Source organism: Caulobacter sp. BE254, from assembly GCF_031457295.1.
Lineage (GTDB): Bacteria > Pseudomonadota > Alphaproteobacteria > Caulobacterales > Caulobacteraceae > Caulobacter.
In genome coordinates, this window is record NZ_JAVDWJ010000004.1 from 279,877 (window position 1) to 337,547 (window position 57,671).

The following is a 57,671-nucleotide window of genomic DNA, read 5'->3' on the forward strand; positions in this document are numbered from 1 at the left end:
TGTTCGGCGTCTCCTGGCAGACCAGCTTCTGGTCGCTGATGGTCCTGTGGGTGATGGCGACCGTGGCCTACAACTCGATGCAGCCGGCCATGACGACGGTGATCGCCGACCGGTTCGCCCCGGAGACGCGCGGCGTGGTGTCGGGCGTCGTCGGCGCGGGCATGACCGCCGGCCTGACCGCCGGCACGGTGGTCGCCGGCTACCTGGCCGGGGCGCGGGTGCTGGCCTATGGCCTGTTCGCCGTGGCGATCGCCGTCTCGTGCCTGGCCTTCGTGCTGATCAACCGCGAACTGTCCAGCGCCGACGCCCCCGCCCGCCCGTTCTCCTGGAAGGCCTTCGCCGCCAGCTTCTGGATCAGCCCCAAGGACCATCCGGACTTCGCCTGGGCCTTCGCCGGACGCTTCACGGTCTATATGGGCTACCAGGCGGTGGCGGCCTATCTGCTGTACATCCTGCGCGACTATATCGGCCTGTCGGACGCCGGCTCCAACCTCGCCATCGCCAACCTGGCGATCCTGACCCTGGTCTGCCTGATCGTCTCGTCCCTGGCCTCGGGCTTTCTTTCCGACCGCCTGCAGCGGCGCAAACCGTTCGTCGTGGCCGCGAGCCTGATCATGGGCTGCGCCATGGTCGCGCCGCTCGCCCTGCCCAACATGACCGGCATGTGGATCTACGCCGGCGCGATCGGCGTCGGCTACGGCATGTTCATGTCGATCGACATGGCCCTGATGACCCAGGTGCTGCCCAAGACCGCGGTCGGCGACGAGGGCAAGGACCTGGGGGTGCTGACCACGGCGGTGAACATCCCGCAGATCCTCAGCCCGGTCATGGCCGCCGTGCTGCTGCACCTGTTCAACAACAACTACGCCGCCATCTTCATCGCCGCGATCCTGTTCGTCTTCAGCTCGGCCTTCCTGGTGGCCCCGATCAAGTCGGTGCGCTGATCCTCAAAATTCATAAGATGTATGATGATAATTTGACATACGTCTTATCCAGAATTAGCGTCGGGATAAGGCCGGTAAACCGGCCAGCGGGGTAGAAACGACAGGATCCGAGGATGTCCACCAAGACCACCATGCTGGCCGCCACCGCGCTGGGCCTGATCGGCGCCTGGGCGCTTCCCGCGACGGCCAGGGCGCAGGACGCCCCGCCCGGTTCCGCCCCGAGCGCCGACACCGTGGAGGCGGTCGTCGTCACCGGCATCCGCGCCAGTCAGCAGCAATCGATTGACATCAAGCGCCAGGCCGTCGGGGTCGTGGATTCCATCGCCTCGGAGGACCTGGGCAAGCTGCCCGACCAGAACGTCGCCGAGTCGCTGCAGCGCATCGCCGGCGTGACCATCGAGCGCAACCGCGGCGAAGGCCGCTATGTCTCGGTGCGCGGCTTCGGCCCCAAGTTCAACGCCGTCACAGTCAACGGCCGCACCCTGGCCACCGACAACAACGGCCGCGAGTTCTCGTTCGACGTGCTGCCATCCGAGATCATCTCCGGCGCCGACGTCTACAAGTCGCCGCAGGCCAACATCAACGGCGCCTCGATCGGCGCGACCATCGACGTGCGCACCCTGCGTCCGCTGGAACAGCGCAAGCCCTTCAGCCTTGCCGGCTCGGTCGGCTCGACCTGGGCCGAACTGCGCGACACCAACAATCCCGAGGCCTCGGGCGTCGTCAGTTGGCGCAACGAAGACCGCACCCTGGGCGCGGCCCTCTCGGTCTCCTATTCGAAACAGAAGGTGCGCGACGACGAATTCACGATCGGCGCGGGCCACGTGCACCGCTCGAGCACGGACTCCTACTACAATCTGGCCGGCGTTCCCGGCGGCCGCATCGGCCCGGGCGTCGCGCCATTCAGCAACGTCTCGATGCCGTCGAACCTGTCGCCGTTCTTCTTCGAACGCGACAAGAAGATGACGGGCCTGAACGGCGTGCTGCAATACAAGCCGACGGACCGCCTGACCGTCAGCCTGGACGCCCTCTACGCCAAGGCCGACATCATCGAACAGCAGACCGGCCTGGCCTACGACTTCGCCGGCGGGTCGCTGGTCGAGCAGATCGTCCAGGGCGGCGAGGCGGTCTACCAGCGCTACCAGGGCGGCTTCGTCGACCAGATCATCCAGTACGACCACCGCAAGGTCACCACCGACCAACTGGGCCTGAACATCAAGTGGCAGGCCACCGACGACCTGACGATCGCGTTCGACGCCTCGACCTCCAAGGCCGAACGCCGCGGCAAGGAAGACAGCGACTTCACCACCATCCGGCGCAAGAACGTCGACACCTGGTTCGACCGGCGCGGCGGCAGCCCGATGTATTCCTACGGCTTCACCAGCCCGACCTACGCCGACGCGCCGACCAACCCACAGGGCGTCACGGCCCACTACTACATCTGGGGCGGCGGCTCCGACGTCGACGACGAGATCAAGGAATACAAGGTCGACGCCGCCTGGAAGCCGCCGGGCGCCGTCTCGGTCAGCGCCGGCTTCTCGGCCCAGAACCGCACCAAGACCATCACCTCCAACGAGATGCCGTTCGGCGAGCAGTGCGCCTATTGCGACTCCAACCAGCTCCTGCCGACCACGCTGTTCCAGCCGACGAACCGCAATTTCTTCAACGGCCAGTACGGCGACAAGATCATCCACGACTGGCTGATCTACGATCCCCGCGCGCTGATCCTGCAGGTCAAGGAGTACGCCACCCGCGACGGCAAGGCGTTCAACCAGGCCGTCTACTCCCCGTCAGGCTCGTCGGTGGTCGATGAGAAGGTGCTGCTTGGCTACCTGATGACCGACATCAAGACGGACCTGGGCTCGATGCCCCTGGCCATCAATCTGGGCGTCCGGATCGAGGACACCGACTACACCTCGTCGGGCGCCTCGCGCACGGTGACCAGCGCCAAGCCGAACGGCGCGGGGCAGAACATCATCACGGTGTCGCCGGTCGTCCCCGTCAGCTTCGACGGCCACTACACCGACATCCTGCCGTCGGTGAACGCCCGGCTGAACCTGACCGACGACCTGATCCTGCGCCTGGCCGCCTCGCGCGTGATGACCCGTCCGACCCTGTCGGACCTGTCGCCGCGCCAGTCCATCCAGACCAACCCCGGCAACGAGACGATCAAGCGCGGCAACCCCGACCTGCAGCCGTTCCGCGCCACCCAGATCGAGGGCGGCCTGGAATGGTATTTCGACGACCTGTCGCTGCTGTCGGTCGCGGCCTTCTACAAGAACATCGACTCGTTCGTGACCCTGGTCACCACGCCCCAGAAGGTCGACCAGGTGACCTTCCAGGTCACCGTGCCCGACAACGGCGACGGCGCGGTGGTGAAGGGCTTCGAGCTGGGCTACCGCCAGGTGTTCGGCCGGCTGCCCGCGCCGTTCGACGGCCTGGGCGTGCAGACCAGCTTCACCTACGCCGAGTCCAACGCCAACTACACCAACACCGTCGCCAACGTGTCGTACGGCTTGGAGGGGCTGTCGAAGTACTCCTACAGCCTGGTCGGCTTCTACGAGAAGGGGCCCATCCAGGCCCGCGTGGCCTATACTTGGCGCGACAAGTTCCTGCAGGTCGCCTCGGGCCGTAACGGCGAGCCGGAATATTTCGACAGCTACGGCCAGCTGGACGTCGGGGCGTCCTACAACGTCACCGACCACTTCACGGTGTTCATCGACGGCCTGAACCTGACCGACGAAGACGAGTTCATCTATTCGGTCACGCCCGACCGCACCAAGGAGTTCCGCACCACCGGCCGGCGCGTCGCCGGCGGGGTCCGTGTACGCTTCTAGATCCCCTTCCCTCCTGCCGATCAAGGCCGCCGCACCACGCTCGTCGTGGTGCGGTTTTTTCTTTTGGCCGATCGGCGGACGGCCTTGACGCATAGGCCTGAGGTCAGTAGCAAACATAATACGTCTTATGTTTTGGATGGATCGATGAGGCTCGCGGGAAAGACGGCGCTGGTGACAGCGGCGGCGCAGGGGATCGGCCGGGCGACCGCGGAGGCGTTCCAGAGCGAGGGCGCGACCGTGATCGCCGCCGACATCCGCATCGAGCCCCTGGCCGACGCCGAGGACCTGATCGTGCGCCGGCTGGACGTCACTGACCGCGAGGCGATCCGGGCGATCGCCGAGGAGTTCCCGCAGGTGGACGTGCTCTACAATTGCGCTGGCTTCGTCCACGCCGGCACGATCCTCGACTGCGACGAGGACGACTGGGCGTTTTCCAACAGCCTGAACGTCACCGCCCATTACCGGATGATCCGCGCCTTCCTGCCGGGCATGATCCGGGGCGGCGGCGGATCGATCATCAACATGTCGTCGATCGCCTCGTCGATCAAAGGCGTGCCCAACCGCTTCGCCTACGGGGCGACCAAGGCGGCGGTGATCGGCCTGACCAAGGCCGTGGCCGCCGACTTCGTGGGCCAGGGCGTCCGCTGCAACGCCATCTGCCCCGGCACGGTCGAGACCCCGTCCCTGCTGCAGCGCCTGCGCGACACCGGCGACTTCGACAAGGCCTATGCGGAGTTCACCGCCCGCCAGGCCATGGGGCGCTTCGGCCGCGTGGAGGAGCTGGCCGCCCTCGCCGTCTACCTGGCTTCGGACGAGTCCGCCTTTACAACGGGTACCGCTAACGTCATCGACGGCGGCTGGGTCAACTAGGCCCAGGACAAGAGGGATACACCATGAAACTGCTCCGCTTCGGCACGGCCGGCCAGGAAAAGCCCGGCGTTCTGGATCCCCAGGGCCGGGTGCGCGATCTCAGCGGGGTGGTGGCCGATATCGACGGCGCAGCCCTGTCCGACGAGTCGCTGGCCCGGCTTCGCGCCCTGGACCTGGACGCCCTGCCCCTCGCGCCCGAAGACGTGCGCTACGGCCCCTGCGTGGGCAAGGTCGGCAAGTTCCTGTGCATCGGCCTGAACTACGCCGACCACGCCGCCGAATCCGGCCTGCCGATCCCGGACGAGCCGGTGCTGTTCACCAAGGCCATCTCGGCGATCACCGGCCCGAACGACACGGTGCTGAAGCCGCGCGGCTCGACCAAGCTGGACTGGGAAGTCGAGCTGGGCGTCGTCATCGGCAAGACCGCCAGCTATGTCAACGAAGCGGACGCCGAGGCGCACATCGCCGGCTATTGCGTGATCAACGACGTCTCCGAGCGCGCCTTCCAGATCGAGCGCGGCGGCACCTGGGACAAGGGCAAGGGCTGCGACACCTTCGGTCCCATCGGTCCCTGGCTGGTGACGCGCGACGAGGTCGCCGATCCGGCGAACCTGAAGATGTGGCTGACCGTCAACGGCAAGACATTCCAGAACGGCTCCACCGCCACGATGATCTTCAAGCCCGCCTTCATCGTCGCCTACGTTTCGCAGTTCATGACCCTTCACCCCGGCGACGTCATCTCCACCGGCACGCCTCCCGGCGTGGGACTGGGACAACGGCCGGAGGTCTATCTGGACGTTGGCGACGTGATGGAGCTGGGCATCGACGGCCTGGGCCAGCAGCGGCAGGTCGTCGGCCAGGCCTGAGCTTCGCGGCTCAGGCCACCGAAGCCGGCCAAAGAGCCGGCTCGTGACAAAACGCATTGGGGAGTTCGTGATGGTCAAAGCCTTCGTCATCCGCGGCGCCGCGGCCATCACGATCTCGACCTGCGCGCTCGTCTGGGCCGCCGCGGCCGTGGCGGCCCAGACGCCGGTGGTCCTGCACGTTTCCCCCCGGGGCGACGACCGCGATCCCGGTAGCGCCAGTCGCCCGATCCGCACCCTGACCCGCGCCCAGGCCCTGGTGCGGGCCAGCAATCTCAAGGCCGACGTGACGGTCGAGATCGCCCCCGGCGAATATCGCCTGGACCGCCCCCTGGTCTTCACCGCCGCCGACGGCGGCCAGGGCGGCCATCGCGTGACCTGGCGCGGCGCGGCCGGGACCCGTCCCCTGATCTCGGGCGGCTTCGACGTGACGGGCTTCAAGCTGTTCGACACGAAGCGCCGCCTCTATGTCGCCGACATCCCCAAGGGGCTGGACACCCGCCAGGTCTGGGTCGACGACACCCTGGCCGAGCGCGCCTGGCTCGAGATCAAGCCCTCGGACGTCCGGTTCGACGCCACCGGCTTCGAGATCGTCAATCCGGACCTGGCCTTCCTGTCGACCCTGGAGCATCCGGAGCGGCTGGAGGTCGAGGCGACGGGGTTCTTCACCGACCGCATCTCGCCGGTGGCCGCGATCGACGGCGTTCGGGTGACGATGCGCCAGCCCGCCTGGGACAACAACACCTGGGGCTACGACACCCTGTCCCAGCCGATCTTCCCCGAGGATTCGCGCCTGTTCCTGGTCAACGCCCCCGAGCTGATCGGCAGGACCAACGACTGGCATGCCAAGCCCTACCAATGGTTCGTCGATCCGAAGGCCGGCAAGCTCTACCTGCGCATCGCCGAGGACGACGACATCGCCAGGCTGCGCGTCACGGTCCCAGCCCTGCCCGCCCTGGCCTCGATCAGCGGCACGCCGCAGGCGCCGGTGCGAAACCTGACCTTCCAGGGCCTGCGCTTCTCGTACACCTCGTGGATGGGACCGTCGGAGCCGACCGGCTACGCCAACCAGCAGAGCGGAGCCTTCCTGAAGGACTCCTCGCCCATCCGCCCGGCCGACGCCTGGGCCAAGTGCGGCTGGGGCTGTCCGGAGTTCGAGTCGATGCGCCAGAAGTGGAGCCAGATCCCCGCCGCGGTCCAGGTGGCGGCGGCGCGCGACATCGTCTTCGAGGACAACCAGTTCTCGCAGCTGGGCCAGGTCGCCTTGGGCGTCGGCAACGACGCGAACGCCAATCTAAGCGGCGTCGGCCTGGCCACGCGCGGCGTCCGCGTCAGGCGCAACCTGTTCGCCGTCCTGTCGGGCGGGGCGATCATGGCCGGCGGGGTGCGCGAGGACGCCCATCACCCCTCCTCCCCGGACCTGGTCAACGCCGACCTGGAGATCGCCGACAACACCGTCGCCACCGTCAGCCAGGACTACAAGGACAACGCCGCCATCCTGACCACCTATGTCGACGGCGCGCGCATCCTGCACAACGAGATCTCGGACGCGCCCTATGACGGCGTCGCGGTCGGCTGGGGCTGGGGCTATAACGACGCCGGCGGCAATCCCAACTATGACGAGAACCAGAAGGGCTACCTGCACAACACCCGCTACGCGACGCCGACGACGCTGCGGAACACGCTGGTCGAGGGAAACCAGATCCACGGGGTGAAGACCTGGTACATGGACGGCGGGGCCATCTACAACCTGTCGGCCAACCCCGGCGCGGTGATCCGCGGCAACCACGTCTTCGACATCGGCGACCGGATCGGCGTCTATCTGGACGAGGGCTCCAAGCACTTCCGGGTGACCGGCAACGTGATCGACACCCAGGGCAAGTGGCTGAACATCAACACCGCCGGCAAGATGTACCGGCGCAGGATCTCGACGGACAATGTGGCGACCGGCAACTGGCATAATTCGCCGCGCACCGGCGGTCGGTGGCTGGCGGAGATCGGCAATGTCGCCGAGAACAACGTCCTGGTCCCGACCCGTGACTGGCCAGCGGAGGCGAGAATCGTGATCGACAAGGCGGGACCACGCTCCGAGACGGAGGCCACCCGATGAGCGTTTCCCGCCGTGGATTGATGATGGGCGCGGGCCTGGCCGGCGTCGCGGCCTCGGCCCCGGCGCTGGCAGCCCAGGCGCTGCAGACCCCGAGCCTGGAGGTCGTCGACCTGAAGGCCGGCTCGATGACCGCGCCGCTGGGCGTCGACGACCAGGCCGTGCGGCTGTCCTGGCGTCTGGTCAGCCCCGATCCCGACGTCCGCCAAACCCGCTACGAGGTCCAGGCCGCCAGCACGCGCGCCCTGCTCGAGGCGGGAACCCCCGACCTGTGGCACGCCGGCGAGGTGCTGACCGACCAGAGCATGGATGTCTCGTGGCTGGGCAGCCCGCTGAAGTCGCGCCAGATCGTCTGGTGGCGCGTCCTGGTGCGCGACAACAAGGGTCGCCGCGCGACCAGCGCCGTCGCCAGTTTCGAGACCGGCCTGCTGGAGGCGGCCGACTGGCGCGCCAAGTGGATCGCCGCCGAAACGGAACTCGCCCGCGCCGATCGGCAGGCGGGCCTGCTGTGGATGCGCGGCGACCGCCCGGCCGACCGCTCCGCCCGCGCTTTTCGCCTGGCCTTCGACCTGCCGGCGGCCGCGTCCGTGACCCTGTTCTCGATCGCCAACGAAAAATCCGAGCTCTGGCTGGACGGCCAGCCCGTCCAGCGGCCGCCGCACTCGCCCATCGCCTACGGCGTCGCGCCGATCGCCGAGACACGCCACACACTCGCCGCCGGCCGGCATGTGATCGCGGTGCGGGTCAGGGATCCGTCGGGCTTCAACGAGCCCAAGCTGCACGAGATCGCCACCGCCGTGATGGTCCGCGCCGACCTGGCCGGCGGCAAGGTGCTGCGCCTGACCTCGCGCGGCATGAAGACGGCCCTGCACGCGCCCGACGGCTGGACGGCTCTCGACTTCGACGACGCCCGCTGGGCGCCGGCCGAGGTCTCGAAGACCCAGACCCAGGCCTGGCCGGGCCACGGCGCCTTCCTGCTGCGCAAGGCCTTCGCGGTCGACCGGCCGGTGGCCCGCGCCCGTCTCTACGCCACGGCCCTGGGCGCCTACGAGGCCCAGATCAACGGCCGGCGCGTCGGTGACGCCCTGCTGACGCCGGAGAGCACCGACTTCCGCAAGACCGCGCTCTATCGCGCCTATGACGTCACCGACCTGCTGGTTGCCGGCGACAACGCGATCGGCGCGATGGTCGGCGACGGCTGGTACGGCAGCTATGTCGCCCCGGCCGGCCGCTACGCGTTCGGCGACGCGCCCCTGCGCTTCCTGGGGCAGCTAGAGATCACCTATGCCGACGGGACGCGCGAGACGATCGTCAGCGACGAGTCCTGGCGCCTGGCCCCGGCCCCGGTGACCCGCGGCGAAATCTACTATGGCGAAGACTACGACGCCCGGCTGGAACAGGCCGGCTGGTCGACCGCGGGCTTCGACGCCGCCGCCTGGCGCGCGGTCGACATCGCCCCCACCCCGCCCTGCGCCCTCAAGGCCCAGATCAGCCCGCCGATCCGCCGGATCGAGACACTGCGCGCCGCGTCCGTGACGGCGGTCGGCTCGCGCCATGTCTTCGACTTCGGCCAGAACTTCGCCGGCTGGGCGCGGCTGAAGGTGCGCGGCCGCGCGGGCCAGGTCGTGACCCTGCGCTTCGCCGAGGTGCTGGCCGCCGACGGCCGCGCCGACCAGTCCAACCTGCGCGCCGCCCGGGCGGCCCTGGTCTACACCCTGAGGGGCGATCCGGCGGGCGAGACCTATGAGCCGCGCTTCACCTATTTCGGCTTCCGCTATGTCGAGGTCGAGGGTCTGGCCGAGGCCCTGGGCCGAGCGCCGACCGCCGACGACGTCGAAGGCGTCGTCGTCTCCTCGAACCTGGCCGAGACCGGCCACCTGCGCATCGCCAATCCGGTGATCCAGCAGCTATGGCGCAACAGCCTGTGGAGCCAGAGGTCCAACTTCTTCGGCCTGCCGACCGACTGCCCCCAGCGCGACGAGCGCCTGGGCTGGACCGGCGACGCCAACGTCTTCTGGGACGCCGCGGCCTTCAACATGGACGTGGCGGCCTTCACCGAGCGGTTCGGCCGCGATATCCGCGACGCCCAGGGACCACGCGGCGAATTCCCCGACTATGCGCCGGCCGGCTGGGCGGACCTGGGCCTAGGCGCCTCGCCGGGCTGGGCCGACGCCGGCATCATGCTGCCCTGGACGGTGTGGAAGCGCTACAACGACACGGCGATCATCGACCAGAACTGGGCGGCGATGACCCGCTACCTGGACTTCATCGCCAGGAACAATCCAGACCTGATCTGGCGCAAGGAACGCGGCTACGACTTCGGCGACTGGGTGGCCCTGGACGCCAAGAGCCCCGGCGACGAGACGACGCCCAAGGCCCTGATCGGCACGGCCATGTGGAAACGGTCGGTGGAGGCCATGGCCGAGATGGCGATGGGCTCGGGCCGCCGTCCCGACGCGGTCCGCTACCGCCAGCTGGCCGCCCGTATCACCGAGGCCTTCCAGCGCGAGTTCGTCCGCCCCGACGGCTCGATGGGCAACGGCTCGCAGGCCGGCTACATCCTGGCCCTGCGCTTCGGACTGGTTCCCGAGCCCCTGCGCGCCGCCGCCACCGGCCATCTGGTCGCCGACATCCGCCGGCGCGGCACGCTGCTGTCGACGGGCTTCCTGGGCACGCCGTTCAGCCTGGACGCCCTGGCCGACAACGACCAGCAGGCCCTGGTCTACGACCTGCTGCTGCGGACCGAGTTCCCATCCTGGGGCTACATGATCCGCAAGAACGCCACCACCATCTGGGAGCGGTGGAACGGCGACGTCGGCGACGTGTCGATGAACTCCTACAACCACTACGCCCTGGGCGCGGTGACGGGTTTCATCTTCCGCCGCGTGGCCGGAATCGAGCCGATCCGGCCGGGCTTCCTGTCGTTCCGTTTCGATCCCGTGCTGGACCCCCGCGTGCCCCGAGGCGGCGGCGACTATGACAGCGTGCTGGGCCGGATCAGCACCGACTGGGCCTTGAAGCCGGACGGCGGTTTCGAGCTCCATCTGGTGGCCCCCGCCAACAGCCGGGCGGAGGTCCACATCCCCGCCCGCGCCCCCGAGGCCGTGCGCGTCAACGGCGTCGCCGCCAGCCAGGCGCCGGGCGTGACGGTCAAGGGCATGGAGCGCGGCCGGCTGGTGCTGGAGATCGGCTCGGGCGACCACCGCTTCGAGGCGCGGGCTTCGGGCTAGCGAAGCCGCGAGGCTGGCTTGTAAGATCCTCCCCCCTGGGGGATGTGGTCCAGAGGGCCGGAGGGGGCGGCGCGGCGCTGGCCCAGATCGCAGCAAGCTTACTTGGCCAGCGCCGCCCCCTCAGTCGCTCCGCGACAGCTCCCCCGAAGGGGAGCATCGAAGGGTCCATGCCTTCTACGGCTTGGTCCCGTAAATCCACCGCACGCTGTCCGTCAGCGTCTTGCCGCCCACCTCGACCTCCGCCTCCACCAGGTTCTCGCCCTCCGCCAGGTCGATCTCCCACAGCGCGACATGGTCCTGGACGGGCACGGTGGTCCAATCGCCGCCATTGAGGCGCAGCCGCACCGACGGCTGGTTGGAATAGGCCTTCACCTTCACGCGCTTCGTCCGCTTGTTGACGTCGCGGCGACTGGTGAGGTGCAGCATCGGAACCTCGGACCAGTTGGCCTGGTACCAATAGTAGGCGTCCTTGCGCGTCAGCCGGTCCTCGGTGACCAGGCCCTTGTCGTTGATGGCCGGCCGGTCGCCCTCGTTGCGCTTGAACGACGGAAAGTCGAAACCGACCCAGATGAAGTTCGACCACAGGAACGGCCGCTGGCGCAGCTCGCGCCAGTGGGTCTCGTGGAAGACCGCTTGCCATTGCTCGGGATGCCAGTAACCGTCGGCGACCGGGCGGCGCAGCACGGGGTCCTCCTGGTGCAGGATGCTCGCGCCGGCCCCGTACTCGCTGACCCCGATCGGCCGCTTCGGCAACCGGGCGTGCAGGTCGTCGGCCCAGGGGCCGATGTCCTTGGCCTCGGTCCAGTACCAGCCGAAATAGCGGTTGTAGGATACAGTGTCGCTGTGCTGGGCGATCGGGTCGTCGTCCTTCAGGCAACAATGGGCGTAGGTCGTGGGCCGCGTCGGATCCATGGCCTTGGCCGTCGACTGCAGCGCCGCGAGCAGGCGGTTGGCGGGCTCGCCCGAGGTTCGCAGCTCGTTGCCGATGCCCCACAGGGCCACCGACGGATGGTTGACGTTCTGGGCGATCAGCTCGCGCATCTGCTGCACCAGGTTGTCGCGAAACGCGTCGGAGGGATCCAGGTCGTCGATCAGCGGCGCCTCGGTCGTCAGAAGGACGCCCAGCCGGTCGGCCTGGTCATAGACCCGCTGCGGATGCTGCATGTGGGCCAGCCGCAGGGCCGTGACGCCCATCTCGGCCATGATCCGCATGTCCTCGTCGATCTCGGCGTCGCTGACGACCGGGCCCTTGCCGAAGCGGGTAGGCAGCTGGATGTTCGCGCCGTAGAGGGCGTAGGGCTTGCCGTTCAGCAGGAACCGGCCCTCCCCGTCCAGGCCCACCATGCGCACGCCCAGTGGAACCTCGGCGGTGTCGACCAGCTTGCCCTGGACCCGCACCTCGGTGCGCAGGCGATAGAGGTAGGGCGAGCGTCGTCCCTCCCACAGCCGAGGCTTCTTCAGGACCAGGGTCTGTTCGATCGGCCGCATCTGGCCGGCGGCGACGCTGGCCGCAGCCGTGGCCTCCGCCGCCACCGCGCCGTCCGCGTCGAGGATCCGCGTCACCACCTGGACGCTCGCCGCCGCGGCGCGATCGTTCCGGACCAGGACCTCGGCCCCGATCGTCGCCCGACCCGCCGCCAGGGCCTGGGTGCGGGCATAGACGCCCGGCCCGCCCCAGTCGCCCAGGTCCACGTGGACATCCGAGGTCTCGACCAGCTTGACCGGCCGATAGAGGCCGCCGAACACGTTGAAGTCGCCGTTCAGCGGCGCGAACCGGGTGTTGCGCGCATTGTCGACCCGGACCGCCAGCAGGTTCCGGCCTGGTTCGAGCGCCGACGTGACGTCGTAGCGGAAGGCCGCGTAACCGCCTTCGTGCGCGCCCACCCGTCGCCCGTTCAGGAAGACCTCGGCCTTCAGCGCCGCGCCGTCGAACTGCAGGAAGTAGCGCCGGCCGGCGCGCGGCTGATGATCCAGCCACAGCCGATACCAGGCTGGGCCGCGGTAATAGGCGCCCTCCGGCTCGCCCCGCGCCTTGGCCCCGCCGAGGCCGGAGTCGGCGGCGTTGTAGGTGTGGGGTGTCGATACCATCGCCCAGCCGGAATCGTCGAACGCCGGGGCCTCGGCGCCGGCCGCGTCTGCCCGGAGGAAGCGCCAGCCGTCGCGCAGTTGGGTCACTTCGGCTGCCTGGGCCGCGCCGAACGCCCAGACGGCCAGGCCCAGCGCCAGGCAGGATCGCAACAGCCGGAATGATCGGGCTTTCATGGCGTCTCTCCATCCTTTTCGAGGCGCATCACGTGGGATCAGGCCAAGCGCTGGATGTCGCGGGCGCGAACGTCGCGACTGCGCACCGTGCGGAGCGCCGCGCCGGGGGAGAGGCTGGAGCGCACGCCGTCGATCGCCGCGCCCTGCACGTCGTCCAGCACGATGGCGGGCCGGGCGTCGGGCCTTTCCACCGAAAAGCTGACATCGCGTATGCTCACGTTGCGGGCGTGGCGCACCCAAAGGCCGTGGGCCGGGAACGCGCCCATGAAGCTGGGCTCCAGCGACGACTTGGGCCGCTCTTCGATGTCCCGCATCGCGTCCTCCCGCGAACCGCCACCGGCCGAGCGCACGTGGATGTCCGAGAAGCTGACGTCCTCGATGATCCCGCCGGGCAGCCCGACCACGCCGCTGGCGTACGGCCCCGGCGCGCCCGAGACGTTGATGTTGGAGAAGCTCACCCGCCGCACCTGGGACGGGCCATTGCCTTGCGGCGCGCGGTTGCGCCCCGACAGGCGCACGAAGATCGGATGGTTGACCGGGTTGCGCAGCAGGATGTTGGAGAAGGTCACGTCCTCCAGCACCCCGCCGTCGATCGCGCCCAGCTGCAGGCCGCGGGTGTTCTCGCAGATGCAGTCCGACACCAGGATGTTGCGGAAGCCGGCCACGGAATCGGTGCCTAGCTTGATCCGGCCCAGCACGCCGATATCGTCCACCGACCTGTAGGGCGAGGGCTGGTAGGTCCCATCGACCACCGTGCCCAGCAGGTAGCCGCTGGTCTTGCAGCCGATCACGCTGACGTCCTCGCAGAAGCGCGGCGCCTGCAGGGCCATGCTGCTCTTCAGCACGATGGCGTCGTCCTTGGGGGCGTTGACCAGGCAGTTGGTGACCTTCACGTCGCGGCAGGCGTCGATGTCGATGCCGTCGCGGTCGGTGTCGACGGTCAGGCCGTCGATCCGCACATTGGTCGAGCCCAGCACGTAGCAGGCGAAGTGGCCGCCCTGCAGGATGGTGAAGTCGCGCAGCAGGACGTTGCGGCAGCCGGTCAGGCCGATGGCCTTGTTGCCTCGCCCCTCATAGGCCATCTCGCGGGGGATCGCCCGGCGGGCGGCGTCGGGGCTCAGCCCCTGCTCGGCCGGCGACGTCCAGCCGGCCATGCCATGCCAGCGCGGCGCGGGTCCCTCGCGGTCCAGGCCCAGGCCATGGATCAGCCCCTTGCCGATGATGGTGACGTCGTTGACCCCGTCGCCATAGATCAGGCTGTTGTGGAAGTGGCTGACGCCGTAGTCCTGGAACTGTTCCTCATAGACGTTCTCGGGCAGGTCGTAGCGGCCGGCGTGCTTGCGAGGATCAGCCGCTTCGATCACCGAGCCGTTCATCAGCACCAGGGTGACGAAGCTTTTCAGCCGAATCGAGAAGCACAGATAGTGGCCGGCGGGGATCACCACCGTGCCGCCTCCGGCCGCCGAGGCGGCCTCGATGGCGCGGTTGACGGCTCCGGAGTCGATGGCGATCCCGTCGCCGACCGCCCCGTGGTCGCGCACGTCGTGGAAGCCCGTCAGCGACCCCGTGGCCCGCACCAGCGACGGGCTGGCCGCCAGGGCCGCGCCCAGCCCAAGCGTCACGAAGCGACGGCTGAACTCCGCCTTCTCGCTGATCGCGCCTTGCGCCATGCGCCCTGCTCTCCGCCTGTTGAACGGCGCGCATGTTGTATGACGTATTATCTTATATCAACCCCTTTGACGACGAGACTTCAAGCGACCCGGTCCAGCGGCGGCTCGCCGTCGAAGAAGCGGTCCAGATTGTCGGCCGCCCGCATGCCCATGGCGGTGCGGGTCTCCAGGGTGGCGCTGCCCAGGTGCGGCAGCAGCACGGTGTTGGGCGCCGCCAGCAACGCCGGACTGACCTCCGGCTCGCCCTGGTAGACATCCAGACCCGCGCCGGCGATCGTCCCGTCGACCAGGGCCCGGGCCAGGTCGGCCTCGGCCACCACCGAGCCGCGCGCCGTGTTGATCAGGATCGCCGTCGGCTTCATCCGCGCCAGCAGGGCCGCATCGACTAGGTGATGGGTCTCGGGACCGCCGGGGGTGTGCAGCGACAGCACGTCGGCGGCCGCCGCCAGGCTCTCCAGCGTCTCGTGATAGGTCGCGCCGTCCTCGTCGTCCGCGCGTCGGCGGCTGTGATAGGCGATCTCCATGCCCAGGGCGGCCCGCGCCCGCCGGGCGGTGGCCCGGGCGATGCGGCCGTAGCCGACCAGGCCCAAGGTCTTGCCCGCCAACGATTGGCCCAGCATGTGGACGGGCCGCCAGCCCGTCCATCGGCCGGCCCGCAGCTCCCGTTCGCCCTCGCCGGCCCGGCGGCTGGTCATCAGCATCAGCAGCACCGCCAGCTCGGCGGTCGCGTCGGTCAGCACGTCGGGCGTGTTGGTCACCACAACCCCCGCCGCCCTGGCCGCCGCCAGGTCGATGTGCTCGTAGCCCGCGCCGTAGTTGGCGATGATCCTGACCCGCGCGCCGGGCGCGGCCAGGACCTCGGCCGTGACGCGATCCGAGACCGTCGGACACAGGGCGTCGTAAGCGCCCATCGCCGCGCGCAACTGCTCCACGCCCAGCGGCGTGTCGCCCTCGTTCAGCGTCACGTCATAGCGCTGGCGCAGCCGGGCCTCGACGACTTCGGGCCAGCGGCGGCTGATCAGGATCCTGGGCTTCATGTCCTCTCCGCATCGGTGGTCGGCGACGCCGAACGCCTTTCGTAGCCATCCTCGGCCGGCGCGAACAGGTGGTTACGGTCAGCGCCGACGGAACATGGGCGCGCGCTTCTCGGCGAACGCCGCCCGTCCCTCCGCCGCGTCCGCCGTGGCGAAACAGATCGTCTGCAGGTCGCGCTCGTATTCGACCGCCTTCTCATAGGGCATGGCGTGGGCCGCCTTGAGGTTCAGCTTGGCGGTCTCGGCGGCGATCGGCGCGCGCGAGGCGATCACCTCGGCGATGGCCCGCGCCCGGCCCAGCAACTCGCCGGGCGCCACGACCTCGCTGACCAAGCCCCATTGCCGGCAAGTCTCGGCCTCGACGGCGTCGCCGGTCAGGATCATTAGGGCGGCGTTCGAGGCGCCGATCGAATGGACCAGGCCGGCCGCCATGCCGCCGCCGCCGATCCAGCCCAGCTTGATCTCGGGGGCGGCGAACCGGGCGTTGGCCGAGGCGATGCGGACGTCGCAGCTCATGGCCGTCTCCAGCCCGCCGCCGAGGGCGTAGCCGTTGACCGCCGCAATCGTCGGCTTGCGGCACAGCCGCACGGCGTCGCAATAGTCCCCGCGGTTCCGGAAGTCCCAGGGGGTCTGGTACTGGTCCAGGGTCGAGATGTCCGACCCGGCGCAGAAGGCCTTCTCCCCCGCCCCGGTGATCACCACGCAGCGGATGGTGTCGGAGGCGTCGACCTGCGCGATCGCCGCCTCGACGGCCTTGGCCATGGCCGGCGTCACCGCGTTCAGCTTGTGCGGCCGGTTCAGGGTGATGACGGCGACGTGGCCCGTCACCTCGAACAGAAGCTCGTCGTCCTGGCTCATCGCCTGCTCCTCAAGTCTCAGCGCCGGCTGGGCGGTGGCGCACGAACAGCGCCTGCAGGTCATCCAACACCCGATCCGCGCCGTCGCCGGAGTCGAGGCCGGCGCGTATGCGATGCGACGCCGCCGCCTGGAAGGCGATGGCGCCGTCGTGGCGGGGCCTGAGGCTGGCGCCGTCCAGCGTGGTGTAGGTGCGCGCATAGAAGTCGCCCCATCGCGCGTTGACGGCCGGGTCGCGCCAGGCGGCCTTCAGCGCGGGCTGACCGTCGTGGTCGGGAATGAAGCCGCGCTGCGTCGCGTCGGCCATCAGCCAGCGCAGATGATCCAGCAGCCGCGGGGTCACCGCGCAACGCCGCGACACCCCGATCCCGGTCCCGCCGAGGATCGAGCCCACGGGCCCGTCCAGCGCCACGCGCGGCGCGTCCGCGAAGCCCAGGGCGCCGTCGGGGGCGTAGTTCACATAGCCGTAGACCAGCGGACAGAGGGCGACATCGTCATGGGCGCTCATGTGCTCCAGCAAGCCGATCGGGTTCAGCGACCGCAAGGCTGGCGGGCTGTGCGCCGCCAGCCGCGACAGCAGGTTCCAGGCGGCGCGGCCGGCGGTGGGCTCCATGAAGGTTTCGCCGTCCGCCGCTGGCGGCGCGCCATGGGCGGCGCAGATCGACTGGAAGGTCAGGGCCGCGTGCGGGCCCGACAGCGACAGGACCACGCCGCCGGTCTGAGACAGCCGCACGACCTCGTCCCATAGGGCCGGCGGCGCGTCGAGCCGGTCCTTGCGCCAGGCCATGACCTGGGTCGCGGCGTCCAGCGGCAAGGCCCAGTGGCGACCGGCATAGCGGTAGCTGTCCAGGCAGCGCCCCATGACCGCGGCTCGCCAGGCGGCGATCTCCCCCGCGTCGAACAGGTTCTCCAGCGGGACCAGGCAGTCGGCGGCGACGGCCTCGCCGACATGCGGATGGTCCAGCACCACCAGGTCGTACAGGGCGCACTGCTCGCCGATCGGCCGTTCCTCGAAGCCTTCCAGCGAATGACGGTCCCAGGTCAGGGCCAGGCCGTCCCGGTCCAGATCCAACCGCGCGGCGGCGGCTTCCAGCGCCCGGTAGCCGCGCGGATGGTCCCAGGTCAGGCCACGATAGGCGGGCGTGGTCATGCCGCGCGCACCACGCCGGAGCGGATCAGGGCGTCGATCTGGTCCGGACCGCGGCCGGTCTCGGCGAGGATCTCGCGGGTGTGCTCCCCGACCAGGGGCGCGCCGCGCTCGATGGTCGAGGGCGTCTTGGAGAAACGGATCGGAAAGCCCGGCGCCTTCACCCGGCCCTCGGTTGGATGGTCGTATTCGACGAAGGTGCCGTTGTGCTGGATCTGCGGATCCTCGACGAGTTCGGCATAGCCGTAGACCGGGCCGCACCAGATGTCGTTGTCGCGGAACAGCGCCAGCCACTCGGCGCTGTCTCGATGGACCAGCCGCTGGCGAACGCACGCGTAGATCCTGTCGCGGTGGGTCCAGCTGTCGGTCTCGTCGTCCAGGTCGGCGAAGAACGGCTCGTCGATCAGCCGGCCCAGGGTCTTCAGCGAAGCCATGGCGATCGAGATGTAGCCGTCGCGGGTCTGGAACACGCCGTAGGGCGCGCGGATGTAGCTGTGGGCGTGCGGTTCGGCCGAGCGGGTCTGCGGCTTGCCGCCGATGGTGAAGACCGACAGCTCCTGCATCTGGATGGTGGCGATGGCGTCCAGCATGTTGATCTGGACCAGCTGCCCTTCGCCGGTCCGCTCGCGATGGAACAGGGCGGCCAGCGCGCCCTCGAAGGCGGTGTAGGCGGTGATCGCGTCGACCAGGTACTGGCCGGCCGGCTGCGGCGGCTGGTCGGCCGCCCCCGACGACATCATCGCCCCCGACATGGCCTGCAACAGCAGGTCTTGCCCCGGATAGTTCCGGTACGGACCATCCTCGCCATAGCCGGACATCGACACATAGATCAGCCGCGGATTGATCTTCGACAGGGTCTCGTAGTCGACCCCCAGCCGCTGGGCGACGCCGGGCCGGTAGTTCTGCAGGAAGACGTCGGCGGTCGCGACCATCTCCAGCAGCAGCGCCTTGCCCTCGGCCGTCTTCAGATCGACGGCCAGCGAGCGCTTGTTGCGGTTCAGCGACAGGAACGAGACGTTGATCTGGTTGCCGCGCGCCCCGCCGGCCGCGACGTGGCGCTGCCACTCGCCGGTGGTCGGCTCGACCTTGATCACGTCTGCGCCCATGTCGCCCAGACGCTGGGCGGCGAACGGACCGGCCATGGCGATGGAACAGTCGAGGACGCGGATTCCGCTCAGGATACCCATGGAGAAAAGACCTTCCGGCTGGTTCAGCTCATCACCCAGCCGCCGTTCACGTGCAGCGTCTGGCCGGTGATGAACCCCGCCTCGTCGGCGGCGAAGAATGCGATGGCGTGGGCGATGTCGCCGACGTGGCCGCGGCGCTTGACGGCCTGGCGGTCGAGCACGTGGCGGGCGTAGCCATCCGGATCCGGATGGATCTTCTCGGCGTCGGTCGGAAAGGCCCCCGGAGCGATGGCGTTGACGGTGATCCCGTGGGGACCGAACTCGCGCGCCCAGGCCCGGGTCAGGCCGACCAGCGCGCCCTTCGAGGCGACGTAGGGCGACAGGTTCGCCCACTCGCCCGACAGGGTGATGCTGGAGATGTTGATAATCCGGCCGAAGCCCCGCTCGCGCATGGCCGGCAGAGCCGCCTGCACCGCTACGACGGCCGCGTCGACATTGACCCGCTGGACGGCCTGATGGTCCTCGATCGAATAGTCCTCGAACGGACGCGACGGGTAGATGGCGGCGTTGTTGATCACCACGTCGAAAGCGCCGACCTGGCCCAACAGGTCGTCCAGCACGGTCCGGAAGCCCGCCAGGTCGGAAAGATCGGCGGTCGAGACGACTAGGCGCCCCGCCCCGACCCTGGCCGCCTCGGCTTCCAGCGCCGCTGCCTTGGCCGGGTCGTTGTCGACGGCCACGACGGTGGCGCCGCGCGCCATCAGGGCCAGCGTGGTCTGAAGGCCCAGTCCGCCCGCCGCGCCGGTATAGAGGACGGTCCTGCCGTCGAGGTCCCGAAGAGCCGCCATCTCAGCGCCCTTCGATGGCGGGATAGACGCCCGAGGGGGCGGGATGATCCTCGGCCGGCTGCCGGGCTACGGCCTCGATCCGACCGACCGCTTCGGTCACTGCGTCCGCGTCGGGCAGGATGCGGAAGACGCTGTCGTAGCGCCGCTCCTCGCCGTGCTCGAGGTGGATCAGTTCGCCGCGGGCGCGGGCGAAGTCCTTGCCCAGCACGTGGTTGGTCGAGGGCTCGATCCCCAGGGCGTAGTGGCCGGCGTGCAGGTTCTGCCACTCGTACTGGGCCGGGAACTGCGCCTTCAGGGTCTGGACCTCAAAGCCGAAGCCGATCGCCTCGTTGACCAGAGCCACATTGACCCGTCCATCGGCGTCGGCGGCCATGTCGTGCTGCCAGACCTGTTCGTGGAAATTGCGGATCGGGGCCGGCAGGGTGCGATAGCCGACGCCCTGCTTCCGGTAATCGTCGCCGGCGTGGGATGCCCACACCACGTCGCGGATTGGCGCCACGTAGCGCGATCCCTCGGCCAGGACCGGGTAGCCGACATTGATGTGGTAGCAGTACATGTGCGGCGTCCGGTAGAAACCGTGATTGACCACGCGGTCATGCAGGCGGATCTCGTCGGTCCCGACGCTCGCCTCGATCCGCCGGACCAGGTGCAGGTCCTCGCCGAACACCGTCGACTGCTGCACCACGCCCTCGGCCCACAGCACGCAGTCGTCGCCGTCCCAGCGTTCGCCATAGCCGGTCAGCCGGGCCGGGATCGTGCCGATCCGCCCGTGCAGCGACGAACTGACGGTCTTGCGGGGGCCATAGACGTAGTGGCCGGCCGGGTCGTCGTGCATGAACAGCACGTGGTCCAGGCCGCAGGTGACCATCAGGCCCGAGAACGACCGGAACCAGGACAGGCCGCCCTCCCCCTCATACTCGTGCAGCGCGGGATTGCGGAAGCCGGACGGCGAATGCCAGCCGACCGCGCGGCCGTTGTGCTCGCACTCGGCGATGTCCATCGCCCGGTCGACCAGCACCGTGAACCTCAGGCCCGAGCCGGTGCGGAATTCCAGCTGCCGCACGCCGCGCTCGACGCCGTCGCCCAGGGTCGACAGGCGCACGCCGGCGAACTGCGACAGGGCGCCGGTGCGCTCGGCCAGGGCGCGGCGGTTCAACGTCCGGCCATACAACTGGGTCATGTCTTGCCTCCCCGCAGTCGGCCCTATAAGGTAATACGTATGATGTTTATAGAGCCCGTCGGGCTCTCGTCAACGCCCTTGTCGAGGCCGCCATGAACGGGACGACGCGCCGCTGCTTCGCGGTCGATCTGCACGACGACGCCGACCAGATCGCCCGTTATCGCGTCTGGCACAGGGCGGGAGGACCGCCTGCCGCGGTGACGGCGGCGATCCGCGCCGACGACGTGCGCGAGCTGGAGATCTGGCTGGTCGGCGATCGGCTGTTCATGATCCTGGAACAGGGCGACGGCTACGACGCGCAAGCCAAGGCGGCGCGCGACGCCGCCGATTCCGACGTGCGGGCCTGGGACGCGCTGATGCGGACTTTCCAGAAGCCGCTGCCGTTCGCCCCCGACCGGACTTGGGTGGAGATGGAGAGGATCTACGCCCTGTCCGAGCAGCCCGGTCCGGACGGCGAGGCGTCACCAACCGATCGGGACGGCGCGCCTACATCGCTCTGATAACTTCAGCCGCACGGGGAGCGTCGACGGCGCTGGACGCGGCCCGCCGTCGGCCTATCGGGTCGCCCAGCCCCGGCCGAGCTCGGCCAGCGGCACGCAGCCGTGGTAGGCGCCGGGGACGGGATCGTACCTCAGCGCCACCGTCGCGCCGGGCTCGGAGGTGAAGTAGCCCACCGTCACCAGGTCCTCCAGCAACGGGAAGAAGTGGGGCTCGCCGGCCGCCTGGCCCTGCACGGCCGCGGCCTCGCGGTCGTAGCCGCTCAGAAGGTCGACCTGCTGTTGCGGCGTCAGGGCCACGAACACGGCGCCATGGGCGGCGCGGGCGTCGGCGTCCATGCGGGCCAGCCCGGCCCGCAGGCGCTCGGCCTGGGCCTTGTTGTAATAGTCCGCCAGGGCCCGATCGACGAACTGCGGCACGCCGGCTTCGCGCGCGCCCGGCGTGTCGGTCTTGGGAATGATCAGCTCGGCGACCACGTCGACCAGCCGGGCCTCGTCCGCCGTGAGCGCGGTGGGGGTCCAGGCCAGGGTGGTCGTCGCCGCCACGGCCCGTCCGGCCAGCCCAGTCGCCGCGACCCCGAAGGTGAAGGTCAGGCCGCGTATCGCGGCGCGTCGGCTCAGCAGCATCACAGATCTCCCCGCTTGCGCGCCTTGACCGCGTGGTCGGCGGCCCGGGCGGTCAGGGCCATGTAGGTCAGGGACGGGTTGACGCACGAAGCCGAGGTCATCGCCGCCCCATCGGTGACATAGACGTTCTTGCACTCGTGGACCTGGTTATGGGCGTTGAGCACCGAGGTCTTCGGGTCCCGGCCCATGCGGGCGGTGCCCATCTCGTGAATGCCCAGCCCCGGCGCGTAGCCGCCGTCGCGGCCCTCGACATTCTTGAAGCCGGCGGCTTCCAGCATCTCGGCCGCCGCGGTCTGCATGTCGCGGCGCATGGCCAGCTCGTTCTCGCGGATCGTGACGTTCATCGACAGGGTCGGCAGGCCGAACTCGTCGGTCTTGTCGCGGTTCAGGGTGATCCGATTGTCTTCGTAGGGCAGGATCTCGCCGAAGCCGCCCAATCCGATGGTCCACGGCCCCGGCTGGCTGAGCGCGGCCTTGCGCGCCGCCCCGAAGCCCCGCGGACCGGAGGGGTCCCGTCCAGGCCGGGTCAGGTCGCGATCCCAGCCCGGCCGCGACGCGCCGCCCTGGTAGCCGAAGCCGCGCAGGTAGTCGTTCCGCTTGGTGGCCGCGTCGCCCAGGTTGCGGAACCGCGGCACATAGATCCCGTTCGGCCGGCGGCCCGAATAGTACATGTCGGCGAACTCGGGCGCCTCGCCGCTGGCCCCGACCCCCAGGTGGTGGTCCATGACGTTGCGGCCCAACTGGTCGCTGCCGTTGCCGAAGCCGTTGGGGAACCGCGAACTGGTCGAGTTCATCATGATCCAGGCCGAGTTGAAGGCCGAGGCGCACAGGAACACCACGTCGGCGTAGAACTCCTCCTCCTGGCGCGTCGTCGTGTCGAGGATGCGCACGCCAGTCGCCTTGCCCGCCTTCTCGTCATAGATCAGCGAGGTGACGATCGAGCCGGGGCGGATGACCAGGTTGCCGGTGCGCTCCGCCGCTACCAGCCCTCCGGAATTGGAGCTGTAGTAGCCGCCGAACGGGCAGCCGCGGATGCACATGTTGCGGTACTGGCACTTGGTCCGGCCCAGCGCGAGCTGTTCCTCGGTCGGGTCGGTCAGGTGCGCGGTCCTGCCCATGGTGATCCGCCGTTCGGGGAATCGCGCCTCGGACTTGGCCTTGAAGGCCTTCTCGACGCAGTTCATCTCCATCGGCGGCTGGTACTGGCCGTCCGGCAGGTGCGGCAGGCCCTCGGCCTGGCCCGAGACGCCGATGAAACGCTCGACATGGTCGTACCAGGGCGCGAGCTCCTCGTAGCGGATCGGCCAGTCGACGCCGATTCCCTCGCGGGCGTTGGCCTCGAAGTCGATCGGGCTGTGGCGATAGCTCTGGCGGCCCCAGGTCAGCGACCGCCCGCCGACGTGATAGCCGCGGATCCAGTCGTAGCGGCTTTCCTCGGTATAGGGGTTCTGGTCGTCGCGGACGAAGAAGTGCTTGGTGTACTCCGTCATGGTGTAGCCGGTGCGGCGCTGCACGGCGTAGTGGGCGGCCAACTCGTCCGACGGCAGCTGCCCTTGCGGGTACTTCGTCTGCCAGGGATCCAGGGTGGCGGTCGGATAGTCCTCCAGGTGGCGGACCATCGGACCGCGCTCCAGCACCAGGGTCTTGAGACCCTTCTGGGTCAGCTCCTTGGCCGCCCAGCCGCCGGTGATGCCGCTGCCCACGACAATGGCGTCGTAGGTGTTCTCCTGGCGCGCGCGACCGTTGAGATTGGCCATGTCTGCTCCCCGCTTGGCGCCTTTGATCGAATCGCGCCCGCTGCCCGGCAGCGCGGCGCGCCGACTTCGGCGAACCCGTTCATTGTTGCCTGGAGGCTTCCATGAAATGGGTTACATTGCAAGAAAGGTCGCGGTTTCATGCGAAAACCGCCGAACCGTGGGAGGAAGAAGAAGGCCATGATGACATCGAGCCAGTTCGTTCGGAAGCGCCGCGAGTCGGCGCTGGGTCTCGCCACGGGGGCGCTGCTCGGCTGCCTGGCGCTCTGCGTGAGCGCCCAGGCCAGCGCCGAGGAGGTCAAGGCCGGACCGTGGCGTCCGCTGTTTGACGGGCGCACCCTGGACGGCTGGACCCCGAAGGTCGCCAAGCATCCGTCGGGCGAGAACTACCACCAGACCTTCGTCGTCGACCACGGCGTGATCCGCGTCTCCTACGCCGGATACGACAAGCTGGACGGGCAGTTCGGCCACCTGTTCTACAAGACGCCGTTCAAGGCCTACCGCCTGCGCCTGACCTACCGCTTCCTCACGGACGGCGGCCTGCCGGACACGCCCGCCTGGGCGCGCAGCAACAGCGGGATCATGTTCGACAGCCAGAGTCCGGAGAGCATGACCGTGGAACAGCCTTTCCCGGTCTCGATCGAGTTCCAGTTGCTGGGCAAGGAGGGCGACACGCCCCGTCCCACCGGCGCGGTCTGCACGCCTGGAACCAACATCACCATCGACGGCGTCACGGCCAAGGACCATTGCACCCCGCCGACCAACGCCCCGACGGTCCCCAACGGAACCTGGGTCAAGGCGGAGCTGGAAGTGCTGCCCAACGGCGAGATCTCCCAGAAGATCAACGGCGTGGTCGTGCACCACTATGCGGACGTCACCCTGGACCCCGACGACACGGTCGCGGGCGGGGCCAAGCCCTACATCCTGGCCCGCGGCGCCCAGCGGGTGACCGACGGCTACATCGCCCTGCAGAGCGAGGGCCATCCGATCGAGTTCAAGGACGTCGAGATCCAGGAACTGACGGCGCCCTGACCTAGCCAGCCCTGAGGCTCCCTCGGGACTACTTCTTGAGGGAGCCCAGGTACTGGATCACGGCGGCGCGCTGTTCGGCGTCCGGCGCGCCCAGCAGCATCTTGGTGCCGGGCACAGTCTTGCCCGGCGCCTTGATGAAGGCGTCCAGCTGGTCGGGGGTCCAGGTGATGTTCGAGGTCTTCAGCGCGTTGCTGTAGGCGTAGCCGGGCGCCGTGCCCGCCTTGCGGCCGGCCACGCCGGCCAGCGGCGGCCCCATCTTGCCCGGCGCCGGCTGGAGCGAGTGGCAGACCGAGCAGCGCTGCTCGAACACGGCCTGCCCGGTGGGCGGGGCGGCGACGGCGCTGGTGGCCAGGGCGCTCAGGGCCGCGGCAAGCATAAGCGGAAACTTCATTCGATGGACTCCGTCTGAATCTTTGCGTCGCCTCTAGAGGCCCAATAGGCGGCGATTGCGGCCGGCGTCGGGCGCGCTGCCCGCGAAGTCGTCGAACGCCTTGTCCGTCACCTGGATGATGTGGTCGCGGATGAACGGCGCGCCTTCGCGGGCGCCCTGCTCGGGGTGCTTGAGGGCGCACTCCCATTCCAGCACCGCCCAGCCGGCATAGTCGTACTGGGCCAGCTTGGAGAAGATCGCCTTGAAGTCCACCTGGCCGTCGCCCAGCGAGCGGAAGCGGCCGGGCCGATCCACCCAGCCCTGGTAGCCGCCATAGACGCCGGACCGGGCGGACGGGCGGAACTCGGCGTCCTTGACGTGGAAGGCCTTGATCCGCTCGTGATAGCGATCGATGTAGCCCAGATAGTCCAGCTGCTGCAGCACGAAGTGGCTGGGGTCGTAGAGGATGTTGGCGCGCGCGTGGCCGCCCACCTCGTCCAGGAAGCGCTCGAAGGTGGCCCCGTCGTGCAGGTCCTCGCCCGGATGGATCTCGTAGCAGACGTCGACGCCCTCGGTCTCGAAGGCGTCGAGGATGGGCTTCCAGCGTCGGCCCAGCTCGGCGAAGGCCTCCTCGATCAGGCCCGCCGGCCGCTGCGGCCAGGGATAGAAGTAGGGCCAGGCCAGGGCGCCCGAGAAGGTGGCGTGGGCGTTCAGGCCCAGGCGCCGGCTGGCGACCGCGGCGGCCTTCAGCTGCCCCACCGCCCAGACCTGGCGTTCCTGCGGCTTGCCGCGCAGTTCGGGCGGCGCGAAGCCGTCGAACAGCTCGTCATAGGCCGGGTGCACCGCGACCAGCTGGCCCTGCAGGTGGGTCGACAGCTCGGTGATCACCAGGCCATGGCTGGCCAGCATGCCGGCGATGTCGTCGCAATAGGTCTGGCTTTCCGCGGCTAACGCCAGGTCGAAGAACGAGTCCGCCCCGCCGGTCGGCATCTGCACGCCGACATAGCCGAGGTCGGCGACCCAGGCGGCCATGGTCTCCAGCCTGTCGAACGGCGGCTCGGCGCCGATGAACTGGGCCAGGAAGATGCCGGGCCCCTTGAGCGTCTTCATCGCCCCTCTCCTTCTTGTGTGACGCCATCCAGCGCCACCCAGCCGGCGTCGGCGCGGCTGGCGGCCACGGCGCGCTCGACGAAGGCCATGCCGCGCACGCCCTCGCCGATGTCGGGCACCAGCCGGCCGTCGCCGCTTCCGGCGATCGCGTCGGCGAAGTCGCGATAGATGTTGGCGAAGGCTTCGATGAAGCCCTCGGGATGGCCGGTCGGCAGCCGCGTGACCGCCCGGGCGCCCGCGCCCAGATAGGCCGAGCCGGCGTGCAGCACCTGGCTGGGCCCGTCCAGCCAGTCCAGGGTCAAGACGTTAGGGTCTTCGTGGCCCCAGGTTAGGCCGCCCGTCTCGCCATAGACGCTGATCTTCAGGCCGTTGCGCGCGCCCGCCGAGATCTGCGAGGCGATCAGCACGCCGCGCGCCCCGCCCTCGAACCGCAGCAGCACGTTGCAGTCGTCGTCCAGGTTTCGGCCGGGCACCACGGTGGCGACGTCGGCGCACAGGCGCTCGACCCGGCTACCGGTGATGAACTCGGCGATGTTGAAGGCGTGGACGCCGATGTCGCCGATGCAGCCGCCGACGCCCGACTGGGCCGGATCCGAACGCCAGCTGGCCTGTTTGTTGTCTTCGCGCTCGAGCGGCCGCGACAGCCAGCCTTGCGAATATTCGACCACGACCTTGCGCACGGCGCCCAGATCGCCGCGCGCCACGATCTCGCGCGCCTCGCGCACCATCGGATAGCCGGTATAGGTATAGGTCAGGCCGTAGCGCTTGCCGGACGCCGCGACGATCTCGGCCAGGTCCAGGGCCTGGGCCAGGTTCAGGGTCGCCGGCTTGTCGCTGATCACGTGCAGGCCGCCCTTCAGGGCCGCGGCGGCGACGTCGAAGTGCAGGTGGTTGGGCGTCACGACGGCGACCAAGTCGACGCCGTCGGCCCGGGCGCGCTCGGCGGCGATCAGCGCGCGGTGATCGGGATAGACCCGATCGCGCGCCACGCCCCAGCCGTCGGCGGCCGCGGCGTTCTTGGCCGGGTCCCGGCTGAACACCCCGGCCACCAGCCGGATGCGGCCGTCCAGCTCGGCGGCCATGCGGTGCACCGGCCCGATGAACGAGCCGGGACCGCCGCCGATCATGGCCAGCCGCAAAGGCGCGCGTCCGCTCATCAGGCGACCACTTTCGCCAGGTAGTCGAAGCTGATCTTGGCCGACTCCAGCCGGCTGTGGGCGAACGGCGGCTCCTGCTCGACATAGAAGCCGCGGACCCCCGCCTCATAGGCGGCGGGCAGCAGCTTGGGCCACGGGATCATGCCGGCGCCGACCTCGGTCGGGTCCTGCTGCAGGACGAAGTTCGGCTTGGTGCTGGCCTTGATGTCCTTGACGTGCATCTGGGTGAAGCGGTGCGGATGGGCCTTCAGCAGAGCGAACGGATCCTGGCCGGCGGCCGTGACCCAGCCGACGTCCATCTCGAAGGTGACGAGGTTGGGGTCGGTGCCCTTCAGCAGGATGTCCATGCCCGTCGTGTCGCCCAGCGGGGCGAACTCGAAATTGTGGTTATGGTAGCCGCTGACGATCCCGGCCTTCTTCAGCACGGCCGCCTTCTCGTTCAGGAAGTCAGCGTTCCACTTCCAGTCGTCGGCGGTCATCTGCGGGCCGGCCTGGCGCAGGTCGGCGCCGCCCAGGCGGTCGGGGATGTACAGGATCGGCATGATCGCCGCCTTGACCCCGATCACGTGCAGCTCGTCGGCCAGCTTGGCCAGGTCGCCGCTGAAGCTGGGGCCGCTGGCGCCCTTGGGCGAGATGTGGGCGCTGGGACAGACCAGGCCGGCCTTGTCGAAGGCGGCCCGCAGCTCGGCCGGGGTGCGGCCCAGATAGCCGGCCAGCTCCACCGACTTGAAGCCGATCCTGGCCACCGTGGCGAGCTGGGCGTCCAGGTCCTTCTGCAGGTCCGGACCCAGGGTGTAGAGCTGGATGCCGACCGGCAGGTCGCGGCGCTGGAAGAACGGCTTTTCCGCCGCGTTGGCGAGACCGCCATAGGCCGCGCCCAGGACGGCCGCGCCGGCGGCGAGCAGGCCACGCCGCGAAAGATCGACGGCCGAGGCCCGGGGGTCGCAAGCTGTTGAGCGCACGTGGCTTTCCTTGTTCTGGAGGAGCATGACTAGGGCTGGGCCGGGCTGGCGGCCGCCAGCGGCGCATCGTCGTCCGCCTCGGCGACCGGGGCCCGGGTCGGCGGCTTGAAGAACAGGGCCAGCAGCAGCACGGCCACCAGGGCCATGCCGGTGGGGACCAGGAACAGGCTGGTATAGTCGACGCTCGCCACCCCGTCGGCGCCGGCGTGGCTCAGACGGCTGACCAGGGTCGGGAACAGGAAGCTGGCCACCACGTTGCCGACGCCCAGGATCAGCAGGTTGAACAATCCCTGGGCGCTGGAGCGGACGTCCTTGGGGAACACCGCGTCGACGAAGATGTACACCGTGGCGAAGAAGAAGGCGTAGCAGATCCCGTGCAGCAGTTGCACGGCCACGATCACCGGGATGCTGTCGGCGAAGAAGGCGAACACCGCGAAGCGCGCGGCGTGGCCCAGGACGCCGATGATCATGGTGACCTTCCAGCCCAGCTTCGCCAGCACGCGGCCCAGCAGGAACATGGTCAGGATCTCGGCCACCTGGCCCAGGCTGAGCACCACCATGCTGAGGTTGCCGGCGATCCCGACCCGGTTGGTCAGGAAGGCGTCGGCCATCACGAAGTAGCCGTTGTGGATCACCGAATCGATGAAGGTGACCAGGAACAGCACCAGCACGAACGGCGCGGCCAGCAGCTTCAGGGCGCGACGCCAGGCCAGGTTGTCGATCCCCGGCGCGTCCTTGCGGGCCGGCGTGTGCGGCAGGGTCAGGGCGTAGCCGGCGAAGACGAACGACAGGATCGCCGCGACCAGGAAGATCCACCGCACCTGCTCGGCGCCGGCATGGGCGCCCAGCAGGAAGACGAAGGGCCAGCTGACCAGCACCCAGCCGACCGTCCCGCCCATCCGCACCGCGCCGAACTCGCCGGCCGGGTCGCGCAGGTTGGCGAAGGCGATGGAATTGGTCACCGACAGGGTCGGCACATAGACCAGGCTGAAGATCAGGTAACAGGCGAAGAACGGCCAGAAGCTGGTCGACAGCGCCGTCCCCACCAGGGCCAGGCCACCGATCAGGTGACTGACCGCCAGGAAGCGCTCGGCGGCGAAATTGCGGTCAGCGAACTGGTTGGAGAAGAAGATGCCGACCACCGCGGCCACGCCCCACGAGCTGCCGACCAGCGACTGCTGCCAAGGCGCAAAGCCCAGCATGCCCATGTAGGGGAAGATCTTCGGCGCCCAGGCGCCCCAGATCGCCAGCTGAAGCACCATCATCAGGAAGAGCCGCAAGCTCGTCTTCATGGTTCCTGGCCTCCCCGACCAGCTTGGCGGCTTGAATTGGACCCGTTTGGGTCGCTCCGCGCTCATGTAATCGAAATCATCGATAACAGGGGTCCGTCAAGGCGGCAACTGTCCAGTCGCTCGGCCAAGCCGGGAGCTGCGCCTTGCCAAGGGCCTGGCTTGTCGCCAGTGTCGCGCCGATGGCCACCATTCAAGATGTCGCTCTGGACGCAGGAGTCTCGACCGCGACGGTTTCGCGGGTTTTCAGCGCGCCCGAACTGGTGCTGGAGACGACTCGCAAGAAGGTGATGGAGGCGGTCACCCGCCTCGGCTACGAGCCCAACTTCGCGGCCAAGAGCCTGCGGACCCTGCGGACCGAGAAGATCCTGGTCACCGTGCCGGACATCTGCAACCCGTTCTTCTCGCAGGTGATCCGCGGCGTCGAGGAAGCCGCCCTGGCCGCCGGCTATTCGGTGCTGCTGGGCGACACCCGCCACGAGGAGGCGCGCGAGGAGCAGTACGCGGCGATGTTCCGGCGCAAGGAGGCCGACGGCCTGATCTTCCTGGGCCATCGCCTGCCCGACGTCCTGGCCGAGATGGTCGCCACCAAGGGGCCGCGCACCCCGATCGTCAACGGCTGCGAGTTCCGCCCCGGCCTGGCGGTGTCCAGCGCCCACATCGACAACGAAGGCGCGGCGGCGGAGGTCATGGAGCACCTCTACGCGCTGGGCCACACCCGGATCGGGGTGGTGACCGGTCCGCTGGTCAGCCCGATCAGCGGCGACCGCCTGGCCGGCGTGCTCGCGGCCGCCCAGCAGCGGGGCCGGGCCAGCGCGCTACGCATGGCCATCGGCGACTTCTCGATCGAATCGGGCCTGCGCCAGGCCGGCGAGCTGCTGGACCAGCCGAGTCCGCCCACCGCCATCTTCTGCTTCAGCGACGAGATGGCGATGGGCGCGATCGAGGCCATCCGCCGGCGCGGCCTGGCCTGTCCTCGCGACGTGTCGCTGGTCGGCTTCGACGACATCCGCTTCGCGCAATATCTCGATCCGCAGCTGACCACCGTCAGTCAGCCCATGGAGCAGATCGGCCACGAGGTGGTCCGGCTGCTGCTGGACATCCTGGCCGACCGCGCCAGCAGCCTGCAGAACGTCACCCTGCCCCACCGCCTGATCGTGCGATCGAGCACCGGGCCGCCCTCCAGTTAAGGCTTCGGCGGCAGCTCGCGAACCCAGATGTTGCGGAAGCTGATCGGCGCGCTGGGGTCGCCGTGGGCCTGCAGCTTGATCGGCGCCGAGGCGAAGGGCCGGGACGGCGGCTTGCCGATATAGACCGTCTCGCCCGCGAACGCGGCGTTGTCCTGCACCAGCACGCCGTTGTGCAGCACGGTCACGGTGGCTGGCGAGACCAGCGCCCCATCGGAGCCGAACACCGGCGCGCGCCAGACCACGTCATAGACCTGCCACTCGCCCGGCTTGCGTCCGGCGTTCACCAGGGGCGGATGCTGCTTGTAGAGGCTGGCGGCCTGGCCGTTCACATAGGTCGGGTTCTGGTAGGGATCGAGGATCTGCAGCTCGTAGCCGCTATCGCCAGGGCCGGTGGAGGCCAGGAAGAGGCCGCTGTTGCCCCGGGCCTGGCCCGAGCCGGCGATGTCGGCCGGGATCCGCCACTCCAGGTGCAGCTGGTAGTCCCGAAAGCTGCGCCGAGTCTCGATGTTGCCGCGGGTCTTGTCGACGGTCAGCATCCCGTCCGCCACCTTCCAGGCGGCCGGCGACTTGTCCTGGGTCGCGACCCATTCCTTCAGGTCGCCGCCGTCGAACAGCACGATGGCGTCGGACGGCGCGCCGCCGGCCTCCTTGGCCGGAGTGACCACCGCCGGCACGGGCTTCCAGACCTCGGTGTCCTCGGGTTTTGCTTGGGCCTGGACCTGGGCCATGGCGGGCGAACCGGCCAGCGGCCCGCCAAGGCCCAAGATCACGGCGGTGAGGATGAGAGGCTTAGGCGTCATTTCCGTTCGTCGCTCCACGGCAAAAGGCGCCGACACCATAGACGCCCCGGCCGAGTCCGCCAGAGCCCGTCCCTCACCTTCCAGCGCCTCGCGCGTGGTGAGCCAAGCCTCAGGGTTGCGCGTAGCGGTAGCGGCGACGCAACGGCATCGATTCGCCCCACCCATGGCAGAGCTTGACCATTGCGCTGCAGTCAGGGCCATGTTTGTGGATCGACTTCCTCATAATCTGGCGCCGGGCGTAAAAACGTGCCTTCCGCGCAGCAACTTGCGCCTGAATTTTCGCCGACAACGTTGTCATTGAAAACATTGGGCTTTTCCCACCGGTTCGTGACGCTATGGTGCGCGCCAAGGCGAGCGACAGTCTCGCCAGGCTTGCAGCAGGACGAAACATGCAGAACCAAGGGCTGGGCGCCAACGCGCCCCCGACGAAACACGCGCGTCTATTGGCCTGGGTCGACGAGGTCGCCGCCCTGACCAAGCCGAAGGCCATCCATTGGTGCGACGGCTCCGACGAGGAATGGACCGCCCTGACCGACGAACTGGTCGCCGCCGGCACGCTCAAGCGCCTCAATCCAGACTTTCGTCCCAACTCGTTCCACGCCGCCTCCGACCCGCGCGACGTCGCCCGCGTCGAGACCCGCACCTTCATCTGCTCGCAGGACCCGGCCGACGCCGGCCCGACCAACAACTGGCGCGATCCTGTCGAGATGCGTGGGCTGCTGACCGGTCTGTTCGACGGCTGCATGCAGGGCCGCACGATGTATGTCGTGCCCTTCTCGATGGGTCCCGTCGGCTCGCCGATCAGCGCCCTGGGCGTCGAGATCACCGACAGCGCCTATGTCGCCGTCTCGATGCGGGTGATGACCCGGATGGGCCAGGCGGCGCTGGACGCCCTGGGCGATGACGGCTTCTTCGTGCCGGCCCTGCACACCCTGGGCGCGCCGCTCGTCGACGGCCAAGCGGACGTGGCCTGGCCGTGCAACGACGACAAGTACATCGTCCACTTCCCCGAAAGCCGCGAAATCTGGTCGTACGGCTCGGGCTACGGCGGCAACGCCCTGCTGGGCAAGAAGTGCTACGCCCTGCGCATCGCCTCGGTGATGGCCCGCGACGAAGGCTGGCTGGCCGAGCACATGCTGATCCTCAAGCTGACCTCGCCGGCCGGCAAGGTGCGCTACGTGGCCGCCGCCTTCCCCAGCGCCTGCGGCAAGACCAACATGGCCATGCTGCAGCCCACCCTGCCCGGCTGGAAGGCCGAGACGATCGGCGACGACATCTGCTGGATGCGCTTCGGTCCCGACGGCCGCCTGTACGCCATCAATCCGGAAGCCGGCTTCTTCGGCGTGGCGCCGGGCACCGGCGTCAAGACCAACCGCAACGCCGTTGACACCCTCCATTCCAACTGCATCTACACCAATGTCGCCCTGACCGCCGACGGCGACGTCTGGTGGGAAGGCCTGACCGAGCATCCGCCGCAGGGCTTGACCGACTGGAAGGGCCGGGCCTGGACGCCGGACCTGGGCGAACCCGCCGCCCATCCCAACGCCCGCTTCGCCGTCCCCGCCGGCCAGTGCCCGGTGATCGCCGATGAATGGGAGGACCCGGCCGGCGTGCCGATCTCGGCCATCCTGTTCGGCGGCCGCCGCGCCTCGGCCGTACCGCTGGTCACCGAGGCCTTCGACTGGGAGCACGGGGTGTTCCTGGCCTCCAACGTCGCCTCGGAAGGCACCGCCGCGGCCGAGAACAGCATCGGCGAGCTGCGCCGCGATCCCTTCGCCATGCTGCCGTTCTGCGGCTACAACATGGGCGACTATTTCGGTCACTGGCTGAAGGTCGGGGCTGGCGCCGATCCGGCCAAGCTGCCGCGCATCTATTTCGTCAACTGGTTCCGCAAAGACGAGCGCGGCAAGTTCGTCTGGCCGGGCTATGGCGAGAACAGCCGCGTGCTCAAGTGGATCGTCGACCGCCTGGAGGGCGAGGCCGAGGCCGTCGACAGCCCGATCGGCCGCCTGCCCGCCCGCGACGGCCTGGACCTGTCCGGCCTGGACCTCACTGAGGCCCAGCTGGACCTGCTGCTGACCGTCGATCCGGAGATCTGGCGGGCCGAAGCCGCCCTGATCCCCGACGCCTACGCCCGGTTCGGCGATCGCCTGCCCCCCGCCCTGTGGGCCCAGCTGGACGCCCTGGGCGAACGGCTGGCCCGCCAGGCGCATCCCGCCCGGGTGCTGGAGCAGGCCTGATCGCCAGCCCGCCAGCCCCTCTTCAAGCCACAGGCGCCAGCCGGCGCATGGAGACCGAATGCACGTCGCTATGGAAAAGCCCGCCCGCAAGTTCGTGGTCGGAAACTGGAAGATGCACGGCAGCCTGGCCGCCCTGCCGGTCCTCGGGGCCATCGACGCGGCGGCGCGCGAGACGCCCGCCGTGGATGTGGGCCTGGCGGTCCCCGCGACCCTGATCACCGCCGCCTGGCAGGCCGCCAACGCCATCCATGTCGGGGCCCAGGACATCCATGCGGCCGACAAGGGCGCCCACACCGGCTGCCTGTCGGCGCCGATGGTCAAGGACGCCGGGGCGGCCTTCACCATCGTCGGCCACAGCGAGTGCCGGGCGGGCCGCCGCGAGACCGACGCCGAGGTGCGCGGCAAGGCCGAGGCCGCGCGGCGCCACGGCCTGTCGGTGATCCTCTGCGTGGGCGAGCCGCTGGAGGTCCGCGAGGCGGGCCAGGCCGAGGCGGTGGTCCGCGCCCAGCTGGAGAACTGCCTGCCGGCCGACGCCGACGGCGCGTGGCTGTCGGTGGCCTACGAGCCGATCTGGGCGATCGGCACGGGCCGCTCGGCCACTGGCGACGACATCGCCGCCATGCACGCGGTGCTGCGCGAGACCTGCCGCGCCGCCCTGGGCCCTGCCGGCGACCGGGTCCGGCTGCTGTACGGCGGCTCGGTGACCCCGACCAACGCCGCCGAGATCCTGGCGACGCCGAACGTCGACGGCGTGCTGGTGGGCGGCGCCAGCCTGACGGCCGAGACCTTCCTGCCGATCATCGCCCACGCCTGAGGCCGGCTCGCCTCACTGGAGGGCCGACCCCGCCCCCCGGCGACGATCACGCGCGCGTCGGCGCGGACCGGAAAGCGGCGGCCACGGCCTCGCGCAGCGGCTTGAATCGGTAGTTGTCGCCATAGAGCGTCGGGCGCTGGGGCGCGCCGTCCTTGCGCGGCGTGAAGCCCTGCAGCCAGGAATATTTGTCGACCATGCCCCAGGCCAGCACCTCCTTGGTCTGGCGATAGTCCAGCATCAGGTCGAGATAGGCCTTGGCGACCGAGGCCGTCGCCGCGTCGCGGACGCCGACGTCGGCCGGCAGGTCGCGGTCGTTGACGTCGAACTCGGTGATCAGCAGGTCGTAGCCCATGCCGGTCGCCTCGTCGATGAAGGCGCGCCAGGCCTTTTCCTGGGGCTGGCCCAGGCTGCCGGGCGCGGCCGGGTCTTCGGTGCCCAGGTGGCTCTGCACGCCCAGGGCGTCGACCGGCGTTCCGCGCTTGCGAAAGCCTTCCAGCAGCCTCAGCACGCCGGCGCGGTGCGCCTCGTTGCCGGCCTCCCAGCCCATGTAGTCGTTATAGACCAGCCGGGCCTTGGGCGCGGCGGCGCGGACGGCGTGGAAGGCGACGTCCAGGGTCTGGTCCTGGCCCATGGCGTCGGAGAAGACGGTGCGGCGGATCGAGCCGTCCTTGGGGTCGACCGTCTCGTTGACCACGTCCCAGGAGTCGATCTGCGGATAGTGCGCCACGACCTTGTCGATGTGATCGACCAGCAGGGCCTCGGCGTTCTTGGCGGCAACTGGACCCGCGCCGAAGTCGTAGGCCGTGAGCCAGGCCGGGAACCACTTGGGATGATGCCACAGCAAGGTATGGCCGCGCAGGGCGATGTCATGGGCCTTGGCGAAGGCGGCGATCCGATCGGCCCGCTCGAAGGCGAAGGTCTTGGCGTCGGGCCGCAGGACGTACCACTTCAGCTCGTTCTCGGGGACCAGCACCCCGCATTCGTCGATCAGGACCTGGCGATAGCGGGGATCCTCGAACGCGCCCGTCAGCGACCCGGACGGGCCCGCCCCGACCGCGCTGCCGAACCGGACGCCCTTGGCCCGGGCCAGGGCGGCGAGCGAAGGCCCATGGAAGCGCTCGGCCGCCTGGGTTAGGCCCGCCGCCGCACCGACAGCCGCCGCGGCGACGCCGCTTCCGATGAAACCGCGCCGGGAGAACGGTGAAAGGCGGAACGTCACGGTCAAGTTCTCTCAAGAACGCCGCGCAACGTCGGGAACGTTGCGCGGCGAGTTTTGGGGTGGAAGCCCTCGTCCGCGGACGGCCGAAGGGTATGCGCCCTGGGCGGCCCGACCGGACAAGGTCCGGCCGGGCCGCCCAAGGATCTAGAAGCTGGCGCGCAGCACGAAGGTGTAGCGCCGGTCGTTCATGAACCACGACCGTCCAGCCTTGAGCAGATCGTTGTTCAGGACCTGGGTGGTCTTGGTGACCTCGTTGGTCAGGTTCACGCCCTGCACGCCGATCTTCACCTTCGGATTGAGGGTGTAGAAGATCGACCCGTCCAGCTGGCCGGTGGCCTCGTTCATGATCGGGGCGTAGGGCACGATCACGTCGCGGACCGTTAGCAGGAAGTCAGAGCGCCAGTTGTAGGCCAGACGGGCCGAGATCGGGCCCTTCTCGTAGATGGCGGCGAAGTTGGCGTTGTGCTTGGACAGGCCCTGCAGCGGCAGCAGCGCGGTGTTCACCGTCGAGACGCGGCCGGCGGCCACGTCGGGGTCGGTCGCCGACAGCGTGCTTTGCGGCACGCCCTTGCTGTCGATGTAGCTGTAGTTGGCGTTGATGCCGAACCCGTCCAGCGGCTTGGGCAGGAAGTCGTAGAACTGTTGGTAGGCGACCTCGAAGCCCTTCACGTGGGCTTTCTGGTCGGAGTTGCCGGGCGTGGTCACCACCACGTCGAACGTCGCGCCGTTGTTGGTGAACGGGATGCGGGCCGTGCTGTTGGTGGCGACGTCCTTCAGTTCCTTCCAGAACAGGGCGAAGGTCAGCGAGCCCACCGGCGCGAAGTACCATTCCACCGAACCATCGACGTTCAGGGCCTGGGTCGGCTTCAGGTACGGGTTGCCCACGGTGACGTTGCCGCTGAGGCTGTCGGCCGTAACCGGGTTGGAGATCCCCGTGTCCGTCGTGTCCAGCTTGACGTCGTAATAGTTGCGGGTCAGGCCAACTTCCGGCGGCGTGATGGTCTTGGACGCGGCGAAGCGCAGCTGCAGCTTGTTCGGCAGGGCGACCTTCACATTGATGCTGGGCAGCCAGTATTCGAACTTGGCGTGGGCCGTATTGGCGGTCGTGGAGCCGTTGGCGAAGAGCCGGGCCGCGGCCCGCGTCTGGCTCGGAAGCGAGCAGAAGTCGGAGGGCACGAAGGGGGGCTTCGGATCCGGCAAGGCCGTCCACTGCGCCAGGGAGTCGGCGCACGACGCGTCGCTCGGCGGAACGGCGTTCGGGAACACCAGGTAGCCGGACGCCACGCGCTTGGTCTCGGTATATCTCAGGCCGACATTGCCCGTGACCCGCACGTCGCCGTCGAAGTCATGCTTGAAGCGCAGCATGCCGTAGGCCGACTTGGTCTTTTCGTTGATCGGGTTGATCTCGCCCGGCAGGAACGGCGTGCCGGCCACGACGCCGCAGCGCTGGGCCAGCGGCACCCAGTTTTGCGGGCAGTTGTTGACGAGACGAGCCCGCCATTCGTCGCCGATATTGAGAGCGAAGGCCGACATCGCCGCGTAGTCCTTGGCGGCGTTGCCATTGTAGAATGGCCGAGCGTCCAGGCCGGTCGGGACCGGAACCTGGCCGCGCATGAAGTCGGTGAACGGATAGAGTTCGGTGTGGCTCGCGCTGGTCGAACCGCCGGGGGTGGTGGGAGAGCCGTTGATCGGATCGTCGAACCACACCGGTCCGCCGCCGCCCCAGATCTCGCTCAGCGCGCCCCAGTTATAGGTCGAGAACCGCGTGGTCTGGTCGCGCTCGGCCCAGCGCACGCCGACCCGCGCGGAGTCCAGCCAGCTGTTCTCGGCGAAGCGGTAGTCGACGTCGATCTTGGCGGCGTCTTCCTTGCCCTCGCTCTGCTCGATGTGGTCCATCGCCGAGCGCCAGAAGCTGTTGTACGGGTCCTGGAAGCTGTTGTGCGCGCCGGTGAAGTAGGTCGAGCAGCTTCCGCTGGGCGGCGAACAGGCCGGGATCGACGCGCCGCTGGCCGGCGGAATGAACGTGAACACCGGCATGTCCGAGCCGTTGAGCTTCAGGTCCAGGTTCTGGAAGGCCGAGCCCCAGATGCCGACGTCCAGGTTGTCGACCGTCGAGTCGACGTGCTGGTAGTCGAAGGCCGCGCTCCAGCGGTCGTTGGGCGTCCACTTGAAATTGAAGCCGTAGTCCGAGGTGACGTAGGTCTGCTCGACGCTGCGGCTGATGTTGTTGCTCTGCAGGCCGAAGCCGGGCGTGCGCGGATCGGCGCTGTTCTGGTCGTCGCGCCAGCCCTGCGTGCCGGTGATGATGCCGTTGGTGAAGATGCCGTCGCTGTCGACGCCGAAGGTGGTGCCGTCGATCGGGCGGGAGTCGCCGTTCGAGGTCACGTTGTCGGTGGCGATCTCCATCGCGTGCTCGGTCCAGGACTGCGTCGATTCCGAGCGCAGGTATTGGAAGGTCGCCAGCATGGTGTCGTCGTTGCTGCGCCATTGGCCGGCCGCAGCGTAGCCGGTGCGGTCGCGCTCGGTCTCGGTGCTGCGGAAGGCCGCGCCGCGCGGGAACCACACGCCCTTGCCGCCCTGCGGGCAGGTCACGGCTTGCGGGTTGGCGGTCTGGGCGCTGGTGAAGCCGGTGCGGCAGCCGAAGTTCGACACCTGGGTGCCGTCGGCGCGAGTGAACAGCTTGGAATCGACAGCGCTCAGCAGCAGGCCGAACGTACCGGCCTCGGTGTCCCATTGGTCACTGTAGAGGGCCGTGAAGGTCGGGGCCCACTTCTTGGCGAAGTCGCCGTAGCTGGCTTCGGCGGAGAGCGAGAGCAGGCGCTTGGCGCTGTCGAACGGCAGGCGGGTGCGCAGGTTCACCGTGCCCGAGATGCCGCCCTCGATCATGTCGGCCGAGGGACTCTTGAACACGTCCACCCCGCCCATCAGTTCCGACGGCACGTCCGCGAAGCTCAAGGCGCGGCCGTTGTTGGCCGAGAAGGTGTCGCGGCCGTTCAGCTCGGAACGCACGAAGTTCAGGCCGCGCACGACCACGCCGCTGCCTTCGGTCGAGAAGTGGTCCGGGTCGACGCCGGCGGCGAAGCGGTTGATCGCCACGCCCGGGATGCGCTGCAGCGCCTCGGTCACCGAACGGTCCGGCAGGGCGCCGATGTCCTCGGCGGTGATCGAGTCGCCGATGATCTCGGAGCTCTGCTTCAGCTGCTGCGAGCTCTTCAGGCTCTGGCGGATGCTGGTGACGACCACCTCGTCGACCGTCGCCGCATCGTCGGCCGGCTTGGTCTGGGCGAACGCCGGCGCCGCGACCAGCATGGCCCCCAGCGCCAGGGCCGAAGCCCCATACCTAAGTTTTGAAGTCGAAACCGCACCTGTGCGTGCGACCGCCCGTTGGACGTGGTCCATTTTGTCTGCCTCCCCAGTTGTTCTTCATGGCAGCTCGTTACCGCTACCATTGGCCTATTGCGTGGGCCATTATGGTCAGATGATATGGCAAAGCCGGTCGGCGTCAAGGTAGCGCTACCTAAGCCGCGGAAAAGAAAGTTGGCCCACGAACCTCCTGATTTGTCATAACAATTGAAAAAGGGACCCGGACGCTCGCCGGGAGCCGGACAACGTCGCTCCAAAAGCGATAAGGACGTCGTCTGACCAATCCGCTTGGACATTCCCGTCTCGGCGGGCCCAAGAGATGACCGCCCATAGAAGGCGGGGTATGATCGCGGCAGGGGGAACGCATGACGGATCAAACCGTCCGGACTATTCTAATCGTCGGCGGCGGCACGGCCGGCTGGATGACGGCCGCGGCCCTGTCGGCCAAGCTGGCCGGCCTGCCGATCGCCATCCGCCTGGTCGAATCGGCCGAGATCGGCACGGTCGGCGTCGGCGAGGCGACCGTCCCGCACATCCGCCACTTCAACGCCGCCCTGGGTCTCGACGAGGCCGATTTCATGCGCAAGACCCAGGCGACCTACAAGCTGGGCATCGAGTTTCGCGGCTGGGGCCAGCCAGGCGACAGCTACATCCACCCGTTCGGGGCCTATGGCGCGGCGATCGCCGGCGTGGGCTTCCACCACCACTGGCTGCGGGCCCGGCAGGGCGGCGACGCCACGCCGCTGGAGGCCTATTCCCTGCCCGTCATGGCCGCGCGCCAGGGACGGTTCGCCCCGCCCTCCCCCGATCCGCGCGCCCTGGCCTCGACCTATGCCTACGCCTACCAGTTCGACGCCGGGCTCTACGCGGCCTATCTGCGCGCCTACGCCGAGGCGCGCGGCGTGGTCCGCACCGAAGGCAAGGTGGCCGACGTCGCGTTGCGCGGCGGGGACGGCTTCATCGAGGCGATCACGATGGAGAGCGGCGAGCGAATCGAAGCCGACCTGTTCATCGACTGCTCGGGCTTTCGCGGCCTGCTGATCGAACAGGCGCTGAAGGCCGGCTACGAGGACTGGACCCGCTGGCTGCCCTGCGACCGGGCCGCCGCCGTCCCCTGCGACACGGTCGAGGTCTCGACGCCCTATACGCGCTGCACGGCCGACACGGCCGGCTGGCGCTGGCGCATCCCGCTGCAGCATCGCGTCGGCAACGGCTACGTCTATTCCAGCGCCCATATCAGCGACGACGACGCCGCGGCCGCTTTGCTGGCCGGGCTGGAGGGCAAGGCCCAGGCCGAGCCGCGCTTCCTGCGGTTCGTCGCCGGCCATCGCAAGAAGCAGTGGAGCCGCAACTGCGTGGCCGTGGGCCTGGCCAGCGGCTTCCTGGAACCGCTGGAAAGCACCAGCATCCACCTGATCCAGGTGGCGATCACCACTCTGCTGGAACTGTTTCCAGACCGGGGCTGCGACCAGGCCGACCAGGACGAGTACAACCGCGTGATGACCCTGGAATTCGAGCGCATCCGCGACTTTCTGGTCTTGCACTACCACGCCAACCAGCGGACCGGCTCGCCGTTCTGGGACGATCGCCGCAACCTGCCCATCCCCGACAGCCTGGCCTACAAGATGGACCTGTTCCGGGACCGCGGGGTGGTGGTGAAGTACAAGGACGGCTTCTTCCTCGAGCCCAGCTGGCTGGCGGTCTATCTGGGCCAGAACGTCGTGCCGCGCGCCTATGACCCGGTCAGCGACAGCGTGCCCGACGCCGTCCTGGCGCAAAGGCTGAAAGCGATCCGCGAATCAATCGCCGAGACAGCGCGGGCCATGCCGAGCCATGACGACTGGATCGCCCGTTTCTGCGCCGCCGGCGCTTCCGGGGCGGCCGCTCAGGCCGTGACGGCATGAGCCGTTCGCCCTTGAGCAGCGTCGCCATCCTGGGCGGCGGCGTCGCCGGCTGGATGACCGCCGCCGCCCTGGCGCGGGTCCTGCCCGCCGCCTGCGCGATCCGGGTGGTCGAGACCGCCGACGCCGCGCCGCGCGGAGCCCTGTCCACCCTGCCCGCCCTGCGCGGTTTCCACGGCCTGCTGGGCCTGGACGAGGCCGCCCTGATGCGATCCGCCCGCGGGACCTTCAAGCTGGGCGCGCGATACGGCGGCTGGACGGACCAGGACCCGGACGCAGACCATGTCGAGGGCTTCAGCGACGCCGGCGCTAATCTCGACGGCGTGGCGTTCCACCATCACTGGCTGCGCGCCGCTCGACGCGGCGGGGCCGGACGCTACGAGGACTACAGCCTGGCCGCCGTGGCCGGGCGCATGGGCCGGTTCGCTCCGCCCAGCGAAGACCCCCGGTCGGTGCTGTCGACCCTGTCCTACGGCCTGCACCTGGACGCGGCCGGCTATGTCGCGGCCCTGCGCGCGACGGCGCCCCGCGTGACGACGCGGGCCGGCGAGATCGCCGACGTCGTCCTGTCGCCCGAGGGCGCTATCGCGGCGGTCGTCCTGGCCGACGGCGAACGGGTCGTCGCCGACCTGTTGGTCGACGCCACGCCGGACGGCCGCCTGATCGGCGCCACGCCCGGGGCGGGGTGGATCGACGAATCGGCCGCCCTGCCCTGCGACCGCCTAGCCCTGCGCGAGGTCGCGCCCCGCGCCGATCCGCCACCGCTGACCGAGTTCGAAGCGATCCCGGAAGGGTGGCTGAGACGGGTCCCCCTGCGCGGCGGCGACGCGGTGACCCTGGCCTACGCCAGCGGCCTGACCGACGACGAGGCGGCGCGCGACATCCTGGGCGGCGAAGCGACGATCGTTCCCTTGCGCAACGGCCGGCGCCAGCGGGCCTGGTCGGGCAACTGCCTGGCCGTCGGCCCGGCGGCGGTCCAGCTGGAGCCGCTGAACGGCGACGACGTCCAGGCGATCCAGAGCGGCGTCGGCCGGCTGATCGCCCTGCTGCCCACCGCCGACGGCTCGCCCCTGGCGGCGATGGAATACAACCACCTGATGGCCGAGACGTTCGACCGAGCCCGCGACATGGCCGTTCTGCGCTACGTCGCCGCCGCGCGGACCGACGCTCTGTGGACCCAGGCGCGGCAGGCCGAACCCTCGGCGGCCCTGGCCTACAAGCAGGCCCAGTTCGAAAGCCGGGGACGCGTGGTGCTGTACGACGAGGAGACCTTCGTCGAAGGCGCCTGGGTCGGGGCGTTCCTCGGTCACGGGATCACGCCCAGGCGTCATGACCGGCTAGCCGACCGCCTGCCCGCCGACCAGGCCGAGGCCACCCTGGCCAAGCTGCGCGGGATGATCCGCCAGGCCGCCCAGGCCATGCCGCCGCACGCCGACGCCCTGAAGGATCGCCCATGACGTCCGCTCCCACTCGCCCGGACCCGATCCGCAAAGTGCTGGTCCTGGGCGGCGGCACGGCCGGCTGGATGACGGCGGCGGCCCTGTCCAAGGTGCTGGGCGGCCAGGTCGAGGTGACGCTGGTCGAGTCCGAGCAGATCGGCACGGTCGGGGTCGGCGAGGCCACGATCCCGCCAATCCTGACCTTCAACGCCATGCTGGGGATCGACGAGCGCGACTTCATGCGGGCCACGCGGGCAACTTTCAAGCTGGGCATCGAGTTCCGCGACTGGACCCGCCTGGGCGACCGCTACATCCATCCGTTCGGGACCTTCGGCCTGGATATCGAGGCGATCAAGTTCCACCAGGTCTGGCGCAAGGTGCAGGGCCAGGTCGGGCCGATCGAGAACTTCAACCTGGCGGCCGTCGCCGCGCGCCAGAGCCGCTTCGCCCTGCCCGACCCCGATCCGGCCAAGGTGCTGTCCAGCCTGAAATACGCCTTCCACTTCGACGCCGGCCTCTACGCCAAGTTCCTGCGCGGCTTCGCCGAGGCGCGGGGCGCGAGGCGGATCGAGGGCAAGGTGGCCGACGTCGCCCTGCGCGGCGAGGACGGCTTCATCCAGTCGGTCACCCTGGAGGACGGCCGGGTCTTTGAGGCCGACCTGTTCATCGACTGCTCGGGCTTTCGCGCCCTGCTGATCGGCCAGGCCCTGGGCGGGCGCTATATCGACTGGAGCCATTGGCTGCCCAACGACCGGGCCGTGGCCATGCCTTGCGACACCGGCGGCGACGGCCTGACGCCCTATACCCGCGCCACCGCCGACAAGGCCGGCTGGCGCTGGCGCATCCCGCTGCAGCACCGCACCGGCAACGGCTATGTCTATTCCAGCGCCCATATAAGCGACGACGAGGCCCAGGCCGCTCTGACGGCGGGACTGGACGGACCGACCCGGGCGGACCCGAATGTCCTGCGCTTCCAGGCGGGCCGGCGCGACCAGGCGTGGATCAAGAATTGCGTCGCCATCGGCCTGTCGTCGGGCTTCCTGGAGCCGCTGGAGAGCACCAGCATCCACCTGATCCAGGCGGCGATCACCAAGCTCCTGGCCCTGTTCCCGGACAAGGGCTTCGATCCGCTGGAGATCGACGAATACAACCGCCTGACCGCCCAGCAGGTCGAGCTGGTCCGCGACTTCATCATCCTGCACTTCAAGGCCACAGAGCGGTCGGACACCGCCTACTGGAACGACCTGCGGACCATGACGATCCCCGACAGCCTGCAGCGCAAGATCGACCTGTTCGCCGGGCGCGGGCGATTGTTCCAGTCCGACTACGACCTGTTCGCCGAGCCCAGCTGGATCGCCGTGCTGCTGGGCCAGGGGATCGTGCCGCGGCAGTACGACGCCCTGGTCGACAGCCTGCCGGAAGCCGCCCTTGTCCAGCGCCTGCGACGGCTGTCGGCCCTGATCGGCCAGACCTCCCAGGCCATGCCCGACCATGCCGCCTTCATCGCCCGCTATTGCGCCGCCGAGACCGCCGCCGGAGTCCCCGCATGACCGACCAACGCCTGCGCAAGATCGTCATCGTCGGCGGCGGCACCGCCGGCTGGATGACGGCCGCGGCGCTGGGCCGGTTCCTGAAGGACGGCCACACCGAGGTGACCCTGGTGGAGTCCGAGGAGATCGGCACGATCGGCGTGGGCGAATCCACGATCCCGCAGATCAACATCTTCAACCGCATGCTGGGCCTGGACGAGAACGAGTTCGTCCGCCGCACCATGGCGACCTTCAAGCTGGCCATCGACTTCGTCGACTGGAAACAGATCGGCCATCGCTACTACCACCCGTTCGGCCCCTACGGCCTGGACATGGAGGGGGTCTCGTTCCACGCCTACTGGCTGCGGCTGCAGGCGATGGGCCAGGCCGCCGACCTGACCGAATATTCGCTGCAGGCCCTGGCCTCGGCCCAGAGCAAGTTCATGCGGGCCAACGGCCAGCGCAATTCGCCGCTGGGCACGCTGTCCCATGCCTATCACATCGACGCGGCCCTCTACGCCCGGATGCTGCGCGACTACGCCGAGGCGCGGGCCGTCCGGCGCCAGGAAGGCCGGATCGTCCAGGTCCACCAGCGGGCCGAGGACGGCTTCGTCGAGGCCGTGACCCTGGAGAGCGGCCAGCGGGTCGAGGGCGACCTGTTCATCGACTGCTCGGGCTTTCGCGGCCTGCTGATCGAGCAGACCCTGAAGACCGGCTTCGAGGACTGGTCCCACTGGCTGCTGAACGACCGCGCCGTGGCCGTGCCCTGCGAACTGGGCGGCTCGCGCCAGCCGGTGACCCGCGCCACCGCCCGCCCCGCCGGCTGGCAGTGGCGCATTCCGCTGCAGCATCGGCTGGGCAACGGCTACGCCTTTTCCAGCCAGCATATCAGCGAGGACGAGGCGACCGCCGACCTGCTGGCCGGCCTGGACGGCGCCCCGCTGCGCGATCCGTTCACCCTGCGCTTCACGGCCGGGCGGCGAAAGAAGAGCTGGAACAAGAACGTCGTGGCCATCGGCCTGTCGGCCGGCTTCATGGAGCCGTTGGAGAGCCAGAGCATCCACCTGATCCAGGTCGGCATATCGCGCCTGCTGGCCATGTTCCCCGACAGGCGGTTCGAGACCCCGGACATCGACCGCTATAACCGCGTGATGCGGTTCGAGTACGAGACGATCCGCGACTTCCTGATCCTGCACTTCCACGCCACCCGGCGCAGCGACACGCCCTACTGGGACTATCTGCGCGAGATGCCGATCCCGGACTACCTGGCCGACAAGATCGCGGTGTTCAAAAGCCACGGCCGGGTGTTCCGCGAGAACGAGGAGCTGTTCACCGACACCAGCTGGTTCGCGGTGATGGTCGGCCAGGGCCTGGAGCCGCGCGGCCACGACCCGATGGCCGACGTGATGTCCGACGACGAGCTGCGCGCCCGCATGGCCAACATCCACGCCGTGATCGCCAAGGCGGCCCAGGTCATGCCCGACCACATGCGGTTCATCGCCGACAACTGCGCGGCGGTCTGACGGGCGGCTTTCAACGTGAGCGGCGGAGAGCCGCGCCCTCGATCGGGGGCAGGCGCATGCGCCTGTCCCCGAAGGCCCTCACATCCCCGTTCTCAGTTTCCCGGCGCGTAGGGGAAGCTGAGCTTCTCGTAATAGTCCAGCGTATGGGCGGGCGGCGCTTCACCAGCCGGCAGCGGCAAGCCCGAGAACGTCTGGAAATAGGCGATCGAGGCGTCGCGCCACCACTGGGCCTCGTTGCGCTGGATGGTCAGGAAGTCGGCCACCTGGGCGTGGCGCTCGGGATCGACATAAGGGGCCAGCCCCGCCCAGGTCCGGCCCATGCCATCCACATAGGACACGCCGCGCGAATAGTGGGTCACCAGGCCGTCCCACAGGGTCTGGCCCGACTTCAGGCGGTAGGTCCAAGGCAGGTGGTGGAACCACAGCAGGTCCTTCTCGTCGACGGTCTTTAGGTCCGAGAAGCGCCGGGCGACCACCGGGGCGTACTGGGCCGTGGCGTTGCTGCCCGTGGCCGTGCGGTCGAAGCCGATCCCGTCCTTGCCGGCCTTGGCGTAGTAGACGCTGGTCCAGTCGGCGCGCGGCCCGCCCGACACCCATGGACCGGGGCCGTAGTGATGGCTGCGGCCCATCTGGTGGTGCAGGCCCAGCGGGGTCATGTAGTCGACCGCCGCCTCGCGCGAGCCCATCATCATCGCCACGGCCGGCGTCACGAAGCGCGGGTCGGTCGAGAAGGTCATCTTCGCCCAGTCGGCGGCGATGGCTTGGGTCGAGGCCTCCGGGTCCCAGGCCAGGCGGCCGAAGACGTACCAGTTGGCCTGGTCGAACTGCGAGCCGCTCCAGTTGCGGTCGCGGCCGATGTTGGAAACCCCGGCCATCAGGGTCTGGCGCCGGCCGTCCAACGACCCGTCCACCACCTTGGCCACGGTCGAGCCCTGGCCCTTGGCCCAGGTGTCGGACTTCAGGGTCTCTTCGTAGAGCGGGCCCAGATAGACCAGGTGCGTGGCGAAGCCGAGATATTCCTTGGTGATCTGGAACTCCATGCCGAGATTGGTCTTCGGCATGGCCCCGAACAGCGGATGGAACGGCTCGCGCGGCTGGAAGTCGATCGCCCCGTTCTTGACCTGAACGATGACGTTGTCGCGGAACTGGCCGTCGAACGGCTTGAACTCGCTGTAGCCCTGCTTGGCGCGGTCGTCGGGCTGCTCGTGCGAATAGACGAAGGCCCGCCACATCACGATCCCGCCGTGCGGCCCCACCGCGTCGGCCAGCATGTTGGCCCCGTCGACATGGGTGCGGCCATAGTCCTGCGGCCCCGGCTGGCCCTCGGAATTGGCCTTCACGAGAAAGCCGCCGAAGTCGGGGATGGCCTTGTAGATCTCGTCGGCCTTGGCCTTCCAGAAGGCGCGCACGGCCGGATCCAGCGGATCGGCGGTCTTCAGCCCGCCGATCTCGATCGGGGCCGAAAACCGCGCCGACAGATAGACCTTGATCCCGTAGGGCCGGAACACCTCGGCCAGGGCCGCGGCCTTGGCGATATAGGGCGCGGTCAGGCTGTCGGCCTTGGCGTTGACGTTGTTCAGCACCGCGCCGTTGATCCCGATCGAGGCGTTGGCGCGGGCGTAGTCGACGTAGCGGGGATCCTTGTAGTCCGGCAGCTTCCACCAGTCCCACAGCGAGGCCCCGGCATAGCCGCGCTCGACGGTGCCATCCAGGTTATCCCAGTGGTTCAGCAGGCGGTGATTGACCTTCGGCGCCGACAGGATGTCCAGCTTGTCGACGCTCTGCCCGGTCTGGACCAAGCGCAGATAGTGGAACACGCCGTACAGCACGCCGATGTCGCTGTTGGCGGCGATCACCGTGGTCTTGCCGCCCTTTGAGTCTTGGAGCGTCCGGATGAGGTACCCCTCCTCGCCCGCGCCCTTCAGCGACAGGTTCAGGGCCGCGACGGCGGGCGAGCCGGCGGGCGTGCCCAGCAGGATCGACGGGCCGTCCGCCGCCGGCGCTCCGCCGACCAGGCCGTCCAGCCCGCGTTGCAGCTCGGCGCGCGCGATCTTCAGCGTCGGCGTGTCGGCGCCAGGCGCGATCGTCCGGGGCTCCGGCCGCAGGGCCGCCGGCAGTGGCCGGTAGCGCAACCACAGGTCATAGCCGTCCTCGGCCTGGGCCGCGGAGGCCCCCAAGGTCGCCGAAATCAGGCCGGCCGCCAGGCAGAACCCTCGCACGAAGGACATAAGACGCATGTTTTCTCCCGGGCGGCACCCTGCCGCGCGACGCTTGAAAGCGCGACGGTCTTGAGCCCGTGATACCGCTACCTTGAGCAAAGGTCGAGACACTATGTCATTATTGGTCAGACCAATAGATTGACAACGGCGACGCCTGATTTAGACCGATACCGCTACCATCCGCCATCGTCGGGTCAACGAAAGCGTCCCATGCCGAAGATCACCGCCGCTCGCGTCATCGTCACCTGCCCGGGACGAAATTTCGTCACCCTGAAGATCGAGACCAGCGACGGCGTCCATGGCGTCGGCGACGCCACCCTGAACGGGCGCGAGCTGGCCGTGGCCAGCTACCTGACCGACCACGTGATCCCCTGCCTGATCGGCCGCGACGCCCACCAGATCGAGGACATCTGGCAGTACCTGTACAAGGGCGCTTACTGGCGGCGCGGCCCGGTGACCATGGCCGCGATCGCCGCGGTCGACACGGCCCTGTGGGACATCAAGGCCAAGATCGCCGGCCTGCCCCTGTACCAGCTGCTGGGCGGCGCCTGCCGCGAGGGCGTCATGGTCTACGGCCACGCCAACGGCGCGACGGTCGAGGAGACCCTGGAAAACGCGGCGGTCTATGCGGCCCAGGGCTACAAGGCCATTCGCCTGCAGTCGGGCGTGCCCGGCCTGAAGGGCGTCTACGGCGTCTCCAAGGACAAGTTCTTCTACGAACCCGCCGACGGCGACCTGCCGACCGAAAGCCTGTGGTCGACCGAGAAGTATCTGCGCAGCGCACCGGGCCTGTTCGAGGCGGCCCGCGACAAGCTGGGCTGGGACCTCCATCTGCTGCACGATGTCCACCACCGCCTGACCCCCATCGAGGCCGGCCGCCTGGGCAAGGACCTGGAGCCTTATCGGCCGTTCTGGATGGAAGACGCCGTCCCGGCCGAGAACCAGGCCAGCTTCCGCATCATCCGCCAGCACACCACCACCCCCCTGGCCGTGGGCGAGGTGTTCAACACGATCTGGGACTGCAAGCAGCTGATCGAGGAACAGCTGATCGACTACATCCGCGCCACCGTGGTGCATGCCGGCGGCATCACCCACCTGCGTCGCATCGCCAGCTTCGCCGACCTGCACCATGTGCGCACCGGCTGCCATGGCGCCACCGACCTGTCGCCGATCTGCATGGCCGCGGCCCTGCACTTCGACCTTTCGATTCCCAATTTCGGGATCCAGGAATACATGCGCCACACCGAGGCGACCGACGCGGTGTTCCCCCACGCCTACAGCTTCGCGGGTGGCATGCTGCATCCGGGCGAGGCGATCGGCCTGGGGGTCGACATCGACGAGGCCGAAGCGGCCAAGCATCCGTACAAGCGCGCCTACCTGCCGATCGCCCGCCGCGAGGACGGCTCCATGCACGATTGGTGAGGCTGCCGCGACCCAGTCGAGGCACAATCGTCAAGGCTTGGGGATCCGCGTCCAAAATAGCCCGCGCGGCCCAGGTCGGCTATGCTATCGCGAATTCCGAAGGCCTTCGGGGCCGCCGCCGAGAAACTGACGAAGACCCATGGCCGAGAACGTCAAGCTCTACCGCCGTATCGCCGACTCGATCGCCGACGCCATCGAGGGCGGCCAGTACAAGCTTGGCGACCGCCTGCCCACGGAACGCGAACTGGCCGAGCAGTTCGGGGTCAGCCGCCCTACCCTGCGCGAGGCGATGATCGCCCTGGAGATGCTGGGCATGATCGAGGCCCGCCACGGCCTGGGCATCTATGTCACCGGCGACGTGCGCCCTGTCACCCCGGCCAGCGCCGAGCCGGCCTTCGAGATCGGCGCCTTCGAGCTGATCGAGGCCCGCCGCCTGTTCGAGGGAGAGGCCGCCGCCCTGGCCGCCACAGCCATCACCGACGCCCAGATCCTGGAGCTCGAGGCGCTGATGGAGCGCATGGCCCGCGAGGAGGAGATCCAGGGCGAGGACGCCGACCGCGAGTTCCACATGGTCATCGCCCGCGCCTCCGGCAACGGCGCGATCATCGCCACGATCGAGAACCTGTGGGACTGGCGCAACCGCTCGCCCCTGGCCCGCAACATCCTGGCCCGCGCCCGCGGCATGGGGCTGGAGCCGCGCATCGTCGAGCACCGCCGGGTGTTCGAGGCGCTCAAGGCCCGCGACCCGGCCGCCGCCCGCCAGGCGATGCGCGACCACCTGGAGCGGGTCATCGACCACCTGCTGCACGCCACCGAGACCGAGGCCGTCGAGCGGGCCAGGCAGGAAACCGGCGCCCGACGCTCGGCCATCGCCAAGCGCGTGGCGATCTAGACGCCGCTTCCCCCTCCGGCCCTCCGGGCCACCTCTCCCAAAGGGGGAGGATCTACGCCGAGCAGATGCTCCCCCTTTGGGGGAGCTGTCGCGGAGCGACTGAGGGGGTCCTTCGCCCCCTAGACGACCGTCAGCGTCGCCTTTTTGAGGTCGACCGAGTTCGGGCCGGCCAGCAGGGTGAACTGGCCGGGCTCGACCACGCGCTTCATCTCCAGGTTCCACAGCGACAAGTCCAGGGGCGAGACCTCGAAGGTCACGGTCTGCTTGGCGCCCGGAGCCAGGGTCACGCGCTTGAAGTGCTTCAGCTCCAGCAGCGGACGGGTCACCGAGGCGGCCTCGTCGTGGATGTAGAGCTGAACCACCTCGTCGCCGGCGACCTTGCCGGTGTTGGTCACGTCGACCTCGACCTTGACGCTCTCGTTGGCGCCGATCTGGGCCTTCAGAGGGCGCGGGGCCGAGATGTCGAAGGTGGTGTAGGACAGCCCGAAGCCGAACGGATAGAGCGGCGAGGTGTCGCCCAGCAGGTAACCCCGGCGGGCGGTGGGCTTGCGGTTGTAGTAGATCGGCAGCTGGCCCACGTCGCGGGCGATGCTGACCGGCAGCTTGCCGCCCGGATTGGCGCGGCCGAACAGGATGTCGGCGGCGGCGTTGCCGGTCTCCTGGCCCAGGTACCAGCCCTCGACCAGGGCGTCGGCGCGCTCGGCCAGCAGGTTGACCGACAGCGGACGGCCGTTCAGCAGGAACACCACGGTCGGCTTGCCCAGGTCGAAGATCGCCCTGGCCAGGTCGTTCTGCTGGCCGACCAGGTCCAGGCTCTCGCGGTCGCCCAGGTGGGCGTCGGCCCAGGCCTCGCGGCTGGTCTGCTCGTTGTCGCCCAGCACCATGACGACCACGTCGGCCTTGCGGGCCACCTCGACCGCCTCGGCGATCAGCTTGGCGTTCACGGCCGGATCGACCAGCTTGACCTCGTCCTGAGCCCAGATCCGGGCCTCGGTGATCCGCACGGCCTCGGCGTAGTCCAGCGTGAAGCCGCTCTTCTTGGCCTCGGCCTCCAGCCCCTCGTAGATCGACACCACGTGGCGCGGCACGTCGCTGTAGCCGCCGATCGGAGTGTCCTTGGCGTGGGTGCCCAGCAGGGCCATGCGCTTGAACTTCGAGGGATCGAGCGGCAGCAGGCCCTTGTCGTTCTTCAGCAGCACCACGGCCTTGCGCGCCGCCTCGCGGGCCAGGGCGATGGCGTCCGGCGCCGCGGTCTTGGCGTCGGCCGTCTTCTCGTCGGCATAGGGATTCTCGAACAGGCCGCCTTCGAACTTGACGGCCAGGACGCGGGCCACGGCCTCGTCGACCGCCGCCTGCGACACGCGGCCCGCCTTCACCAGGTCCGGCAGCAGGGCGTAAGCCTCGCCGTCGGGCAGCTCGACGTCGACCGTGGCGTTCATCGCCATCACCGCCGTGTCGGCCAGGTTGTCGGTCAGCTTATGGCGAGCGGACAGTTCCTTGATGGCGAAATAGTCGCTCATCGTCACGCCCTTGAAGCCCCATTCGCCGCGCAGCACGTCGTGCAGCAGCCAGCGGTTGGCGTGCGAGGGCACCCCGTCGATCTCGTTGTACGACGGCATGACAGAGCGCACCGGCAGTTCCTTCACCGCCCGTTCGAACGGCGGGAAGAAGTTCTCGCGCAGCGTCCGCTCGGCGATCTGGGCCGGGCCGACATTGGTGCCGTTCTCCGGCTGGCCGTGGCCGGTCATGTGCTTGAGGGTGACGAACACCTTGTCCTTGGCCAGCGGCAGGGTCTTGCCCTGGAAGCCGCGGATCGCCGCCAGGCCGATCTCGGCGCACAGGTGCGGGTCCTCGCCATAGGTCTCCTCGATGCGGCCCCAGCGCGGGTCGCGGGCGACGTCGACCACCGGGGCCAGGGCGATGTTCGAGCCGCGGGCCCGCATCTCGCGGGCGGCGACGGCGAAGCTCTTCTCGACGAGATCCGGATCGAAGGTCGAGGCCAGGGCGATGGCTTGCGGGAAGCTGGTGGCGTCGCGCGCGACATAGCCGTGCAGGGCCTCGTCGTGCATCAGCATCGGAATGCCCAGGCGCGTCTGCTCCATCGCCCACTTCTGGGCGGCGTTGACGTAGCGGGCGGTCTCCTTGGCGTTGCGGTTGACCGAGCCGTCGTCGGCGCCGGCGGCGGCGTCGACCACCGCGGCGGGCTTGAGGCCCTTGCGGTCGGACGGCCGCGAGATCTGGCCCAGGCCGTTGGGGAAGTTCTTGCTGGCGTCCTGCGGCGAGAACTCGCCCTCGGGAGTCTGGATCTTGGCCTTGGTCAGCCAGATGCCGACCAGCTGGGCGGCCTTCTCCTCCAGCGTCATGCGCGAAAGCAGGTCGCGGACCCGCAGTTCGACCGACTGGGTCGGGTCCTTGTACAGCGGCTTGCCGCCGGCGGGCGCGGCGGCGCGGGCGAGGGTCGAGGACGCGGCGGCCAGGGCGGCCAGGCTGACGCCGAGCGTGCGGCGGGTGACGGTCTGGCTCATGATCTCTTTCGTTTCCCCACGATGGAACGGACCGTCGAATGGACGGTGGCGGCGTTGCTCGCCGACGTTGAATGACAGTATGGAAGCAGAGATCTGACCACTCAAGTTTTTTATGGTACCGGTCTCATTTCATCGCCTAGGATCGCGGGCGAACAAGCAAGATCCCTCGTCGGAGGGGCTGGAGGAAGCCTTGGATATCGCAAGACGCACCCTGGTCGGACTGATGGCCGCGCTGTCGGTGGCCGCCTCTCCCCTCGCTCTGGCCCAAGCCGCGCCTGGCAAGGCGGCGAAGACCGAGCGCTGGGTGGCCTCCTGGGCCTCGGCCCAGATGGTTCCGGCGGCCAAGGACGCCCTGCCCGCCGCCGAGGTCGCCGACGGCACGCTGCGCCAGACCCTGCGGCTCAGCACCGGCGGCGGCAGGATCCGCCTGCGGCTGTCCAACGCCTTCGGGACCGAGCCGCTGAAGCTGACGGGCGTCCATGTCGCCCTGGCCACCGCCCCCGGTTCGGCCCGCATCGACCCGGCCAGCGACCGCGCCCTGGCCTTCTCCGGCCGCCCGGAGGTGGTCATCCCCGCCGGCGCCGAATACCTGTCCGATCCGATCGACTTCCCGGCCAAGCCCCTGACGAACATGGCCGTCACGATTCGCTTCGACGGCCCGCTCCCCGCCCAGCAGACCAGCCATCCCGGCTCGCGCACCACCTCGTGGTTCGGGGCCGGCGACCAGCTGGCGGTCGCGGAGCTGACCGGCGGCAAGTCGCTGGACCACTGGTTCCAGATCTCGGGCGTCGACGTGCAGCGCCCGGCCGGCGCCAGCCTGGTGACCTTCGGCGACTCGATCACCGACGGCTACGGCGTCACCACCAACGGCAACAATCGCTGGCCCGACATCCTGGCCGCGCGCCTGCAGGCCGATCCGCGCACCCGGGGCGTGGGCGTGCTCAACGCCGGCATCGGCGGCAACCGCCTGCTGCTGGACGGCCTGGGCCCCAACGCCATGGCCCGCTTCGACCGCGACGTGCTGAACCAGGCGAGCGTCCGGTACGTCATCCTGCTGGAGGGCGTGAACGACCTGGGGACCCTGACCCGCGAACAGCCGGCCAGCCCCGAGGCCCACGCCGCCCTGGCGGCCCGGATGATCGCCTCGTACGACCAGATGATCCGCCGGGCCCGTGACCGCGGGATCAAGGTCTATGGCGCCACCGTCATGCCCTATGGCGGCTCGGGCTATTATCATCCCGACGCCAGCAACGAGCAGGATCGCCAGGCCGTCAACGCCTGGATCCGGACGCCCGGCCGCTTCGACGCGGTGATCGACTTCGACCGGCTGATGCGCGATCCGGCCAATCCCGGCAAGCTGGCGCCGGCCTATGACTCCGGCGACGGCCTGCACCCGTCCCTCGCCGGCTACAAGGCCATGGCCGACGCCGTGCCGCTGGACCTGTTCACGCGCTGAAAGCGGAAACACGCGGCCGGAAACAAACCGGCGGAAACAAACCTGCAATGTGCTGACCCTAGACCATGGTCTCGCTCGATTGACACCGGTTTCCGTGGAAGACTGGGCAGGGCGGATTCAGGGAGGGGCGATGGCCCGCGCAAGACAGACCCTCAAGGCGGCGCTGCTGTTGTCGGCCGCGCTGACCGCCGCGCCCGCGCTCGTCCACGCCGCCCCCGACCCGCAGGGCGACGGCGGCTTGCTGTACCACCTGACCGGCGACAAGGGCCTGACCGCCGACCTGGCCGGCGGCGAGGCCGCCCCCAACTTCGCCGACAAGGTCAAGATCAAGACCGACCCGGTCCACGGCCCCTATGTCGAGGCGGCCGGCGAGGAGACGCTCAGCTGGATGGCGCCGGGCAATCTCTACGCCCAGCGCGGTACGCTCAGCTTCTACTGGCGGGCCCGCGACCCGGTCGGGACCACGCCCTTCCCGCTGTTCCGCGTCGGCTACGCCGACCACACCAGCTGGGACATGGCCTGGCTGCGCATCGACTGGAACGGCAAGGGCTTCGACGCCTTCGTCACCGACAACAACCTCGCCCGGGTGCGGGTCAGCACGACGGCCGCGCCGCCCCGGCCCGACCAGTGGATCCTGGTCACCTTCACCTGGGACGAGGCCAAGGGGATCGCCCTCTATATCGACGGCAAGCCCGTCGCCTCGAAGGCCCAGGCCGCCGCCCTCGACGCCGGGCTCGACCAGTTCGGCCCGCACAGCCGGGTGATCTCGCCCCACCAGGTGCAGAGCGCCTACCAGTTCGTCCGCGGCGGCGACGTCGACGACATCCGCGTCTATGACCACGCCCTGGACGACGCCGCCGTCGCCGGCCTGGCCGCCGGCAAGGACCCGGCCCCGGCCGTCGCCGCCCCCGACGCCAAGACCTGGCTCCACCGCTACGGCTGGGACCGTCCGACCGACCCGCCGCCCTATCTGACCGACGCCCGAACCACGATCCGCAAGGTCGAGTTCACCGACCAGTTCGACCTCAAGGAGCGCATGAGCCTGGGCTCGGACGGCATCGCCGAAACCACCTGGCCCGGCGTCTACAACCGCTCCAGGCTGCCCGGCCGCCACGACTATTTCGAGCTGCCGGACTGGAACGTCTATGTCGAGGGCGGCAAGGCGATCATCTTCACCCTGCCCGACGAGCCCTATAACCGGCTGGAATTCCAGGGCGCGGCCTATGGGTCGCTGACCACGATCGACGCGGCCGGCCACGAGACCCCGCTGGCCAGGCGTCCCAAGGGCGAACTGCGCACGTTCAACCAGTTCGCGGCCCTGAAGGGCGGCAAGCTGCGGTTCGACAACCTGGTGCAGGAAACCCCGATCCAGGAGCTGGCGGCCTATAACGTCACGGTCGCCGTCGAGCCGGACGAGTTCACCTTGAGCTACGTCGTACGCCCCGGCGCCGACCCGGCCGCCTATCCGGCGCTGGACGAACTTTCGACCTTCATGAGGGGCCGGTACGCGGCCGGCGAGCGCACCCTCGTGGCCGCCCTGCCCGCCTCGGCGCCGACCAAGCCGCGCGCCGACACGGCGCCCGGTCCGGCCCAGCCCATCGTCCACGTGCTGATCCCCGCCGACTTCCGCCTGGCCCGTCCGGGCGGCCCCGTCGGCAAGTTCCAATATGGCTGGCAAGGCGCCGATGTCGGCCTGGACGGCGTGGTCCTCGACATCCCCGCCCTCAAGGTCAAGCCGACCCACGGCGAGTTGTTCCCGCTGAACATCAAGGTCAAGGATCCGCTGTGGCCGGGCCGCGACCTGCTGGACGTCAATATCTCGGTCAAGCCGGGCGAGGCCCGCACGATCTTCCTCGACACCCGCGACCGCCTGCTGCCCGCGGGCAAGAGCCTCTACCTGACCCTCGCCGCGGCCGGCGCCGACTTCAACGCCCGCCAGCTGGACGGCATGGCGGTGCGGCTGAAGTTCAAGCCCGCCGCCGAGGCCAAGGCCGAGCACGTCGCCGACCGCCTGGCCCAGGCGCGCGACAACCTGGCCTTCCTGGTCGAGGAGCACGACGTTTCCAAACGCCTGGCCCGCTATGCGCGGCTGGACCTGGAGCTGTCGGACCTGCTGCGCGTCGACCCGGCCAATCTGCACGGCCGCGAGATGTGGGCCGAACTCAATCCCGAGCAGCCTGGCGTCCCCGTCGCCCTGCCGACCGCCCCCGCCGGCGTCCCCAAGTGGGCGTTCCTGCAGGTCGAGGACCTCAAGCGGGTGCGCAAGTTCATCGAATGGTGGATCGACAACCGCCAGGTCCCCTACGGCGACTTCGGCGGCGGCATCTCGGACGACGACGACCTGACCCAGCAGTGGCCGCCCCTGGCCCTGATGGGCGACATCCCCGACAAGACCACCGGCTCGCTGGACGCCCTGCTCGACGCGGCCTACAGGAACGACATGGTCCCGGACGGCCTGTCGAAGATCAAGACCGACGAGCTGCACTCGTACGAGGAGGCGATCAACCTCAAGGCCGAGGCGATGTACACGAGCTATGGCGACCCCAAGGTCGTCGAGCGGATGATGGAGACGGCCCGGGCCTATCCGATCGTCGCCAACAGGGGCGAGGACGGGCATGTCCACATCCTCAGCCGTTTCTTCTCGGCCAGCGACGTCTCGCGCGACGGGCCCTGGGGCTGGTCGCATCCCTATTCGTACCTGATCCTGCACCCGGGCATGCTGATCGCCGACTTCAACGGCGATCCCACCCTGCGCAAGCTGATCATCGACCTGGCCGACGGCCACCTGGCCCACGGCAAGCAGGATCCGGACGGGACCTGGCGCTATCCGGAGGACATCAACGCCGCCACCGGCCAGTCACGCGGCGAGCTGACCGGCAAGGGCCGGGGCAATGTCGCGGCCATGCAGCTGTTCTGGGCGGCCTGGCGCTGGACCGGCGACGAGAAGTATCTGCGCCCGCTGAAGGGCGAGATCGCCCACCAGTCGGGTCGCGGCCTGGACGAGCTGAACAGCGACGTCATCGACATGCTGGGCCTGCGCGCCCAGGCGGCGCCGATGATCAAGGCCATGGTCGACAAGGGCTCGGACGATCCGTTCGTGCTGTACGAAGCCTGGCGCTCGACCGGCGACACCGCCTATCTGGAAAAGGTCTACAGCGACGAGATCACCACCGCCGAGCAGCGGATGTGGATGGTGACCGAAGCGCACTGGTGGTCGGACCGGGTGGAGCTGTTCAGCGACATCCTGCAGCGCTCCCGGCTCGGCGGCATGGCCCTGCGCCGCAACCAGATGTTCCCCGGCCACCTGGTCAGCTGGCGGTTCGATACGCCGACCGCCGCCGAGGAGGTCGGCATCCTGGTCACCGGC

General features: G+C 69.1%; 39 protein-coding genes (2 of these 39 only partly in view). 19 read left to right on the forward strand and 20 right to left on the reverse strand.

Going from position 1 to position 57,671, the window contains the following annotated elements; all coding sequences use genetic code 11:
* The 6 genes from J2X41_RS10225 to J2X41_RS10250 all read left to right on the forward strand — a co-directional run.
* Positions 1 to 944 carry the 3' portion of an MFS transporter gene (locus J2X41_RS10225; RefSeq protein ID WP_310081605.1) on the forward strand. It extends 316 nt beyond the left edge of the window, so only the last 944 of its 1,260 coding nucleotides appear in the window; its start codon lies beyond the left edge, outside the window; its stop codon occupies positions 942 to 944.
* Between the two features lie 113 nt (positions 945 to 1,057).
* Positions 1,058 to 3,781, forward strand: coding sequence for a TonB-dependent receptor (locus J2X41_RS10230; RefSeq protein WP_310081606.1), 2,724 nt, complete (start codon positions 1,058 to 1,060; stop codon positions 3,779 to 3,781).
* A 144-nt stretch (positions 3,782 to 3,925) separates the two neighbouring features.
* Positions 3,926 to 4,651: an SDR family oxidoreductase gene (locus J2X41_RS10235; RefSeq protein ID WP_310081607.1), complete on the forward strand. Its 726-nt coding sequence runs from the start codon at positions 3,926 to 3,928 to the stop codon at positions 4,649 to 4,651.
* A 23-nt stretch (positions 4,652 to 4,674) separates the two neighbouring features.
* Complete coding sequence (locus J2X41_RS10240; protein WP_310081609.1) at positions 4,675 to 5,517, forward strand: fumarylacetoacetate hydrolase family protein; 843 nt, start codon at positions 4,675 to 4,677, stop codon at positions 5,515 to 5,517.
* A 70-nt stretch (positions 5,518 to 5,587) separates the two neighbouring features.
* Positions 5,588 to 7,624 carry a right-handed parallel beta-helix repeat-containing protein gene (locus J2X41_RS10245; protein WP_310081611.1) on the forward strand — a complete coding sequence of 679 codons (2,037 nt, stop codon included), beginning with the start codon at positions 5,588 to 5,590 and terminating at the stop codon, positions 7,622 to 7,624.
* Positions 7,621 to 10,851 carry a family 78 glycoside hydrolase catalytic domain gene (locus tag J2X41_RS10250; protein WP_310081612.1) on the forward strand — a complete coding sequence of 1,077 codons (3,231 nt, stop codon included), beginning with the start codon at positions 7,621 to 7,623 and terminating at the stop codon, positions 10,849 to 10,851. The genes J2X41_RS10245 and J2X41_RS10250 overlap by 4 nt, the downstream gene beginning before the upstream one ends.
* A 174-nt stretch (positions 10,852 to 11,025) precedes the next feature.
* On the opposite strand, the gene J2X41_RS10255 is transcribed toward J2X41_RS10250, so the two are convergent.
* From J2X41_RS10255 to J2X41_RS10290, 8 genes are all read right to left on the reverse strand, one after another.
* Positions 11,026 to 13,113, reverse strand: coding sequence for a glycoside hydrolase family 2 TIM barrel-domain containing protein (locus J2X41_RS10255; protein WP_310081613.1), 2,088 nt, complete (start codon positions 13,111 to 13,113; stop codon positions 11,026 to 11,028).
* Between the two features lie 38 nt (positions 13,114 to 13,151).
* Positions 13,152 to 14,783: a glycosyl hydrolase family 28-related protein gene (locus tag J2X41_RS10260; RefSeq protein WP_310081614.1), complete on the reverse strand. Its 1,632-nt coding sequence runs from the start codon at positions 14,781 to 14,783 to the stop codon at positions 13,152 to 13,154.
* Positions 14,784 to 14,863: 80 nt separating this feature from the next.
* Positions 14,864 to 15,820, reverse strand: coding sequence for a D-glycerate dehydrogenase (locus J2X41_RS10265; RefSeq protein ID WP_310081615.1), 957 nt, complete (start codon positions 15,818 to 15,820; stop codon positions 14,864 to 14,866).
* A 78-nt stretch (positions 15,821 to 15,898) separates the two neighbouring features.
* Positions 15,899 to 16,675, reverse strand: coding sequence for an enoyl-CoA hydratase/isomerase family protein (locus tag J2X41_RS10270; protein WP_310081616.1), 777 nt, complete (start codon positions 16,673 to 16,675; stop codon positions 15,899 to 15,901).
* A gap of 10 nt (positions 16,676 to 16,685) precedes the next feature.
* Positions 16,686 to 17,822, reverse strand: a complete 1,137-nt coding sequence (locus J2X41_RS10275) for an extracellular solute-binding protein (RefSeq protein ID WP_310081618.1) — start codon at positions 17,820 to 17,822, stop codon at positions 16,686 to 16,688.
* A complete protein-coding gene (locus J2X41_RS10280; RefSeq protein ID WP_310081619.1) occupies positions 17,819 to 19,006 on the reverse strand; it encodes a CoA transferase in 1,188 nt (395 codons plus the stop codon). The genes J2X41_RS10275 and J2X41_RS10280 overlap by 4 nt, the downstream gene beginning before the upstream one ends.
* Before the next feature lie 23 nt (positions 19,007 to 19,029).
* On the reverse strand, positions 19,030 to 19,794 hold the full coding sequence (locus J2X41_RS10285) for an SDR family oxidoreductase (RefSeq protein WP_310081620.1): 765 nt from the start codon (positions 19,792 to 19,794) through the stop codon (positions 19,030 to 19,032).
* Between the two features lies 1 nt (position 19,795).
* Positions 19,796 to 20,974 (reverse strand): aldose 1-epimerase family protein, encoded by a 1,179-nt coding sequence (locus tag J2X41_RS10290; RefSeq protein ID WP_310081621.1) that lies wholly within the window; start codon positions 20,972 to 20,974, stop codon positions 19,796 to 19,798.
* Between the two features lie 92 nt (positions 20,975 to 21,066).
* Here J2X41_RS10290 and J2X41_RS10295 point away from each other — a divergent pair, with 92 nt between their 5' ends.
* The gene (locus J2X41_RS10295; RefSeq protein ID WP_310081622.1) at positions 21,067 to 21,474 is read left to right on the forward strand and encodes an L-rhamnose mutarotase; all 408 of its coding nucleotides are present in this window, start codon (positions 21,067 to 21,069) and stop codon (positions 21,472 to 21,474) included.
* 54 nt (positions 21,475 to 21,528) lie between these two features.
* Here J2X41_RS10295 and J2X41_RS10300 read toward each other — a convergent pair whose 3' ends face one another.
* Positions 21,529 to 22,098: a gluconate 2-dehydrogenase subunit 3 family protein gene (locus tag J2X41_RS10300; RefSeq protein WP_310081623.1), complete on the reverse strand. Its 570-nt coding sequence runs from the start codon at positions 22,096 to 22,098 to the stop codon at positions 21,529 to 21,531.
* Positions 22,098 to 23,855 carry a GMC family oxidoreductase gene (locus J2X41_RS10305; protein ID WP_310081624.1) on the reverse strand — a complete coding sequence of 586 codons (1,758 nt, stop codon included), beginning with the start codon at positions 23,853 to 23,855 and terminating at the stop codon, positions 22,098 to 22,100. The genes J2X41_RS10300 and J2X41_RS10305 overlap by 1 nt, the downstream gene beginning before the upstream one ends.
* 138 nt (positions 23,856 to 23,993) lie before the next feature.
* On the opposite strand from J2X41_RS10305, the gene J2X41_RS10310 reads away from it, so the two are divergent.
* Entirely contained in the window at positions 23,994 to 24,884 is an 891-nt protein-coding gene (locus J2X41_RS10310) for a DUF1080 domain-containing protein (RefSeq protein WP_404979917.1), read from the forward strand.
* A gap of 28 nt (positions 24,885 to 24,912) precedes the next feature.
* Here the strand turns inward: J2X41_RS10310 and J2X41_RS10315 are convergent, their stop codons facing one another.
* The 5 genes from J2X41_RS10315 to J2X41_RS10335 are packed head-to-tail and all read right to left on the reverse strand — an operon-like array spanning position 24,913 to position 29,775.
* The gene (locus J2X41_RS10315; RefSeq protein ID WP_028037757.1) at positions 24,913 to 25,275 is read right to left on the reverse strand and encodes a c-type cytochrome; all 363 of its coding nucleotides are present in this window, start codon (positions 25,273 to 25,275) and stop codon (positions 24,913 to 24,915) included.
* Between the two features lie 33 nt (positions 25,276 to 25,308).
* Positions 25,309 to 26,364 carry a sugar phosphate isomerase/epimerase gene (locus tag J2X41_RS10320; RefSeq protein ID WP_310081627.1) on the reverse strand — a complete coding sequence of 352 codons (1,056 nt, stop codon included), beginning with the start codon at positions 26,362 to 26,364 and terminating at the stop codon, positions 25,309 to 25,311.
* The gene (locus J2X41_RS10325; RefSeq protein WP_310081629.1) at positions 26,361 to 27,521 is read right to left on the reverse strand and encodes a Gfo/Idh/MocA family oxidoreductase; all 1,161 of its coding nucleotides are present in this window, start codon (positions 27,519 to 27,521) and stop codon (positions 26,361 to 26,363) included. The genes J2X41_RS10320 and J2X41_RS10325 overlap by 4 nt, the downstream gene beginning before the upstream one ends.
* Positions 27,521 to 28,510 (reverse strand): sugar phosphate isomerase/epimerase, encoded by a 990-nt coding sequence (locus J2X41_RS10330; RefSeq protein WP_310081630.1) that lies wholly within the window; start codon positions 28,508 to 28,510, stop codon positions 27,521 to 27,523. Before J2X41_RS10330 ends, J2X41_RS10325 begins: the two co-directional genes overlap by 1 nt.
* A gap of 2 nt (positions 28,511 to 28,512) precedes the next feature.
* Positions 28,513 to 29,775 (reverse strand): MFS transporter, encoded by a 1,263-nt coding sequence (locus J2X41_RS10335; protein WP_310081631.1) that lies wholly within the window; start codon positions 29,773 to 29,775, stop codon positions 28,513 to 28,515.
* Between the two features lie 179 nt (positions 29,776 to 29,954).
* On the opposite strand from J2X41_RS10335, the gene J2X41_RS10340 reads away from it, so the two are divergent.
* A complete protein-coding gene (locus J2X41_RS10340) occupies positions 29,955 to 30,962 on the forward strand; it encodes a LacI family DNA-binding transcriptional regulator (protein ID WP_310081633.1) in 1,008 nt (335 codons plus the stop codon).
* Here the strand turns inward: J2X41_RS10340 and J2X41_RS10345 are convergent.
* Complete coding sequence (locus J2X41_RS10345) at positions 30,959 to 31,690, reverse strand: DUF1080 domain-containing protein (protein ID WP_310081772.1); 732 nt, start codon at positions 31,688 to 31,690, stop codon at positions 30,959 to 30,961. The genes J2X41_RS10340 and J2X41_RS10345 overlap by 4 nt on opposite strands.
* 461 nt (positions 31,691 to 32,151) lie before the next feature.
* Between J2X41_RS10345 and J2X41_RS10350 the strand changes: the two genes are divergently transcribed.
* A complete protein-coding gene (locus J2X41_RS10350; RefSeq protein ID WP_310081635.1) occupies positions 32,152 to 34,002 on the forward strand; it encodes a phosphoenolpyruvate carboxykinase (GTP) in 1,851 nt (616 codons plus the stop codon).
* Between the two features lie 58 nt (positions 34,003 to 34,060).
* Complete coding sequence (gene tpiA, locus J2X41_RS10355; RefSeq protein ID WP_310081637.1) at positions 34,061 to 34,816, forward strand: triose-phosphate isomerase; 756 nt, start codon at positions 34,061 to 34,063, stop codon at positions 34,814 to 34,816.
* A 46-nt stretch (positions 34,817 to 34,862) separates the two neighbouring features.
* Here tpiA and J2X41_RS10360 read toward each other — a convergent pair whose 3' ends face one another.
* A complete protein-coding gene (locus tag J2X41_RS10360; RefSeq protein WP_310081639.1) occupies positions 34,863 to 36,041 on the reverse strand; it encodes an endo-1,4-beta-xylanase in 1,179 nt (392 codons plus the stop codon).
* 138 nt (positions 36,042 to 36,179) lie between these two features.
* Positions 36,180 to 39,344, reverse strand: coding sequence for a TonB-dependent receptor (locus tag J2X41_RS10365; RefSeq protein ID WP_310081641.1), 3,165 nt, complete (start codon positions 39,342 to 39,344; stop codon positions 36,180 to 36,182).
* A gap of 419 nt (positions 39,345 to 39,763) precedes the next feature.
* Here J2X41_RS10365 and J2X41_RS10370 point away from each other — a divergent pair, with 419 nt between their 5' ends.
* From J2X41_RS10370 to J2X41_RS10385, 4 genes are read left to right on the forward strand one after another with little or no spacing between them, the layout of a single operon-like run.
* Positions 39,764 to 41,302 carry a tryptophan 7-halogenase gene (locus tag J2X41_RS10370; protein WP_310081643.1) on the forward strand — a complete coding sequence of 513 codons (1,539 nt, stop codon included), beginning with the start codon at positions 39,764 to 39,766 and terminating at the stop codon, positions 41,300 to 41,302.
* A complete protein-coding gene (locus J2X41_RS10375; protein ID WP_310081645.1) occupies positions 41,299 to 42,756 on the forward strand; it encodes a tryptophan 7-halogenase in 1,458 nt (485 codons plus the stop codon). The genes J2X41_RS10370 and J2X41_RS10375 overlap by 4 nt, the downstream gene beginning before the upstream one ends.
* Positions 42,753 to 44,288 carry a tryptophan 7-halogenase gene (locus J2X41_RS10380; protein ID WP_310081647.1) on the forward strand — a complete coding sequence of 512 codons (1,536 nt, stop codon included), beginning with the start codon at positions 42,753 to 42,755 and terminating at the stop codon, positions 44,286 to 44,288. Before J2X41_RS10375 ends, J2X41_RS10380 begins: the two co-directional genes overlap by 4 nt.
* Entirely contained in the window at positions 44,285 to 45,790 is a 1,506-nt protein-coding gene (locus J2X41_RS10385; protein ID WP_310081649.1) for a tryptophan 7-halogenase, read from the forward strand. The genes J2X41_RS10380 and J2X41_RS10385 overlap by 4 nt, the downstream gene beginning before the upstream one ends.
* 92 nt (positions 45,791 to 45,882) lie before the next feature.
* Here the strand turns inward: J2X41_RS10385 and J2X41_RS10390 are convergent, their stop codons facing one another.
* Entirely contained in the window at positions 45,883 to 48,027 is a 2,145-nt protein-coding gene (locus J2X41_RS10390) for an alpha-glucuronidase family glycosyl hydrolase (protein ID WP_404979918.1), read from the reverse strand.
* 192 nt (positions 48,028 to 48,219) lie between these two features.
* Here J2X41_RS10390 and manD point away from each other — a divergent pair, with 192 nt between their 5' ends.
* Complete coding sequence (gene manD / locus J2X41_RS10395) at positions 48,220 to 49,431, forward strand: mannonate dehydratase (protein ID WP_310081651.1); 1,212 nt, start codon at positions 48,220 to 48,222, stop codon at positions 49,429 to 49,431.
* A gap of 139 nt (positions 49,432 to 49,570) precedes the next feature.
* Entirely contained in the window at positions 49,571 to 50,323 is a 753-nt protein-coding gene (locus J2X41_RS10400; protein WP_310081653.1) for a FadR/GntR family transcriptional regulator, read from the forward strand.
* A gap of 119 nt (positions 50,324 to 50,442) precedes the next feature.
* Here J2X41_RS10400 and J2X41_RS10405 read toward each other — a convergent pair whose 3' ends face one another.
* Complete coding sequence (locus J2X41_RS10405; protein WP_310081654.1) at positions 50,443 to 52,848, reverse strand: glycoside hydrolase family 3 N-terminal domain-containing protein; 2,406 nt, start codon at positions 52,846 to 52,848, stop codon at positions 50,443 to 50,445.
* 190 nt (positions 52,849 to 53,038) lie between these two features.
* Here J2X41_RS10405 and J2X41_RS10410 point away from each other — a divergent pair, with 190 nt between their 5' ends.
* On the forward strand, positions 53,039 to 54,304 hold the full coding sequence (locus tag J2X41_RS10410) for an SGNH/GDSL hydrolase family protein (protein ID WP_310081655.1): 1,266 nt from the start codon (positions 53,039 to 53,041) through the stop codon (positions 54,302 to 54,304).
* A gap of 130 nt (positions 54,305 to 54,434) precedes the next feature.
* Positions 54,435 to 57,671, forward strand: partial view of a LamG-like jellyroll fold domain-containing protein gene (locus J2X41_RS10415; protein WP_310081656.1) — the 5' portion only. The gene runs 543 nt beyond the window's last position; only the first 3,237 of its 3,780 coding nucleotides appear in the window; it begins with the start codon at positions 54,435 to 54,437; its stop codon lies beyond the right edge, outside the window.

Bases quoted from the DNA above. Each gene is read 5' to 3' on its own strand.
- J2X41_RS10230 (WP_310081606.1), top strand. From the start codon at position 1,058: ATGTCCACCAAGACCACCATGCTGGCCGCCACCGCGCTGGGCCTGATC.
- J2X41_RS10235 (WP_310081607.1), top strand. From the start codon at position 3,926: ATGAGGCTCGCGGGAAAGACGGCGCTGGTGACAGCGGCGGCGCAGGGG.
- J2X41_RS10240 (WP_310081609.1), top strand. From the start codon at position 4,675: ATGAAACTGCTCCGCTTCGGCACGGCCGGCCAGGAAAAGCCCGGCGTT.
- J2X41_RS10245 (WP_310081611.1), top strand. From the start codon at position 5,588: ATGGTCAAAGCCTTCGTCATCCGCGGCGCCGCGGCCATCACGATCTCG.
- J2X41_RS10250 (WP_310081612.1), top strand. From the start codon at position 7,621: ATGAGCGTTTCCCGCCGTGGATTGATGATGGGCGCGGGCCTGGCCGGC.
- J2X41_RS10255 (WP_310081613.1), bottom strand. From the start codon at position 13,113: ATGAAAGCCCGATCATTCCGGCTGTTGCGATCCTGCCTGGCGCTGGGC.
- J2X41_RS10260 (WP_310081614.1), bottom strand. From the start codon at position 14,783: ATGGCGCAAGGCGCGATCAGCGAGAAGGCGGAGTTCAGCCGTCGCTTC.
- J2X41_RS10265 (WP_310081615.1), bottom strand. From the start codon at position 15,820: ATGAAGCCCAGGATCCTGATCAGCCGCCGCTGGCCCGAAGTCGTCGAG.
- J2X41_RS10270 (WP_310081616.1), bottom strand. From the start codon at position 16,675: ATGAGCCAGGACGACGAGCTTCTGTTCGAGGTGACGGGCCACGTCGCC.
- J2X41_RS10275 (WP_310081618.1), bottom strand. From the start codon at position 17,822: ATGACCACGCCCGCCTATCGTGGCCTGACCTGGGACCATCCGCGCGGC.
- J2X41_RS10280 (WP_310081619.1), bottom strand. From the start codon at position 19,006: ATGGGTATCCTGAGCGGAATCCGCGTCCTCGACTGTTCCATCGCCATG.
- J2X41_RS10285 (WP_310081620.1), bottom strand. From the start codon at position 19,794: ATGGCGGCTCTTCGGGACCTCGACGGCAGGACCGTCCTCTATACCGGC.
- J2X41_RS10290 (WP_310081621.1), bottom strand. From the start codon at position 20,974: ATGACCCAGTTGTATGGCCGGACGTTGAACCGCCGCGCCCTGGCCGAG.
- J2X41_RS10295 (WP_310081622.1), top strand. From the start codon at position 21,067: ATGAACGGGACGACGCGCCGCTGCTTCGCGGTCGATCTGCACGACGAC.
- J2X41_RS10300 (WP_310081623.1), bottom strand. From the start codon at position 22,098: ATGCTGCTGAGCCGACGCGCCGCGATACGCGGCCTGACCTTCACCTTC.
- J2X41_RS10305 (WP_310081624.1), bottom strand. From the start codon at position 23,855: ATGGCCAATCTCAACGGTCGCGCGCGCCAGGAGAACACCTACGACGCC.
- J2X41_RS10310 (WP_404979917.1), top strand. From the start codon at position 23,994: ATGCGAAAACCGCCGAACCGTGGGAGGAAGAAGAAGGCCATGATGACA.
- J2X41_RS10315 (WP_028037757.1), bottom strand. From the start codon at position 25,275: ATGAAGTTTCCGCTTATGCTTGCCGCGGCCCTGAGCGCCCTGGCCACC.
- J2X41_RS10320 (WP_310081627.1), bottom strand. From the start codon at position 26,364: ATGAAGACGCTCAAGGGGCCCGGCATCTTCCTGGCCCAGTTCATCGGC.
- J2X41_RS10325 (WP_310081629.1), bottom strand. From the start codon at position 27,521: ATGAGCGGACGCGCGCCTTTGCGGCTGGCCATGATCGGCGGCGGTCCC.
- J2X41_RS10330 (WP_310081630.1), bottom strand. From the start codon at position 28,510: ATGCTCCTCCAGAACAAGGAAAGCCACGTGCGCTCAACAGCTTGCGAC.
- J2X41_RS10335 (WP_310081631.1), bottom strand. From the start codon at position 29,775: ATGAAGACGAGCTTGCGGCTCTTCCTGATGATGGTGCTTCAGCTGGCG.
- J2X41_RS10340 (WP_310081633.1), top strand. From the start codon at position 29,955: ATGGCCACCATTCAAGATGTCGCTCTGGACGCAGGAGTCTCGACCGCG.
- J2X41_RS10345 (WP_310081772.1), bottom strand. From the start codon at position 31,690: ATGGCCCAGGTCCAGGCCCAAGCAAAACCCGAGGACACCGAGGTCTGG.
- J2X41_RS10350 (WP_310081635.1), top strand. From the start codon at position 32,152: ATGCAGAACCAAGGGCTGGGCGCCAACGCGCCCCCGACGAAACACGCG.
- tpiA (WP_310081637.1), top strand. From the start codon at position 34,061: ATGCACGTCGCTATGGAAAAGCCCGCCCGCAAGTTCGTGGTCGGAAAC.
- J2X41_RS10365 (WP_310081641.1), bottom strand. From the start codon at position 39,344: ATGCTGGTCGCGGCGCCGGCGTTCGCCCAGACCAAGCCGGCCGACGAT.
- J2X41_RS10370 (WP_310081643.1), top strand. From the start codon at position 39,764: ATGACGGATCAAACCGTCCGGACTATTCTAATCGTCGGCGGCGGCACG.
- J2X41_RS10375 (WP_310081645.1), top strand. From the start codon at position 41,299: ATGAGCCGTTCGCCCTTGAGCAGCGTCGCCATCCTGGGCGGCGGCGTC.
- J2X41_RS10380 (WP_310081647.1), top strand. From the start codon at position 42,753: ATGACGTCCGCTCCCACTCGCCCGGACCCGATCCGCAAAGTGCTGGTC.
- J2X41_RS10385 (WP_310081649.1), top strand. From the start codon at position 44,285: ATGACCGACCAACGCCTGCGCAAGATCGTCATCGTCGGCGGCGGCACC.
- J2X41_RS10390 (WP_404979918.1), bottom strand. From the start codon at position 48,027: ATGCGTCTTATGTCCTTCGTGCGAGGGTTCTGCCTGGCGGCCGGCCTG.
- manD (WP_310081651.1), top strand. From the start codon at position 48,220: ATGCCGAAGATCACCGCCGCTCGCGTCATCGTCACCTGCCCGGGACGA.
- J2X41_RS10400 (WP_310081653.1), top strand. From the start codon at position 49,571: ATGGCCGAGAACGTCAAGCTCTACCGCCGTATCGCCGACTCGATCGCC.
- J2X41_RS10405 (WP_310081654.1), bottom strand. From the start codon at position 52,848: ATGAGCCAGACCGTCACCCGCCGCACGCTCGGCGTCAGCCTGGCCGCC.